Below are 57,478 nucleotides of genomic sequence, written 5' to 3' on the forward strand. Positions count from 1 at the left end.
ATGTTTGAACGCTTCACAGAAAAAGCTATTAAGGTGATTATGCTTGCCCAAGAGGAAGCTCGTCGCCTTGGTCACAACTTCGTGGGTACAGAGCAAATCCTCCTCGGTCTCATTGGTGAGGGAACAGGAGTTGCTGCTAAAGTACTCCGCTCTATGGGCGTCAATCTCAAGGATGCTCGCATTGAAGTTGAAAAAATTATTGGTCGGGGTTCCGGTTTCGTCGCCGTAGAGATTCCTTTTACGCCCAGAGCCAAGCGGGTTTTAGAGCTTTCCCTCGAAGAGGCGCGCCAGTTGGGTCACAACTACATTGGCACGGAGCATTTGTTACTTGGCTTGATTCGTGAAGGGGAAGGGGTTGCTGCCAGAGTCCTCGAAAATTTAGGGGTAGATTTATCTAAGGTCAGAACCCAAGTCATTCGGATGTTGGGTGAAACGGCGGAAGTGGCCGCTGGTGGTGGCTCTTCTCGCAGTAACAAAACACCAACCCTCGATGAATTTGGTTCTAATCTCACCCAGCTCGCTAAAGATGGCAAATTAGACCCTGTTGTTGGTCGCCAAAATGAAATCGAACGGGTAATCCAGATCCTTGGGCGACGTACTAAGAATAATCCTGTCTTGATTGGGGAACCGGGGGTCGGGAAAACCGCGATCGCCGAAGGTCTGGCCCAAAGAATTTCCACGGGTGATATCCCCGATATCCTCGAAGAAAAACGGGTGGTCACCCTCGATATCGGTCTCCTCGTCGCCGGGACAAAATATCGCGGTGAATTTGAAGAGCGTCTCAAAAAGATTATGGACGAAATTCGTCAAGCTGGAAACGTGATTCTGGTGATTGATGAAGTCCACACTTTAATCGGTGCAGGAGCTGCGGAAGGGGCGATCGATGCTGCCAATATCCTCAAGCCTGCCCTTGCCCGGGGTGAACTGCAATGTATCGGGGCGACCACCCTTGATGAATACCGCAAGCACATTGAGCGCGATGCTGCCCTTGAACGTCGTTTCCAGCCCGTCATGGTGGGTGAGCCTTCTGTGGAAGAAACCATCGAAATCCTCTTCGGTCTGCGGGAACGCTACGAACAGCACCACAAACTGAAAATTTTGGACGAAGCCCTCGATGCGGCGGCAAAGTTGGCAGACCGCTATATCAGCGATCGCTTCTTGCCCGATAAGGCGATCGACTTGATCGATGAAGCGGGATCCCGTGTACGGTTGATTAATTCTCAGCTTCCCCCCGAAGCCAAAGAACTCGATAAGGAACTGCGCGAAGTCCTCAAGTCTAAGGATGAAGCCGTGCGTTCCCAAGATTTCGATAAGGCGGGAGAACTGCGCGATCGCGAAATGGAGATCAAAACTGAAATTCGGGCGATCGCCGCAAGCCAGAAAGAGAAAAGCACCGATATCGATGCTGTGGTCGATGCTGAAGAGATCGCCCATATCGTCGCCTCTTGGACAGGGGTGCCCCTCAACAAGCTCACCGAGAGCGAGTCTACCAAGCTCCTCAACATGGAAGACACCCTACACCAGCGCCTAATTGGTCAGGAAGATGCGGTCAAGGCCGTATCCCGAGCCATCCGTCGCGCCCGGGTCGGTCTGAAAAATCCCAACCGTCCGATCGCCAGCTTTGTCTTCTCTGGGCCCACCGGGGTGGGTAAAACGGAGCTCACCAAAGCTCTCGCTGCCTACTTCTTCGGTTCTGAAGATGCGATGATTCGCCTCGACATGTCCGAATTTATGGAACGGCATACCGTTTCTAAGTTGATTGGTTCTCCTCCAGGCTATGTCGGCTATAACGAAGGCGGTCAACTCACCGAAGCTGTGCGCCGTCGTCCCTACACCGTCATTCTCTTTGACGAAATCGAGAAGGCTCACCCCGACATCTTCAATATGCTCCTGCAAATCCTTGAAGATGGACGCCTCACCGATGCCAAAGGACGCACCGTCGACTTCAAAAACACCCTGATTATCTTGACTTCTAACATCGGTTCCAAGGTGATCGAAAAAGGTGGCGGTGGCCTTGGGTTCGAGTTTGGTGAAGATGCTGCCGAGTCCCAATACAACCGGATTCGCTCCTTGGTGAACGAAGAATTAAAACAATACTTCCGCCCCGAATTCCTCAACCGTCTCGACGAAATCATCGTCTTCCGTCAGCTCAACAAAGAGGAAGTCAAGGAAATCTCCGAAATTCTTCTCAAGGATGTCTTTAAGCGCCTAACAGAGCAGGAAATCACCCTACAAGTGACCGACAAATTTAAGGAACGTCTTGTGGAAGAAGGCTATAACCCCTCCTATGGGGCGCGTCCCTTACGTCGGGCGATCATGCGCTTGTTAGAGGATGTTCTCGCTGAGGAAATCCTCTCGGGCCGTGTTGGTTCTGGTGATACGGCGATCGTCGATATCAACGAAGAAGGAAAAGTGGCCGTCAGTAAGGCAGAAAAAACCCTAGAGCTGGCTAAACAACCAGGCTAGTTTTCCTAAGAAGACTGACCCTAAGACCTTTATGTCAGCCTTAAAATTTAAGTGATTTAACCCTGGGGAGCCTGAGAGCTCCCCTTTTTTATCTGTCAAGGAGAGGTGATTCTTAAGTTTTCCTGATTTTTTTGGGGATTTTCTTGGTTCGATGTAACAATGACTACAGAAAGTATTTTGAGGCTCAGTGAGGAAATCTCTATGAAATTAACCTATCGTGGTGTTTCCTATGATTATCGCCCTGCAACGTTAGAAGTAATGGAAGGGGATATCGTGGGTCGTTATCGTGGGCAGACAATCCGCCGCCACTGTGTAGCCGAAACTCTTGAGCGTCCTGAGGTGGAATCTGTATTACTCCACTATCGGGGGAATACTTACCAAAGTCTTCAAGCTGTGCCCGAGGTCTTACCCCAACGCCAAGCTGCAGCTGCCGCTTGTCCTGTGCAAGTTTTGCCATTGACAAAGCTGATGGGTCAAGATGCTCGCCGGATTCATTTAGAAAATATGCGCCATAGTCTTGAGCGTCGCTTGCAAACAGCCCAAGCTCGGGGGGATGAGCATTTGATTAGCTTATTGCAACAGGAATCCAATGCTTTGCCTTCGATGTAAGCGGGGCTGACACAGTTATCAATTAAGCACAATAGAAAAATATTTTGGAAGTGGTTTTGTGGCTGCTTCCTTTTTTATTTGGGTTTAACAATTGGGGCGATCGCCCTGGGTGAGATTTCCTTCTTCGGGAATAATGGAGAGAATGGTGTTTGCTAAGTAATGATGCGCATTTTATTGGTAGATGATGAACGAGAGTTGCGGGGAGCCCTCAGCCAAATTTTGGGGCGCGAAGGGTACTTGGTTGATCTAGCAGAAACGGGTCAGCAGGGGTTAGAGTTAGCCTTTAACAAAGATTATGATCTCCTAATTTTGGACTGGATGTTACCCCAATGCTCGGGGGTGGAAATCTGTCGAAAAGTACGGGCCCAGGGGCGGACCACACCAATTTTGTTTCTCACGGCGAAAGATACTGTCGATGACCGGGTGTCAGGGTTGGATGCTGGAGCTGATGATTATTTGATGAAACCCTTTGAGCTGCGGGAATTGTTAGCACGGGTCCGGGCTCTGCTCAGGCGATCGCCCGGGGGAGACCCCCCTAATCGTCTAAAAATAGCGGACTTAGAATTGGACATCCCTAACCAGATGGCCTACCGGGGGGGACGCATTATTCGCTTGTCAGTGCGGGAGTTACAACTGTTGAGCTATTTAATGGAACACCCCGAGCAGATTCTTACCCATGAGCAACTTTACCAACACCTCTGGCAAGACGAAGAGGAGTTACCCAGTAGTAATGTGCTGGCGGCCTTGGTGCGGTTGGTACGCCGAAAGGTAGAAGCAAAAGGCGATCGCCCTTTGATCCATACCGTTTATGGGAAAGGATATTATTTTGGTGAACAAAAAGCCTAAAAATCTAGGGTGTTTCTTCTTGTCTTTGGGGTGCTGGCGGGGCCGGCACATCCACATTATTCGGCGCTGGGGCCCTAGACGGCCCCGGATCTGGATTATTTCGGGGTAAGGGGGTGAGAGGTGGCACGGTATCTGCTGGATTATTAAAATCAAACGCGGGCGGTGCTGGCTGCGCTCTATTATCTACTGCATTACTATTGCCATTGTCTGTGTTATCTGTCGTTCCTTCCGAGGATGGATCGAGGGTCTGATCCGTCGTCGACTCAGCACTGCTCTCAGAGTTTTCGCTGGTTTCTGGGGCGATCGCCTGGACTTTTTTTGCACCTCCTTTAATCGGTTCTGCGGTGATCGAACCTACCCGACCATTTAAATTCGGCATCGCTGGAAATGACTCCACGGCCATAGTTCCGGCGATCTGACGCATCAAATTGCCCCAGAGACGTGCCGCTGTACTGCTCGCCCCCCAGGTTGGCCGATTATCATCATTGCCGAGCCATACTCCCGTCACCATCTGGGGAATGTAGCCGATAAACCAAAGGTCCCGCGCCTGGTCAGAAGTGCCTGTTTTGCCAGCGACCGGACGACCAATATTCGCCTGACTGCCAGTACCGCTACTCACCACATTGGTCAGCATCGAGGTCATAATTGCGGCACTATTGGCGTCGATCGCCTGGACTGGCTTTCGATTTGCTTGGTAAATCACTTTGCCGCTGTGATCTAAAATGCGACTGATGCCATAAACTGGCTGGTAGGTGCCGCGATTCGCGAGCGTACCGTAAGCTGCTGTCAACTCCAAAAGATTCACTTCCGAAGCACCCAGGGCGAGAGAATAGGTCGGCTTCAGTTCCGACTCGATGCCCATCCGCTGGGCTAACTTAATAATTGGGTCCCAGCCCACATCCAGCATCACACTCAGGGCGATCGTATTGACCGATTGCGTTAGGGCAGCGGTGAGAGACATCGCTTGATTTGTGAAACTGCCAGAAGCATTTTTTGGCCGATAGCCATCCATGACAAACGCTTTATCCACATAGCTCGTGCTAGGGGACATGCCAGAGGCGATCGCCGCCGCATAGACAAATGTCTTAAACGTAGAGCCCGGTTGCCGTTGGGCCTGGGTGACTCGATTGTACTGATTATTTTCAAAATCCAAGCCCCCCACCATTGTCTTGATCTGGCCATTGCGCGGATCAATGCTAACAATGGCCGCCTGTTCAAAGCGCTGATAACGACCATAGTTGTTAATGCCATCTGCCAAGACCTCTTCCGCCCATACCTGCCACTGGGGATCAAGGGTCGTTTCCACCACAAAACTCCCCGTTTCTAGCTGCTCAGGCGTGAGATACTGCCCTAATTCTCCTTTTATATAATCCGCAAAGTAAGGATATTCACGCAGTAAGCGCTTTGGCGTCTGGCGATTTGTCTCTATGGGAGTGGCGATCGCCGTCTGATAATCGGTCTCCGTAATAAACCCCTCTTCCCGCATGCGGCGGAGCACCTGATCTCGACGCACCGTCGCCGCCTGGAGATTGACAAAGGGTGAATACAAACTGGGAGCGGGGGCTAAACCGGCAAGCATCGCTGTCTCTCCTAGGGTTAATTCTGTCAGAGACTTGCCGAAATAAACCCAAGCCGCATCAGCGACCCCATAGGCTCCAGAGCCCAGATACACCAGATTTAGATAGCTTTCGAGGATTTGCTCTTTCGAAAACCGTTCCTCTAGTTTTGTCGCGAGGCGCATTTCCCGTGCTTTTCGTCCGAAGGTGATGTCCTGGTTCAAAAAGACAATACGGGCTACTTGTTGGGTGATACTACTACCCCCTTCGACAATTTTTCCGGCCCGAAAATTCACATAGACAGCCCGGGCTACCCCCTGTAGGTCTACGCCAAAATGATCGTAAAAACGGCGGTCTTCACTGGCAATAAAGGCTTCTGTCAACGCCTCAGGGATTTCCCAAATCTTTACCTGCTCATGGGATACAGGCCCAATTTCTTCAATCACATCGCCATTGGCGGCTTGAATGGTTAAGGTGCCAGGGCGGGTATAAATTAAAATTTCTTCGACGTTGTTGGGTACGAGAGCTTCTAGTTCTTGCCAGCCGCGATAGAGAATAGCGCCACTGCTGCCAATCCCGAGGAGTCCCCCCGCCACCAGCCAAGGCCACCAACGCTTTTTACGGTGTTTGTGTAACTTGCTAGGGGGCTGGCGATCGCCAGGAAATAGAGCCCTAAGGGCCTTGGGGATTTCTTTGGTGACGGCTTCTGGGTCAGAACCGGGGGAGCGATCGCCCACATCCGCAGGAGAGACTGAATTATGTTCAGACTCCTCGCTTTCTGAATGTAGGGTTTGGGGAAGTGACTTTCTGCCGAAATTAAACACACCAAAATCCTCTGAGTATGACGCTAACCCATTGATTTACAAGCCATTCTTGTGTTCGATATCGGGCCAACATTGAGTCATGTTTTCAAACATGCCAGATAGTCTACAATAAATCCCATAGATTGCAAGGTAATCGCAGAACCGAATGCTGCAAGGGACTGATTTTCTCTTAAGCGGGTAACGCGATTCGAACGCGCGACATTCACCTTGGCAAGGTGACGCTCTACCACTGAGCTATACCCGCTTGCGTGCTGAGCACGTTTACTAATATGCCAAGAAAAAAAGCGGATGTCAAGAGTTAAGACAAAATTTCTCTGGCTTAATTTTTCCAATGGGGGAAAGGGCTAAATTTTACCCATCAAACTCGCCATTTCGAGGGCACTGAGACCATAGCCCCAGCCCAGGTTATTTTTAATCCCTGCCCGTTCGAGGGCCTGTTGCATGGTATCGGTGGTGAGGACACCAAAGATAATCGGCACACCTGTTTGAAAGGAGGCTGCAGCTACCCCTTTAGAGACCTCTGCGGCCACATAGTCAAAGTGGGGAGTATCGCCACGGATCACAGCACCAAGGCAGATGATCGCGTCATATTTGCCGGCATCAGCTAGCTTTTTTGAGACCATCGCAATTTCAAAGCAACCGGGAACCCAGATGTAATCTACCTGTTGACCATCGGCACTGGTGTCTACACCATGGCGACGGAGACAGTCTTGGCAGCCGGCCAAAAGTTTACTAGTGACGAGATCGTTAAAACGGCCAATCACGATCGCCAATTTGAGGGCTTGGAGATTGTCGTTATAGGTTCCTTCAAAGGTGGCCATGGTTAAGTCGGGGGGTGAAAAGGACAAAAAATTAAGGTGCAATGGCGCTGGAGCTACCAACGGCGAGGATTGCACCTTGGGGAAAATTAGATTGGGGCGATCGCCAAATGTTAAGAACGAGCTTTAGATTTTTAGATCACGAAAAAATTCAAGACGCCAACGGCAATGACCAGGGCAGTCCAAGCGATGGAGCCCACAAAGATCAAAGATTTAGATTGTTCCCAGTTGGTGGGGGAAGCATAGGCCACAGGAACACCAATGACCATTAGGAACGAAAGAGCTACGAGGGCAGCAAGGGCCAGTTGAAATAAAATTGTCATTTTTTAAAATTCTCCCAAGACAGCAAGCAAATGGGTTGATGGGCTTAGGACGCCAAATAAAATTTTTGAAGATCCTAAAGTTTTTATTGTTTATAGTAAGCTACCAGAAAATAGGTCTTCTCTGGTAGCTGGAATCCCAGGTGATTCTCAAAGAGGGCATTCTCGGTGAGAATAAGAAGGTTTTGTATTGTTTTATTGCTAGAAAATTGTGACTGATTCTCCTCGGAAGTCCCGTTCATTGGCTGGTATCGCCGGTGTTGTGGCGATCGCCACGCTGATCAGTAAGGTGTTTGGTCTAGTGCGCGAACAGGCGATCGCCCGGGCCTTTGGGGTGGGGCCAGTGGTCGATGCCTATGCCTATGCTTACATTATTCCGGGGTTTCTGCTGATCCTGCTGGGGGGGATTAACGGGCCATTCCACAGCGCCCTGGTCAGTGTTCTCTCTAAGCGCGAACAAAAAGACGCGGCCCCCCTCGTGGAAACTGTGTCCACAATGGTGACAGGGGGATTGTTCCTGATCACCATTGTGCTAGTGGTGTTTGCCGGATTTTTTATTGATCTCGTTGCCCCAGGTTTAGAAGGAACAGTCCGGGATTTAGCAATCTTACAACTGCAGATCATGGCCCCCCTAGCGGTGTTTGCCGGATTGATTGGCATCGGCTTTGGGGTATTGAATGCTTCAGATCAATATTGGCTGCCGGGGATTAGCCCTCTTTTTTCCAGCTTGAGTGTGGTGATTGGTGTCGGTAGCTTGATCTGGATCTTGGGAGATAACGTCAATGCCCCAGAATATATGCAACTTGGCTGTATTGTGCTGGCTGGGACGACCCTATTGGGGGCTCTCTGGCAATGGTTGTTGCAAATTTTTGCCCAGTGGAAATCTGGTTTAGGCACGTTACGCCCCCGGCTGGATCTATCGATTCCAGGCGTAAAAGAGGTGTTGCGGGTGATGCTACCGGCGACCCTATCCTCAGGGATGCTCCACATAAACGTCTACACGGATATGTATTTTGCCTCGTCCATTGTGAGTGCGGCGGCAGCGATGCGCTATGCCAATTTCATCGTGCTAACGCCCTTGGGGATCATTTCCAACATGATTCTTGTGCCTCTATTGCCGGTATTTTCGCGCTTGGCAGCGCCCGATAGTTGGGATGACTTAAAGGTGAGGATTCGCCAAGGGTTGCTATTAACGGCCCTGTCGATGTTGCCCTTGACGGCAATTTTTGTGTCTCAATCTAAGACAATCATTCGGATTGTCTATGAATATGCGGCCTTTGATACCACGGCCACAGAGATCGTCGCGCCGGTTTTGATTGCCTATGGTCTCGGCATGTTTTTTTATCTGGGCCGAGATGTACTTGTACGGGTTTTTTATGCGTTGGAGGATGGCGTCACCCCGTCGCGGATCAGTGTTTTAAATATTTTTTTAAATGCGATTTTTGATTATATTTTGGTGAAACAGTTTCAAACACCGGGTTTGATCTATGCCACGGTGGGGGTCAATGTTGTTTCTATGGTGATGATGATCGCGATTTTGAATCGCCGCCTAAAGGGTCTGCCGTTGCTGGAATGGGGGGTTAGCTTGCTGGGTCTAACGGGGGCGGCGATCGCCTCTGGGTTCGTCAGTTGGGGTATTTCCCTCGGAGTTGAATCCTTGAGCTTTGGCCAAAATCTCTATGTGCAGGGATTGGAATTGTTGGTGGCGATCGCCCTAGCTTTAGTCGTCTTTTTTGGTCTGGCCAGTACCCTAAAACTCCCCGAGCTAGATATTTTTTGGCAGCGGGTCAAAGGCAAACTCAAGCGCAGTTAAGTTGTTGATTTAATAGCCTAAAAACTTTGGTTGGTTTGACGGGACAAATAAAGATTGAAAATCGATAGCACGAAAATCACCAAGAACAAAACCAAGCCAATGGTGCAAGCATAGCTAATTTCCAAATTCTGAAACGCTTGCTCATAGAGGTAATACACCACTGTCTTTGAGGCATTCAATGGCCCGCCTTGGGTCATCACATAAATTTCCTCAAAAACCTTTGTCGCAGAAATGGCCGAAATCACTGACACCAACAAAATATAGGGGCGCATCAAGGGCACTGTAATATCCAAGTGTTGCCGCCAACCGTCCGAACCATCGAGGGACGCGGCTTCATACAATTCGGGAGAAATCGCTTGGAGGCCAGCTAAGTAAATCACCATGTAATAGCCCAACCCTTTCCAGATTGTCACCAGCATTACACTCCAGATCGCCAAACTCGGATCTGTCAGCCAAGGAATACCCTCCCCAAAACCAACTTGTCTTAGCAATTGATTAAAAAAACCATTGGATGTGTAGAGCGCTCGCCAAGCAATCCCCGCGACCACTAAAGAAACAATTACTGGGGTGTAAAAAGCAGCTCGAAACCAAGAAATCCCCCGCAGGGTTTGATTGACTAAAATTGCGAGACCCAGGGAAAAACTCACCAAAATGGGCACAACTCCCACCAAATAAAGCACAGTATTTCCTAGGGTTTTCCAAAACAGAGTGTCTTGCAGCAGCCGGACAAAGTTTTTTAAACCCACCCACTGGGGCGCCTGGGTTAAGTCATACTGATATTCTGTAAAGCTGAGGTAAAAGGCCTGGATCGCTGGCAGGGCCACAGCTAAACCCAAGATCATTAGGGCGGGCAACAAAAAAAGATAAGGGGTAATCGGGGTTAACTTGAGCTTCATGGGGAGATGTGAGCACACAGGAATTTAGATGTATCTTACGGCAAAAGTTCCTTGGGATCGGGCTCAAGCGGTTCCTGAATGGTCGGGGTGTCTTAACCAAGGAAAAGCGCTGATTTGTTAAGCTAAAGATGAGGAACATCTCTATTTTTATTCCTTCTGGAAAGTTTTATGGCCCGTTTAAATCGACGAACTGTTAAGCGTTTATATCGCAAGGAGCCGGTGTCTAGCTTTCTGATTGTGATGGGTTTGATTGAGGTGGTGATTGGTGGGGTGGATGAGCAATGGGGTTTGTTTGTGGTAGGCCTTGGGTTTGTGCTGGGGGCGATCGCCATCCGCTGGTCACGCATTCGCCGAGATCCCCAGGACTTCAAACAGGTTTTGCCCCGTCGTTATTTGCCCTCTAGTGAGATGAATGTGCCTCTGCCTCACCTTGCCCGAGAAAAACAGCGCGGATGACCACGACCACACCTATCCATACCTGGAAAATTGGCACCGTCGCCCGCCAAAGCGGTTTGCCGGTCAAAACTATTCGCTACTACGCTGACCTCGGTCTACTGGGAGACACCATGGGGCGATCGCCAAAAGGATACCGGCTTTTTTCGGCGGCCGTGTTGAATCGTTTGGCTTTTATTAAACGGGCCCAAGCCCTCGGTTTAAGCCTCCAAGACATCCGCAATATTCTCGCAGTACATGATGCAGGGACCCTACCCTGTGGGGTGATCAGGGAGCTTCTAGAAGCGCAATTGCAAGAAATTAACCAGCAAATGGCGACCTTGAGGATCCTCAAGGGAGAATTACAGGGTATTCTGTCTGGTTGGCAAGATTTTTCAAATCAGCCCCAATCTCCTTCGACGATTTGCCCTAATTTACGATGACGCCCCTCCAACAACGCTGGTTTGCACAACTCCAACAACACCAGGCGATCGCCATCATTCGCACTGCGGATTGGCAACAGGGGGTCAAGATGGCGGCCATCGCCATTGCAGGGGGGTTACATCTCATTGAAATCACCTGGAACAGTGACCAAGCCGGGCGAATTATTGAAACCCTACGGGAAAAATTTCCGAGCGCCCTAATCGGTGCAGGGACTATTCTGACACCAGCAGACCTAAAAGAGGCGATCGCCAGTGGCGCCAGTTTTGCCTTCAGCCCCCATAGTGATCGCGATCTAGTTAAAGTTGCCCACCTACGGGATGTGCCGATGGTGCTTGGCGCCCTTACCCCCAGCGAAATTTACCAAGCCTGGCGTTGGGGCAGTGATGGCGTGAAAGTATTTCCGATCAAAGCTGTGGGGGGTACAGCTTTTATCCATTGTCTCCGGCCGGCCCTCGCAGAAATCCCCTTGATTCCCACCGGAGGGGTTACCCTCAAGAATGCACCTGAGTTCATCCAAGCCGGGGCGATCGCTGTTGGTTTATCCAGCGATCTATTTCCAGAAACCATGGTGCAACGGGCAGAGTGGCCCCAGCTCACCCAGCGTATCCGCCGACATCATCCCAGCCAATGGCGATAAATAAAAAAACGATCACCAAACTGGCGATCGCACTGGTTAAATGAGGGTAATTTCACCTCAATTTGCCACAAATATATATCGCTTTTTCCGTAAACAGAATTCTCAGGAGATGCCAATGGTCAAATTTATTCACAGCCCTAGCATCAACCCCCAGAAAAATTAAATGTCCTCATCCACTCCCAGTTGCTTGAGATGAATATGTTTACGGCCAAGGGAAATTTCAAATTCATCCCCTGCTTTGAGTCCCATTTTTTTTGTGTAGGCAGATCCAATTAAAAGATTGCCATTAGACTGCACACTAATACGGTAGGTAGCAGCTCGACCACCACGACCCTGGGTGCTGGCATTACTATCAAGTTGTACCCCTTCTGCTTCAATCAAGGCATTGTAGAACTTCATCATATTGACACGCTCAACCCCATTTTTGGTGATCGTGTAATAGCCGCAAGCTCTCGCTTTTTCTTCTTTGCTGTGGTTCTCAAGTTCTTTGACCTTCGCCAACAAGGCATCACCGGTCAATATTTCAATCTTTTTCTTTGTAGCCATTTACTTATTACGAATGAATGACGATAAACGAGTGTTATGGGATAAAGCCTGCGAATTCTTTTTATTTCGCTGCCCCCCTTTAACTGTTTAATGAGCTGTTTCTTAGGTTTATATTACATTATTCTCACTTAAAATAAAGATTAAGACAATTTTTCTTTTTGAAAAGAATTGATTTTCTTCTTTAAAATGTCAACTTTTTTTGTAAAAGGGTAGCCATGAAGCTGACCACTAAAGGCCATTACAGCGTCAAAGCTTTACTTGATATTAGTTTGCAACCTGGCTATGGCCCCACCTCTGTAAAGGCGATCGCCGAACGCCAGAACTTACCTGCTCCCTACCTTGAGAAACTCTTGATTGAAATGCGTCGCGCGGGCATTCTTCGTTCGGTGCGTGGCGCCCAAGGAGGCTATCAACTACTATCAAAACCCGAAGATATTTCCCTTGGTCAAATTCTTCAGGCGATCGGTGAAACCGTTGATCCTCTCCCGCACCATGAGCCCCAGCCCAACCAAGCAGAAGATTGGGTAACTTTTAGCCTTTGGCAGCGGCTTCACCAAAAACTCCAAGAGGCACTTTATAACATCACCCTTGCCGATTTATACTATGATGCCCGGAGTTGGAAAGCGGCCCAGGGAGAAGCAACAAGTTTTGTGATTTGAGGTTGTCCTCTGGTTTATTTTTTTGATCTCGAATGAATTGGGAGGGCGATCGCCTTAGCCGCGATCATCTTTTTGGAGACGGAGAACTGGGAAGACAACATCACCCAAATCACTTAAAATCTGGGTTTCACGCTGTTAATTAAAAAATAAAATTGTGCTGTCGAGAAGATATCAACGCATTTGTCAGACCTTAGATTGCCGTCAACCAGATCTCACGGTGATCATGGAAGATGTCCATAAACCCCATAATATTTCGGCAATTATTCGCACCTGTGATGCAGTGGGCGTACTAGATGTCCATGCAATGAATCAGGTTGTCGATGGGGAAGAACTGACTACCTATGCTCAGGTAGCCCAGGGCAGTGAAAAATGGGTCAACCTCTACCGTCACCCGGATATCTCTACGGCAATTCAATCTGTGCAACAACAAAACTTCAAAGTTTATGCAGCCCACTTAAGCGATCGCGCAGTGGATTATCGTGAAATTGACTACACCCAACCCACAGCGATTTTAATGGGGGCCGAACGTTGGGGTGTCAGCAATACCGCTGCCGAGCTTGTGGATGGCCACATTATTATCCCGATGCTGGGCATGGTGCAATCGTTAAATGTTTCCGTGGCGGCGGCTGTTATTTTGTTTGAAGCCCAGCGGCAACGACTCCAGGCAGGCTTGTATAATCAGCCCCGCCTCACCCCAGAGCTTTACCAACAGAAAGTTTTTGAGTGGGGTTACCCCGAACTGGTAGATCATTACCGCGATCGCCAACTGCCCTATCCTCCCCTCGATGCCGAGGGGCAGATCATCAAAGCCTAGATAGTCCCACAGACCAGGGTCTAAACCTTGGTCGCACGGTTGGGGCTACCCCGTTCCGCATCCCGGACCCGTTTACCCCGCCAGACCAATTTAATGGGCGTGCCATGGAAACCGAGATCTTGGCGGAATTGTTTTTCGATGTAGCGACGATAGCTATCACTAAAACGCTTCGGATCATTTACAAACAGGGAAATTGTCGGGGGTTGGCTCCGCACCTGGGTGCCATAGTAAATGCGGCCTTGCTTCCCTTGACGACTGGTGGGGGGAGAATGCCAACTCACCGCCTCTTGAATCACTTCATTGATCACAGCTGTAGACACCCGGCGACGGTGAGATTCCGCCGCTTTATCCACTAAGTCGAGAATTTTATTCACCCGCTGGCCTGTTTGGGCACTGATAAAGAGCATTTCGGCCCATTCCATGAAGAATAGGCGAGCTTGCAACTCTTTTCGATATTGGTTGATGGTGTAGGTGTCTTTTTCAATCGCATCCCACTTGTTGGCAATGATGATGACAGCACGGCCTTCATCGATGATCCGGCCAGCGAGTTTGAGATCCTGTTCGGTCACGCCATCGATGACATCGATGACAAAAAGCACCACATCTGAACGGCGGATTGCTTTAAAGGCGCGGTTAATGCTAAAAAATTCGGCGCCATAATCGACATTTTTTTTACGGCGAATGCCAGCAGTATCGATCAGGCGATATTGTTGATCATTGCGCTTAATGATGGTGTCGATCGCATCGCGAGTTGTGCCCGAAATAGGACTGACAATCGCCCGTTGTTCCCCAGTAAGAGCATTGAGTAGACTCGATTTACCAACATTGGGGCGGCCAATAATCGCCACGTTGATCGTGGTGTCTTCTTCGACATCGGTGATCACCGGGAGATATTCAATCACTTTATCGAGGAGATCTCCAGTGCCACTACCGTGGATCGCTGAGATTGGGAAGGGCTCGCCCATACCGAGTTCCCAAAATTCGGCGGCTTGGGCATAGCCCTGGCCGAGGGATTCGCATTTGTTGACGGCAAGGACAATGGGCACGTTTTGTTGGCGCAACCATTCGACGATTTCTTGATCAGCAGCGCTTAATCCCGCCTGACCATCGACCACAAAAATGCCAACTGCGGCTTCAGCCAAGGCGATCGCCGCCTGTTCACGAATCAGAGGAATAAATTCTTCGCGGTCATCGAAAACAATCCCGCCAGTATCGACAATCTGAAAAGTGCGATCTTGCCAAAAGCCAGGGCGGTAGGTGCGATCGCGGGTAATACCGGGTTCGTCATGGACGATCGCCTGTTGATCGCCGGCAATCCGGTTGACGAGGGTCGATTTGCCCACGTTGGGACGGCCAATCACGGCAATAATAGGGAGTTTCATAGGGACTCTGCTCGGAACTATGGAAAAGACTGGATAATAATTGGGGTGACTCGCTAAGATTTCAGTACAAGCGGTCTGCTTTCTCTGGAAAAAACGGTACTTAACGCCAACATAAAAACTCAGAATAGTTAATCATACCAATTTTTGGGGCGATCGCCTTTTTCTGTTAGACCAAATTTGCTCTCCTTTTTTATTTCTTACCCTATGACTGCCCCCCAAGAACTGCCCGAAGTAATTAAACCGATTCTGAAATATAGCGGTTCAAAATTTGACTATGAAGTGAACCGGCTACGCTTACCCAATGGAGCGGTGGGAGACTATGGCAGCATTTTGCATCCGGGAGGCGCTTTAGTAGTACCGGTGACCAATGCGGGCCAGCTGGTGCTGGTGCGGCAATATCGTTTTGCGCTCCAGGGAAGGATTTTAGAGTTTCCGGCCGGGACCATTGAAGCCGGGGAAGATCCCCTCACAACGGTGCAGCGGGAGTTACCAGAGGAAGCGGGCTACGGGGCAAAAACTTGGCGATCGCTCGGTAAATTCCCCATTTGTCCAGGCTATTCTGACGAGTGGATTTATAGTTTTTTGGCGACAGATTTAGAAAAGCTGGCTGTGCCCCCCGACCAAGATGACGATGAAGATATTGAAGTGATCCTCCTCAGCCCAGGGGAACTAGAAGAAAAGATTCACCATCCCGAGGAAGGCGATCGCCTCGATGCCAAAACCATTTCCAGTTATTACTTAGCCAAACCCTTTTTAGATAAATTTTGCCCCAACTAAAGCGCCTCAAATTCCACTAAAAAATTGAGCTAAACTGCTACTGAGATGACAAAACTTCCCTGAGCACAGACTAAAATCGGGAAAATCCCAGGATTTGGAGGCAAATGATGCAGTTAGGCGCACTTTTAAAACAGATATCGGCCATTGAATCCCTGCCGGATCACCCTGCTTTGCAGCAAACCATTAAAGGTCTTTCGAGTAATTCCCAAGCGATCGCCCCCGGTGATCTCTTCATCGGTTTACCGGGTACCCGCGTCGATGGGGGAGAGTTTTGGCCAGGGGCGATCGAAGCTGGGGCGATCGCCGCGGTGGTCAGTGCAGCCGCCCTTGAAAAATTCCCGGCGACCCATGGGGAATGCGTCATCACCGTCACCGATCCGGTTCTGGCCTGCGCCGAAATTGCCAATCTTTTCTACGAAAAACCCACGACGGCGTTAAAACTCGTGGGAGTCACTGGCACCAATGGCAAAACGACCACCAGCCACCTAATTGAATATTTCCTCCAACAGGCCCAGCAGCCCACGGCACTGATTGGAACCCTCTACACCCGTTGGCCCGGCTACGAAAAAATTGCCACCCACACCACCCCTTTTGCGATCGATTTACAAAAGAATTTTGCCACTGCCCTAAAAGCGGGCAATACCCACGCCGTCATGGAAGTGAGTTCCCACGCACTGCACCAAAATCGGGTGAAGGGTTGTCAATTTGATGTGGCAGTGTTTACGAATCTGACCCAAGATCACCTGGATTACCACCCGACCATGGAGGATTATTTTCAAGCGAAAGCACTCCTCTTTAACGATGAATATTGCCATGGCCGCGCGGTGGTTAATCTGGATAATGACTATGGCGATCGCCTCGCCCACAAACTCGGTGCAAAAGCCTGGGGTTACAGTTTGCGAGATGCCGCAGCCGATATTTATATGGATCGACTGGTCTACACCGCAACTGGGGTCCAGGGCCGCTTAAAAACGCCCATGGGGACAGTGGATTTTAGTTCGCCCCTTGTCGGTCAGTTCAACCTAGAAAACGTGATGGCTGCCATTGGTGCGGGTTTAGCCCTCGGTTTAGAGTTAGACCCAATGATTGCCTGCCTGCCGCAGTTTCAAGGGGTTCCCGGACGGATGGAGCGGGTCATTATCGATGGGGATCAAGACATTAGTGTGATCGTCGATTATGCGCACACCCCCGACAGCTTAGAAAATCTGCTGAAGGCGTCCCGGCCCTTTATTGCGAAACGGATGATCTGTGTCTTTGGTTGCGGGGGCGATCGCGATCGCACCAAGCGACCCTTGATGGGGAACATTGCGGCGACACAATCGGACTGGGCCGTGGTTACTTCTGATAATCCCCGCACCGAAGATCCGAAACGAATTTTGGCGGATGTGGTGGAAGGGATTCCTGAAAATGTACAGTTTCTCGTGGTGCCAGACCGGGCCGCAGCGATCCACCAGGCGATCCTCGAAGCGCAACCAGGGGATGGGGTTTTGATCGCGGGCAAGGGCCACGAGGACTACCAAATTCTCGGCACCGAAAAAATTCATTTCGATGACCGGGAAGAAGCCCGCAAAGCCCTAGGCGATCGCCTGCAGCAAACGGCCTAGCGCTACAATCAACATAAATTCCTGCCTGAGTTTAGTAAAAAAACTGCCCCCATGAGTGATCTGGTTCTCGATGTCCGTCAATTGCAGGTGGCTTTCACCAGCGAAAATCAAGTTAATCTTGCGGTTGATCGCATTAGCTTCCAGATCGAACGGGGCAAAACCCTCGGGATTGTCGGTGAATCGGGCTCTGGGAAATCGGTCACTTCCCTGGCATTAATGGGGCTGATCCAAACTCCGGGCCGTGTCACTGGGGGCGAAATTTTCTACAGGGCGACCCCCGAAACAGACCCGATCGACCTCCAGAGTCTGCCGGAATGGGAACGGCGCACCTATCGCGGTGGCGAGATTGCGATGATTTTCCAGGAGCCAATGAGCTCCCTTAATCCGGTTTATAACGTCGAGTTTCAGCTCACCGAAGCGATTTTATTGCACCAAAATATTACCCCCGCCCAAGCAAGGCAACAGGCGATCGCCCGGCTCCAGGAAGTGCAACTGCCTGCCGAAGTGATGCAGCGCTATCCCCATGAACTGTCTGGGGGCCAACTGCAACGGGTGATGATCGCCATGGCGATCGCTTCCAATCCGACCCTACTCATTGCCGATGAACCAACCACTGCCCTGGATGTGACCGTACAGGCAAAAATTCTGCAACTGTTGCGGGATCTGTGCCAGGCCAGGCAAATGTCCCTGATTTTTATCACCCATGATCTGGGAGTGATTGCAGAACTCGTCGATGAAGTGGCGGTGATGTACCAGGGCAAAATCGTCGAACAAGGTTCAATTACCCAAATTTTCCAGGATCCCCAACATCCCTACACCAAAGGCTTGCTGGCCTGCCGCCCCCGCCTTGACCAAAAATTGGTGTTGCTGCCCACCGTTGCTGATTACATGACTGTGACCACAGATCCAGAAACCCAAGCTGTGATTATTCAAGAACGGCAGCCCGAGGATCATTTACTGGCAGAGATTTCCCTTGAAGCAGACAAACAGCGCCTCGAAGCCTTGATTCAACAAAAGCCACTCCTATCGGTACAAAACCTCCAGGTGGGTTATCGGAGCCGTAATTTCCTCCTGACGGGGCAGCGCTATTTCATGGCGGTCAATAATGTTTCCTTTGACCTCTATCCAGGGGAAACCCTCGGTTTGGTGGGGGAATCGGGCTGCGGTAAATCGACTCTGGCCCGGGCAATTTTGCGTTTAGTGCAACCGCTCGCTGGGGACATCTGGTTCCGGGGAGAAAATATCGCTCAACTGCCGGCCCGGAGTAAGCGACTGCGGCAACTGCACCGGGAAATGCAAATCGTTTTCCAAAATCCCTATAATTCCCTCAATCCGCGCTTAACCATTGGCCAGGCAATCGCCGAGCCGTTGATTATTCACAATCTCAAGCGGGACAAGAAAAAACGCCTCGAACGGGTGCAGTACCTGTTGGAGCGAGTTGGCTTAAATCCCACATGGGTGAATCGCTATCCCCACGAACTGTCTGGGGGCCAACGGCAGCGGGTTTGTATTGCCCGAGCCTTGGCGATCGAACCGCAATTTATTATCTGTGATGAATCTGTCTCTGCCCTCGATGTGTCCGTCCAGGCCCAAGTGTTGAACTTGTTGAAGGAACTCCAGACGGAATTTCAACTGACCTATATTTTTATTTCCCACGATCTCAGCGTCGTGAAATTTATGGGCGATCGCATTATTGTGATGAACCAGGGCAAAATCGAAGAAATCGGCCCGGCCGAACAGATCTACCGCGCCCCCCAACAGGACTACACCAAACAGCTGATCGCCGCTATCCCCCAAGGCCTCTAACTCAAGACTTTTTTTTCCTAAAAAAGATAGAGGAAGAGCCTTGACATGGAAGGGGTGATTTAGGGTACGTCGCGTTACTCGTAAATAACCTTCCTCTAAGGGGGAGTCAGAGGGGGGTTAACCATAGTTGTTATAGCCTTCCACTGCGCCAGGATCTACATCCCGCTTAGAGCCCAGTAGGTCTAAGCGATTGACACGGATCACGGGTTTTGAAGATTCATGGCCATTGCGGTTGGTAAAAGTTTCGATCTTGAGGGAGCCTTGAATGCCGATTAAACTCCCTTTTTTTACATAATTAGCGGCTACTTCCGCTGTTTTGCCCCAAATTTCTAAATTAAACCAATCCGGCTGATCACTCCGGCTGGTGGGACGATTGACAGCCAGGGTCAAATTACACAACACGCTACCCGATTCAAAATAACGCACCTCCGGATCGCCCCCGGCTCGGCCCACAAGATTTACAAGGTTAATGCTCATCGTTTAGCTGTCCATACAACTGTTCTGCTTTATTGTGCCATAAGTTTCCATGGCAATTTGCTGTGAAGTTTTGTAAGGTGTGAGAAGATCAACTACCTATCACCAAGGCAAAGCCCTATGTTGGAGCTATACCAATTTGAACTGTCTCAGTTTTCTGAAAAAGTCCGCTTTATCCTCGATTACAAGGGCTTAGAGTACAAAAAAATTGAAGTGACCCCCGGCATTGGTCAACTAGATGTCTATAAGATCTCGGGTCAGCGTCAGGTTCCCGTCCTCAAAGATGGCGACACGGTGATTAGTGACTCTACAGAAATCGCTTTCTACCTCGACCGCAAATACCCAGAAAAGCCGCTGATTCCCACCGCGCCAATCCAGCGGGCTCAATGTTTGATCATGGAAGAATGGGCCGATGAATCCATTGGCCTCAAGGGACGCAAAGCTTTCGTGGGCGCGTTGAACCAAAATCCCAATTTCCGCACGTCCATTTTGCCGCAGCAGGTGCCGGATCTGTTTAAAAATCTGTTGGGTGCCGTACCTGGGGATGTGTTGGATTTCCTTGGGGCTGGCGTTGGTCTTGGGGGCGATGCAGTCAAGGAAGCTCAACGGGGTCTAAGGCAGGATCTAGAAGCGCTGACGCTCTTAGTCCAACAGCAACCTTATCTGATTGGCGATCAGCCGACTCTGGCGGATTTCACCGTGGCGGCGTTGAGTATTTTGTTGAAATTTCCTGAGGGGAACTACTTTGATATTCCCGATTACCTCAAGGGCAAGGGGATTCCGGGTCTCGGCGATAATGCCGAATATGCACCGTTCTTTGAGTGGCGCGATCGCCTGTATGCAGATTTCCGTCAAGCTTCTGGAGATAGCGGTAAAACAAAGACTGATGATGGCTCACCGATGACTATTGAAATTGACTAACTTTTTCAAAAATAATCGAAATCCCCCAAGCTCGCTAAAGTCTGGGGGTTTTTTTTAGACATCAAGAAAATTACAGGAGACCTTGGATATCTTTGGCGATCGCCTCTGGAGTTGCTGTAGGAGGATAACGCTTCACGACTTTGCCATTGCGATCAACGAGGAACTTCGTAAAATTCCATTTCACGTTTTTGGTGCCAAAAATCCCAGGGGCCGTTTCAGTCAGATACTGGTACAACGGGTGGGCATTGCCGCCATTCACCTCGATTTTTTCAAACAGCGGAAAAGATACCCCAAAAGTCGTCTCACAAAAAGTTTGAATCTGATCTGCGTTGCCTGGTTCTTGCTGACCAAATTGATTACAAGGAAAACCAAGCACCGCTAAACCTTTATCGGCGTACTGTTCATGGAGTCCTTGCAATCCCTTGTATTGCGGCGTAAATCCGCATTGGCTCGCTGTATTAACAATCAATAAAACCTTTCCTTTATAGGTCTCAAGGGAAACAGATTTTCCATCAATCGTTGTCGCCGAAAAATCATAAATAGGCGCGGAGGCTTGCGTTGTCATAACAGTAAAAAATTGTAGAAAGATTCCTTCATGATCTTACTATGGGTTTTTCGGGGCGGCAGAACAAAAAGGCGATCGCCTTTTTGTGTGATTATTTAAAACTCACCGGAATTCATGTGGGTGGATTGGTATTGTCTTGGGTGGCTTTTTTTTCAGCATTTAGAATCTTGAGGTCGATAATTTATACCAGGCCAAATATTATTGATTTCTGTCGCTTGATCGGCAGCACTAAATCTTTCCCAAATCAAACCATTAACATCAGTTTCTTGGGAAAATTCTGAAGCAGTCGGATCTTCCCAACCCACATGTCTCACGGTGCCAGTAGGGCAATTTGAATCATGGCGGATCGAAATATTGAGCGTTTCTGTACGCCATAGCGCATATTCATTTTCAATCACAATACAAGGGTCAGCTCCCAAGCGTTGGGAATAATCTTGAATGGTTGCGGTTAAATTATTGGTGGCGATCGCCAAATGAAATTTTTTCATGTTCTATGACTCAATCGACCTTTTACTCAGAAGAAAAATGCCACGAAAAGAGCCCCCACCATTAATGGCAGGGGCTCTCGCTAACAATTACTTATTCAGTTTTTCTGTCAAAGCAATCATTGTTTTCAACTAAACCCTAAAACTCAAGCGGTTCTTAACCGTTGATTGCAGGAGCTTGCAGAGCTACAGGAGCTTGCTCGCCAGCTGCCAAGTCTAAGGGGAAGTTGTGAGCATTACGCTCGTGCATTACTTCAAAACCGAGGTTCGCACGGTTCAGAATGTCCGCCCAGGTGTTGATTACACGACCTTGGCTGTCCAAGATGGACTGGTTGAAGTTGAAACCGTTCAGGTTGAATGCCATGGTAGATACACCAAGAGCAGTGAACCAGATACCGACTACAGGCCATGCACCAAGCAAGAAGTGCAAGGAACGGCTGTTGTTGAAAGATGCATATTGGAAGATCAAACGACCGAAGTAGCCGTGGGCTGCAACGATGTTGTAAGTTTCTTCTTCTTGACCGAACTTGTAACCGTAGTTCTGAGATTCGGTTTCAGTGGTCTCACGTACCAAAGAAGAGGTTACGAGAGAACCGTGCATTGCGGAGAACAAAGAACCGCCGAATACACCAGCCACACCGAGCATGTGGAAGGGGTGCATCAGGATGTTGTGCTCAGCCTGGAATACGATCATGAAGTTGAACGTACCAGAGATACCCAAAGGCATACCATCAGAGAAGGAACCTTGACCGATGGGGTAGATGAGGAATACTGCAGTTGCTGCGGCTACGGGAGCAGAGAAAGCAACACAGATCCAGGGACGCATACCAAGGCGGTAAGAAAGTTCCCACTCACGACCCATGTAGCAGAATACGCCGATGAGGAAGTGGAAAATTACCAACTGGTAAGGGCCACCGTTGTACAACCACTCATCGAGGGAAGCAGCTTCCCAGATGGGGTAGAAGTGGAGACCAATTGCGTTAGAAGAAGGAACAACAGCACCAGAGATGATGTTGTTACCGTAGAGAAGAGAACCTGCGACGGGCTCACGGATACCATCGATGTCCACGGGGGGAGCGGCGATGAAAGCGATGATGAAGCAGGTGGTGGCAGTGAGAAGAGTAGGAATCATCAGGACGCCGAACCAACCGACATAGATGCGGTTCTCGGTGCTGGTGATCCACTGACAGAACTTCTCCCACAAGGAAGCGCTCTCGCGCTGTTGTAGTGTAGTAGTCATGTGTTTATGATTGCTATGAAATTATCAAGGTGCGTTCCGAATTGCTTCAGAACTTGTTTTTTTATGATGTGTCTATACTAGCAATAAAATAAAGTTTTGTAAAGTATTTCTGGATTTTTTTAACATTCGCCGTGATTTAAGCGGCGAAAAATCCTCGAAATCCTTCCCCTTAGAGGGCTGCCAGTTTATTACGCAGCTTAGGATTGTAGATGCGTTCATAATTCCAGTAGTTGGCGAAGACAGATTCGACATAGCCCCGTGTTTCGTTGAAGGGGATCTGCTCAACAAAGACATCAGGGTCATTCAAGCCATAGCGTTCTAACCATTGGGCCACATTGCCGGGGCCAGCATTGTAACTGGCGATCGCCAACATTGCATTGTCGTTATATTCCTGGTGGGTGTAGCGCAGATACCAGGTACCGAGCTTGATATTGTCTTCGGGATCATCGAGGGCGTAGGTATTGCCGGTGGTCTGCTGGGCAATCCATTCACCGGTGCTGGGCATCACCTGCATCAGCCCTTTCGCCCCAACAGGGGATTCGATGTTTCTTTCAAAGCGAGACTCCTGGCGCATGAGGGAAACGACGAGGAGTGGATTTAGATCATGTTCGGCGCTCCAGCGCTGGATCGCTTCGGCATAGGGGAAGGGAAATAATGCGTGCCAATATCCATCGCTTTCCCGGAGTTGTAACCATGCTTGGCGATCGCCTGGTTCATCCCGCTGGCTGAGATTCCAAATGCCATTAATGGCCTGGAGATATCGGCCTTGGGCAAGTTTTAAAAGACCCTGGGTAAAAGCTTCGGGGACTGTTAAATTTTCTGTGCTAGCCAATTCTAGTTGGAGGGTGTTCCAGGCATCAAAATCCTGACCCAAACGATAGAGTTCCTGGAATGTCTCTGAGCCTGCGGGAGGAACGGGGCGGGTGTCAGGAAGATTAAGTTGTGGCTGGAGAGTGCGCACAGTATCAAAATCCCCCACATCCCAGCCGAGCTGCACCGCCGACCGCCAGGCGTAATAAGATTCGGGATAATTTTTCAGGGCTTTTTCAAATGTTTGCTTGGCAGCGCGAGCTTGATTGAGCTGTTGTTGCCATTTTGCAGTCCAGAAAACCGATTTAGCAGCCTCGGGATGATCTGGGGTTAAGGTAGCGATCGCCTCGGCCCACTCAATTGCCTGGCGATAATTGCCTGCTGCGGCCTGGCGTTCAGCCTGTTGCCAGCGGTAGTCACTGGTTGCCTGATGGTCACGGTGATTTTGCAGAGCCAGCTCACGGGTTTGGTTCGCAGCGGTGCCGTTGCCTGCTTTTTCTAAAAGATCAGCTTTTGCAAAGAGGGCATTGGGGGCTTCTTCGGGAAATCTTTCGATCACTTGATCTAAATAGGCGATCGCCTCACTGTCGGGCACTAAACTAGCGAGGCGGCGTAGGCCCAAACCCGTTTCCGGGGCGTCGGGAAACGCTTGGATCAGGTCTTGATAGGCGGGTCGAGCCTGGTTGGGTTGGTCGCTCACCTGGAAGCTGCGGGCGAGACGATATAGATTTTGGGGCGTTCGGGGCGCGTTTTGATAGGCTTGGGCCGCATCAGTGTATTGCCACTGGTTCCAAAAACTATCGGCGATCGCCTGCCAAGTTTCGGGGGATAGCTGATCGCCAAAATTATCTATTAAATTGCGGCGCACTTGGGCAATGTCGGGGGCATCGGCATCGTATTTTAACCGTAGTTCTAGGAGATTTTGTTGGCGCGGATTTTCAGTCAGGCGCTCCTGAATCAAGGTTTGGCTCCGGGGATGAGCCGGATATTCGGCGATCGCTTGGTCTGCATATTTCGGGTCATAGGCACTGAGACGAAACAGAGCCTCAGCAGCGGCCGCATCTTCCGGATAGTTTTGCACCACATCAAACCAAATCACCTGGGCCTGTTCAGGATTGTTCATCAACTCATAGGCCCGGCCCCGCTTAATCAAAATATGGGGTGTGAGTGCGGGATAATCCCGTTCTAGATTTTCAAAGGCGGCCAAGGCAGCGGCTCCATCTTCGGCCACCAGATGATCCATCCCTAACAAGTAACGGGCGCGACTCTGGTCAAGGGGATTACGTTGATCGGCGGCGATCGCCTCCAGTCTGTCCCGCCGTTCTGCCGGAGAAAGTTCCACCAGGGCGAGTACCTCTGAATCAATGTCCGCTGGACTTTCAATTTGGCCACTGGTTTGCGAAAGCGGGAGGAGTTGATTCCGGTGGGCGATCGCCCCGAGGCCCAATAACCCCGTGAGACAAAGCCCAATCACAAATGTTGGTGAACTGTAGGTAACCCGGACCCGTTTCATGGTGCTGCCAGAATAAATTCAACGGTTTCGATCATAGGCGATCTCCTTTCAAGCTGCTGAAGCCCTCTCAAACCACCAAAGAAAAACCCCAATTTCCTTAAGAAATTAGGGCTAGGGGCAATTGAATTAAAGTGAGCGTAGTAAACCTATTTTTTCTCGGGTTGATAGTACAAGTGTGACCCTTGGTCAGCAATGTAGTGGCAGGCCTTCTGGGATTTGAAGAAACTGCGCCAAATGGGAGCATGGCTGACCCGATAGTAGTCCCCCAATAAAGGTTTGATCGCTTCGGTGGCATCCTTGAGGTAGTAGTGGGGGATAGTATGGAAAATGTGGTGGGCCACATGGGTGCCGATATTATGGTGAATTTCGTTAAAAATGCCATAGTCCCGGTCGATGGTGGAGAGGGCACCCTTAAGGTAGTACCAATCGTCGCCCCGGTACCAGGGAATATCATCTTCAGTGTGGTGCAGATAGGTGACCAGGTCTAACCAAATCACAAAAATCACATAGGGTACAAAGTAGAATTTCACAAAGGCTAAAAATCCAAATTGCACCGCAAACCAGCCCAAGAAAGCGACCATGGCTAAAATTGCCCCGGTGCTGACAATAATGTCATTGCGCTCATTGGATCTGAACAAAGGGCTCTTAGGGGAGAAGTGGGAACCCGGGCCCCGGCCGGGCGATCGCTTAAACAGATAGATCGGATAGGCGATCAGGGGCGCATAGAAGCGGACAAATTTTTCCGCAAAGCCCATCTGGTCATACTTTGATTCAGGAATGGGATACCAACTTTCATCGGTGTCGACATTGCCCGTGTTGGCATGGTGGGTGCGGTGGGAGATGCGCCAACCGTGGAACGGCACCAAGATCGGGGTGTGGCTCAGGTGGCCGATGAGATTATTTAAAAATTTTGATTTAGAAAAAGAGCCGTGGCCGCAATCATGGCCGACCACAAATAATGCCCAAAACATTGTGCCCTGGGCAAACCAGAAAATAGGGTAGAAAAACCAAGAATCTAAATAGGCGGCGATCGCATAGAGACCCGCGATAATGCCAATGTCTAAGAAAAAGTAAGCGAGGGAACGGAAGACCGAAGGTTGAAAACAGTATTCTGGGATGGCTGCTTTGACGTCCTTAAGGGTGAAGGGAAGATCTTGCCGTGAAAACTCGCTGCTCCCGGGGGAGCGGACTGTAGTTTGCATTCAGTTTCAAAAAAGGATTAACAAATGTTCACAATTCTACTGCTTTTTGTCAGAATGCAGGGAAAATCAGCAGAAATACCCTAAGTCAGGCATTTTTTTACGACGATTTTCCGCGCCGGCAGGAATCGAGAACTTCTCTGTAAAATAAGAATTAGTCCATTGCGCAAGAGATTTATGTCCACTACCACCGAACCTACAGACCGCCTCTTTGGGGCTTTACCATACTTGCTACCCCTCGTTTATGCCCTGCCTTTAGGGGTTCCGTTTTTAATGCGGTTTCCGATTTTGTCCATTATCTATGTGCCCCTACAGCCGCTGATTCGCCTTTACTCTTTTCCCTTTGCAGGCCTGATTATTTTTTTTGTGCTCTATAGCGCGGTGGTGCGAAACAGCCGGATCAGCCATTTCATTCGCTTCAACACTCTACAGGCGATTCTTATTGATATTGCGCTGATTCTGTTGAGCATTGTGATTCAGTTATTTGGTTTTGGGGGGGGAGGCATCCTCGTAGAAACGATTTCTAATGTTGCGTTTTTGGGGACCCTAGTGGCCTGTGGTTACGCAATGGTTCAGTCGGTGCTGGGCCGATATGCTGATCTGCCGACGATTTCTGATGCAGCCCGGGCACAACTGCCCTATTAGAGCGTTTTGATCAAAAAATAAAACGTTTTTGGAAACTTTCAGCGGCTTTTTTGAGACGAAAGAAACGCTCTAATCGGGAAATAGATGGAAATGCCAAAGTTGATGATGGTAGAGCCTTACCAATTGCTGTTGGGGGGGATGGTGGCGATCACCTTTTTGACCATTGGGTTGACGGTGGGAATGAGCCATGCGGTTGGACGCAATATCTTGCGATCGCGTCAATTTACCTGCCAGACGGTGGTGGATCCCCAGGCGGGGGAAATAGTTTGGACGGTATTCCACCAAAATGAAGCACAATCCCAACCTTGGCTACGGATAGTACCGGGTATGGAGGGGGATGTTTCTCCCCAAAGTCGCTGTGAGCAGGTCGCCCAGCGCTTAGATCGTCTCATTCCCCAGGGGCTCCAAGCATTGACTTATCAGCCAAATGTGGCCACTCCAGAGCGCCATGCGGTCTGTGCGATCACCCAAGAACAAGGCGATCGCTGTAGTACTCTCGTCATCCTGCGGCCTGACACTGACCCAACGGCATTTTTTGGAGAGTTGACAGCGCCTCTCCGTCATTGGGGAGAAGCGCTGAACTTAGAAACGAGCAATCAAGCGCCCCTCGACCTCCAGCCTTTTCTCCTTAGGCCATCGACCCAGTAACCTCTGCCGTTGGGCGATCGCCTAGACAAATTCCTAACCCCCGGGCCGTTTGGACTAAGGTGCCATGGGGATCTACCGCCCGATTGATACAGATCGCTTCACTGATCGGTACGCTAGAAACCCGACCATTTTGCCAGGTGACCATTCGGTCAAATTGGCCCTGGGCAATTAGATCTACGGCGGCGACCCCGAAGGCCGAAGCCAAAAGGCGATCGAGGGGTGAGGCGATGCCACCCCGCTGAATGTGACCCAGCACTGTGACCCGGGTTTCAGCACCGGTTTTTTTGGCCACCTCATCGGCCATATATTGCCCAATCCCCCCAAGGCGACATTCTCCAAATTGCAACTCATGCTTAAGGGTTTCGCCAGCTGTGGTACAAACGGCCTCAGACACCACAACGAGGGTGTGGTCATTGCCAGAATTTTGGCGATCGCAGATAAATTCACACACCTGCTTCATGTCATAGGGAATCTCTGGGATGAGGACCACATGAGCGCCCCCCGCAATCCCAGCGTTGAGGGCGATGTGCCCCGCATCTCGGCCCATTACTTCAACGATCATCACCCGATTGTGGCTTGCAGCGGTAAAGTGCAGGCGATCGAGGGCTTCCGTGGCAATATTCACGGCGGTTTCGAAGCCGATGGAGCGCTCGGTGATCCCCACATCGTTATCAATGGTTTTCGGGATGCCCACCAAATTCATCCCGCCAATCTGCGCTAACTTTTGTAAAATCGCCAGACTGCCATCGCCGCCAATGCCCACCAGGGCATCTAAACCAAGGCGATGGTAGGCAGCCCCAATTTCCTCGGAACGATCCTTAAGGGAACCATCTTCCATGGGGAATGCAAAGGGATTTCCTTTATTGGTTGTGCCGAGCATGGTGCCTCCCATGGTGAGCCAACTATCAACGCGGTCTTCAGTTAACTCGATGGTTTCTGGGGGGTCTTGCAGGAGACCCAGGGTGGCGCGACAAATTCCGATCACTTCCCAGCCGTAGCGATTGCGGGCACAGCGGGTGACGGCGCGAATGGCGGCGTTAAGGCCGGAACAGTCACCGCCACTGGTGAGCACGCCAATTTTTTTGATTTGTCCCATAGTTGCTTGTTTTGTGCGTGTAATTCTGGCAGGCGATCGGCATGCAATTACCAATAAGCCTATTTTGGGTCAGCATAGATCATCTCCTGGGGGCCTGGATGTCTTTGTGTGATTTTTTTGACAGTTGATCATGTTTTTCTGCTGACAAAAGGCGATCGCCGACAATTCCTCCTGACCCGTGGAGGCACTGGGAAGGATCTCGGATGGCCCAGTAAGATAGGGAAAGTAAAATCAACTGTTTATATATCTGGGAGTTAACAAGTATTCATGCGAGAAATTTGGTTTAGCTTTGGACTCATCGTCATCTGTGGGGTCATGTTAATCTTGTCTGCGGTCTTTAATGTGGGCGATCAAACGGCGATCGCCGCTGAACTGACCCCGACCAATGCCCCAGCGGTACAAATTGCCGCTAACCCCACCGAGGAACTCAAAAATATGGATCTTGATTTATCAAAAGCAGTGACCACCGAATCTGGCCTCCAGTACATCGACGAAGTAGTCGGTGAAGGGGAATTTCCCATGGCCGGCGAAATGGTCACTGTCCACTACACTGGCAAGCTCACCGACGGTAAGGTTTTCGACAGCTCCGTTAAACGAAATGAACCTTTTTCCTTCGTGATTGGTGTCGGCCAAGTGATTAAGGGCTGGGATGAAGGGGTGATCACCATGAAACCCGGTGGTAAGCGCACCCTGATTATTCCCGCAGAATTGGGCTACGGCGCTCGCGGTGCTGGCGGTGTGATCCCCCCCAACGCCACTTTGATCTTTGATGTCGAACTCCTCGGCATTCGCTAGAACTTTAGTATCTACAGGATTAGCAACGGTTAACTAGAGTTAACCTGATAATAAAAATCCCCTACTTTCCACAGGAGAGCGGGGGATTTTTTGTACATCAATAGATCCCAGAAACAAACTTGTCGTCGCTGGGTTAATCGGAGGCGATCGCCGGGGGCATAATCACCTTGGTGGCGAGGCCCAGCCGTTGCAACAGCCAAATCACCCACCAGGTGACATCCACTTCCCACCAGCGCCAACCGGCTTTGGCCACACTGGGATAGGCGTGGTGGTTGTTGTGCCAGCCTTCGCCATAGGTGAGGATCGCCGCCCACCAGAGGTTGCGGGAGTTGTCATCGCTGGCGTGGCTGCGGTAACCCCACACATGGGTCACGGAGTTGATAAACCAAGTGCTGTGCCAGAGCAGCACCGCTCGCAGGAGCATCCCATAAACCACCCAAGACCAGCCACCGAGGAAATAGAGGGCGATCGCCAAAGGAATTTGGAGCAGCAGGAAATTGCGATTTAACCAGCGATAAAAGGGCTGTTTGGCCAAATCCTGGGCGTAGCGGCTGTATTGGTCGGCGTCGAAAAATTGTTTGTCCGGGTAAAAAATCCAGAGCATATGGCTCCACCAAAAACCCCGCTTCGCCGAGTAGGGATCTTTGGTCTCATCTTCGGTGTGGGCATGGTGTAGACGGTGGCCAGCAACCCAAAAGATCGGTCCCCCCTGGAGTGCTAGAGCGCCGATGAGGGCGATCGCATATTCGAGCCATTGCGGTACCTTGAGGCTGCGGTGACTCAGGAGGCGATGGTATCCGAGGCAAATGCCGATGCTGCCAAAGAGCCAGTGGAGAAATAGACAGACGCCGATCGCCGACCAGGAAAAAAAGAAGGGGGCCAAACCAAGGGCCAAAAGATGAACAGTACCAAAGAAAAATACGGCCACCCAGTCCAGGGTCGGCTGCGGGGCGGATTGTTGCACAGATTGGGTCATGAACTCTCAAAAAAATAGAACAAGGCGAATGGGGTAAGTCGGGTTAGGGATTCACCCCAGGAACAGGAGGGCGATCGCTAAATCGCTTTTGAGAAAGTTTGCTCAGTTTTGTGTTGCAGATAGGTGTCAAACACCGCCGCAATATTGCGGATGAGTAGGCGGCCACTAGCAGTCACCTGGAAGCCATCCCCGGAGCGGTGAATCAGACCATCGACTTCTAGGTCGTTTAGGGCGTGGAGTTCCCCTTGAAAGTAGTCGTTAAAATCCAGGTCAAAGCCCAGGTGATATTTCTGCTCCAGCTCCGGGGCCGACAGGCGAAACTGACACATCAATTCCATAATCACGGTGCGACGAATTAGGTCATCCTGGCTGAGTTGGACACCCTTTTCGATCGGTAAAATCTGTGTATCGATCACCCCGTAAAAATCCTTCAGCCGTTTGTGGTTTTGGGCATAGACATTCTGCAACATACTGATCGAGGTCACGCCAAAGCCCAGGAGATCTGATTCGGGCTTGGTGGTGTAGCCCTGGAAATTTCGGTGGAGCTGGCCGGCCTGTTGGGCGATCGCCAATTCATCATTGGGCTTAGCGAAGTGGTCCATGCCGATAAAGGTATAACCGCGATAGGTGAGATTGGCGATCGTCATTTTGAGGATTTCCAACTTTTCAGCAGTGGGGGGTAGTGCCGCCTCGGGCATCCGTTTTTGGAGGGGCTTGAGCCAAGGCACATAGGCAAAGCTAAAAACAGCGATGCAGTCGGGATTCAGTTGGATTGTTTTTTCCACTGTTTCCGTAAACGTCGCCAAGGTTTGGTAGGGCAGACCATAGATGAGATCCACATTGACGCTCTCAAAGCCCGCTTGTCGGATCCAGGCCATTACCTCAAATAGTTTGTCTTCCGGTTGAATGCGGTTAATAGCCGCCTGCACCTGGGGATTAAAGTCTTGGATGCCAAAGCTAAGGCGGTTAAACCCCAACTGGCGCAGGGCAAAAATATAGTCGCGGTCCACATCGCAGGGGTTAATTTCAATGGAAATTTCGGCATCGGGGGCAAATTGAAAATTGTCCTGGAGAGTCTGCCAGAGAAGTGTTACTTGATCGAGGTTGAGATAATTGGGTGTGCCGCCGCCCCAGTGGAGCTGTTGGACTAGGCGATCGCCCGATACTAGAGGCGCAACCTGCTGAATATGGCGCATGAGGTAATCCAAGTAGGTGGCGGCGGCAGGTTTGTACTGGGTGATGATCGTATTGCAGCCGCAGAAATAACAGGGCTTTTCGCAAAAGGGAATGTGACAGTAGAGGGAAAGGGGCGTTTTTTTATAATTCCCCAGGGCGATCGCCTGACGGAACAGATCAGGGCTAAATTCAGCAGTTAATTCTGTGGCTGGGGGGTAGCTCGTGTAGCGGGGGACCGCTTGATTATATTTCTGGAGGAGTTGCCCATCGAAGCGGACATTTTGCGCAGCTAAATTCATGGAAAAACGTGGTTTGTTTCTGGGTTGATAAAAAAGCGATAAACAGGCGTTTTTGAAAAGTTTTTGAAAAAAATTCCCCAGCACCTCCGGGTTAGGAAGCAGTTGATCTGACAGAGGCGCTGAAGAACGCTATGGAATCGAGGTTAAAACTTGTTTTAGACGGGAGCAGTGGCGATCGCCTGGTCTTCGGGATGGCGACGATGGTGGTTTTCGGTGCTGCCGGGGCGGTCTTGGCGGGTAAGCAGATCGAAAGTATGTTCCCCAATCGCTGCTTTGACGTCCGGCTCCAGCTCATGCATCACATCCCGATTCAAGGCAAAAGCATAATTTGCTTCGTTGATGATCGCCTGGATTGTCAATTCATCGAGGGCCAAAGCATCGAGGGCATCGCGGTATCGCAGTTTGAAATCACGGCGATCGCCTGGGATCGGCCACTGGTCAAACTCATAAAATCTCGTGCCCTGAGTATCAGGTAAATCCAGCGCCGAACGGATAATATTTTTCAGGCTTTGGCCCCCAGACAGATCCCCCAGGTAACGCACGTAGCTATGGGCGATCAGCAATGTTGGATGATTGGTTGCTAATTCCTGGAGGTGGCTCCGGTAAAGTTTGCCAGCTGGAAGGAGTTCCAATTTTTCTGGCCAATTTTCACCATAATAGAAAGCTAAATCTTCTTCCAGATGGGCCACTCGGTTGAGGGCAGGAAAATAAACTTGCCCCAAAATCTCATGGTCTTTGTGCTGTTCGAAGGCGGTTTCTAGGGTTTGATAAACCCCATACAAATTAGCGAGTAATTTCCGCAAAGGGGCTTTCTCCACGATGCCTTTGGTAAAACACTTCATAAAGGCGGTGTTTTCCGAGAGGGTGTGGGACGTTTGGGTCCCGAACCGGAGACGTTGGGATAGGGTTGTCATAGCTACTCCATGGGAAATGGGTGTCGGACTGTTTTGGGAGAAATTCTGGAGAAAAATCAACGAAAGCTTTAGTGAACTTCGCAGCGCAGGGCCTCGGCATCAATGGGCTTGGCGAAGAAGATCAAGGCCATATTCCAGAGGATGCTCGCGATCCAGGGGAGTTTTTGGCAAAACTGAATCACTTTGGGTTTGCCATTGCCGGCGATCGCCTTGAGTTGTTCATTGGCCGCGGCGCAGGCTTCCAAGCGGGAGAAAAACTGGGGATGATCTGTGTCCAGCACCTCTGGGAAAGCCCGCAGAGAGGTTTCATTGGTGTTGCGAATCACATCCCGGTTGTACTGGTGGGCATCGAGGCCGATCATTTCGTAGAAATCAGACCGCTCCAACGTTGTCAGGGAATGGGTCACAAACACCGTCAACAGGAAAAAGCGTGACCAGAGGCGGGACTGCCAGGTTTGCCAGAGGGATTTTTGCGATCGCAACAGCGCTTTAAAAAAGTCCCCATGGCGGTTTTCATCCTGGCACCAGCTCTCGAAATACTTAAACAGTGGATAAATATTGTGCTCCGGGTGTTTTTCCAGGTGGCGATAAACGAGGATATAGCGCCAATAGCCGATTTTTTCCGATAGATAAACCGTGTAAATTACCCATTCCGGCGGGAAAAAAGTATAGGTGCGTTTTTGGGTGAGATATTTCAGATCTAAACAGAGGCCAAAATCTACCATGGACTTGTTGATAAAGCCCGCGTGGCGCGCCTCATCTCTGGCCAACAGGTGAAAAGCTTCGGCAAGGATTGGACTGCGATCGCGCAGGCGGCGGGACAGTTCTTTAAAGAGTAAAAAGCCAGAAAATTCAGAAGTGCAAGAGCGTTCTAGAAAGTCCACAAAAATGCTGCGGGTTTTTTCGTCGAAATGGTCCCAAGACTGTTCAAAACTGTCGTCCCGGACAAAATGATATTTGTTATAGTCGGCCCGCAATTCATCTAGGGCCGCGAGAATTTCTTCCTCCTGGGAAGACAGGACCATATTGGCGATTTTGTCAAAATCTGTGGTGTAAAAGCGAGGCGTCAGCAGGGTTTCTTTAACAGGCTTTTTGACCCCAGGTCTAAGGAGTTCCGGGTTTGGCTGGGCAGGGAGCGTAACCATAGGCTGTTTAAAGGGGACTTTTTAAAACTTTGTTGGTGCCCATCTTTTCGGAGTTTACCGGAAGTTTCAAGACAGTTTCTTGGGGTATCCTATAGTTACCTGCAGTAAAAAAATATGGACCTCATTGGGATTGCAGCAACATTGAAGAAATATTAAAGTTTTCAGATTAAATGCTAGGTGAGCTGATGATCGACCCAAATCCTTGCAATAATGCGGCGTTTCAATGTCCGATCCAATTTGTGGTGGATTTGCTGGGGAATAAGTGGTCAATCCTGGTTTTGCGGGAGCTGTTTGGGGGCGATCGCCGCACCAATGAACTGCTCAAAGCGCTCCCGGGAATCAGTACAAAGACTTTAATGGTGCGTCTACGGGAATTAGAAACCCATGGCTTGGTAGAACGGCGCATTTATGCGGAGATCCCGCCCCGGGTGGAGTACAGTTTGACCGCAAAGGGCCGCGAGCTTCAACCGGTGATGGTCGCGTTGCACCAAGTGGGCTCCCAGTGGCTCGATCAGGATACCTGTGTTTGTCCGCTGCAAGGGGTACCAGAACCCAGCGCCCAGAGCGTTTAAACCAATGTCATTGGTATTAGCCCAAATATGCGGCCTTTACTCGTTCGTCGGCGAGGAGGTCCCGGGTCCGGCCGCTAATTTTTAGATAACCTGCTTCTAGTACATAGGCGCGATCGCTACATTCGAGGGCGAGGCTCGCATTTTGTTCAACCAAAAGGATAGTGGTTCCCTCGGCGTGCAGTTGGCGGATCACTTGAAAAATTTCCTTCACAATTTGCGGCGCCAAACCCAAGCTCGGTTCATCGAGGAGCAGCAGTTTGGGCCGACTCATCACCGCCCGGGCGATCGCCAACATTTGCTGTTCCCCACCGCTGAGGGTGCCCGCAATCTGATTTTTTCGTTCTGCGAGGCGCGGAAAGATCGCAAACTGTTTTTCCAGGTCCGCTTTAATCCCTAGCTGATCTTGACGGGTATAAGCGCCTAACTCTAGATTCGTTAACACGGTTTGGCGGGCGAGGATCCGGCGACCTTCGGGGCTCTGGGCAATGCCAAGACAGACCACTTCATGGGGCGCTTTTTTGGTGATATCGATGCCGTTGTACAGGATCTTCCCTTGGCGCAGGGGCAATAGGCGGGAGATCGCCCGGAGAGTCGTGGTTTTCCCGGCGCCGTTGGCCCCGATAAGCGTGACGATTTCTCCTTGCTGCACCGTCAAGTGAATATCTTTGAGGGCTTCAATGCCGCCATAGTTCACCGATACATTAATCAATTCCAGCATTTATTCATCCCCCAGATAGGCTTCAATCACCGCTGGATCTGCTTTTACTTCTTCGGGTAACCCCAGGGCAATCAGCTCGCCAAAATCCAACACCGCCAGGCGATCGCATAAACCCATCACCAAGGGAATGTGGTGCTCAATCAAGACCACCGTGAGGTTAAATTGGTCGCGAATCTGGCGAATCAAGTCACTCAAGGCCCCTTTTTCATTGGGGTTCATCCCGGCGGCGGGCTCATCTAATAACAATAGTTTGGGTTCTAAGGCCAAGGCCCGGGCAATTTCTAAACGGCGCTGATCTCCATAGGCTAAATTCTTGGCCTGTTGCCGATACTTCCCCGTCAAACCAACCAAATCCAATAATTCTTGCGCGCGGTCGTAGGTCTCCTGTTCCGCTTTTTGGGCCTTAGGCAAACCGAGAATGCTCTCAAAAATATTGCTGCTTTGGTGTAAGTGGCGGGCGATCGCCACATTTTCGAGGGCCGATACATTCCCAAACAGCCGGAGATTTTGAAATGTCCGCGCAATGCCTTTCGCAGCAATCCGGTGGGGGGCGAGACCCTGGATACCCTGACCTTGATAGAGAATTTGCCCCGTCGAAGGGGGAATTATCCCAGTGAGTAGATTAAAAAAAGTGGTTTTCCCAGCCCCGTTCGGCCCAATCAGCCCAAAAATTTCCCCAGGGGCCACCGGAAATGACACATCATGCACAGCCACCAAACCCCCAAAACGCCGGGTGAGATGTTGCACTTCAAGGATAGGTTTGCCAGATTTTTCCATAGGCTCGACCGATTGAAACAAGCTCATTTTAGCGGTATCTTGGTAGGCGATCGCCAGATATTGTTATCCCCCAAAACAGGAATAATTGGCTGTACTTATGATCCCAATGCAGAATTCTCATGGCGATCAGGGGATTGTTTTGGTTTACTATGATTTCTCAGCAGTGATCCCATTTCGACCTGGATGATCGAACAGTGAAAAAACTTATTCGCGGTCTGGACAAATTTAAGCAAAATTACGTGGCGAGTCACCATGACCTCCTCGAACAGCTTTCCCACGGCCAGAAGCCCCGCGTCCTCTTCATCTGCTGTTCCGACTCCCGCGTCGATCCGGCCCTGATCACCCAAACCGACATTGGGGAACTGTTTGTCATTCGCAACGCAGGTAACATCATTCCGCCCTATGGTGCAGCCAATGGCGGTGAAGGGGGAACCCTCGAATATGCCCTCCAAGGTTTAGATATTCGTCAAATTATTGTCTGTGGTCACTCCCACTGTGGCGCGATGAAAGGCTTGCTGAAACTCGATAAACTGCAAGCGGATATGCCCTTGGTTTGTGATTGGCTCAAGCATGCTGAAGCGACCCGTCGTCTCGTACGCGATACCTATCCCCACTGTGAAGGGGAAGAGCTCGTAGAAACCCTCGTGGCAGAAAATGTCCTCGTCCAAATTGACAATCTCAAGACTTACCCCATTGTGCGATCGCGTCTGCACCAGGGTAAATTGAAAATTTATGGCTGGATTTACAACATCGAAAACGGTGAAGTGCTTGCCTATGACGAAGCCCGCCATGCCTATGTCAAGCCTGACTACAGCCTCATTGATGAAAAACCACTCCAGGAGCATGAACCCCCTGAAGGCTGCCCGATTCCCTATGTAATACCTGCTACTTCTAGCCTTTCGGCATGGTATGGCGAGGGTGATACCTTCTCTGTCAGTGGCTGAGGGCCGTATTCCTTAAGCCTCAAAACCAATGACTATTGAATTTTAACTGGTGGGGGATTCGAGCCCCTGGAAATCGCATATCTCTCTTTTGCTATGGTTGACCTCAACTTCGAATGAACGTTGGGAGGATGTAACGGGGAAGTAAAGCTTGGGCATCCTGCGGGACGGCGGTGTGTTTTGCAAAAAATTTTCCTTGAATGGAAAAATACCGAAAACGAAGACTCGGCCATTGGTGAGCTCCCGACCCCTAAATCCGGCAAATTAAGGAATATTCTCTTCGGATTTGGCCGCGTTCTCTCTTTTTCCGAAGTCTCCAAGCGAAACCACTTTTTGGTGCTGAAAAATAATCTTACTGCTTTAGATAGTACAAATATTCTGTATTGATGGGCATAATGCCAAATTTTTACTCTTTTTTAGGGAAGCGATCGCCTATATCGCCAAATTTTTGAGGGATGAAGAACATCATTCACCAGGAACATTTTGGGGTTGGTGCTGTCTTGATTGTTTCTCTTAGGAAAAAAACGGAGTCTGGGTTTTCTTTGGGGTGTTTTTGAAAGGCTTAACCTACAAAAACTTTTTCTTAATATTTTCTGGCAACTTTTTACCTAAAGAAATCGTCCTAAAGCCTACTCAAATCTAGCAATAGTTATTGAACTTAAGTATTTTTTAAGTAAGAAAGAATAGCATTGGTGCTAGGGTGAAGATAATTCGAAAAATACAGATGTATTTATGTAAACTAGAGGAGAAAAATAAAATGTCCAACCCAAGAAAATTTCGTCAATCCACAGCCCTTCTATTAGCCTTAAGCCTTGGATTCGGCACAACTCTTCCTTTCCAAGGTTCTTTATTACAGCCCGCTGCGGTCGTCGCCCAAACCAATCAATTCCCTGATGTTTCCAGTAACTATTGGGCCGCAGGGTTTATCAATGAACTGGTAAATCGGGGCGTCATTGCGGGGTTTCCTGATGGCTCTTTTCGTCCTGATGCGCCAGTAACACGGGCTCAATTTGCGGCCATGGTTCAAAAAGCTTTGCCAAAAAGCACAAACCGAAATGCGATCGCCTTTGGCGATGTACCGAGTAGTTATTGGGCCTTTACGGCGATTAACAACGCCTACGAAATGGGATTTCTTTCGGGTTATCCAGGGCAAGTATTTCGACCTGAACAAAACATTCCCCGGGAACAGGTCTTGGTCGCCCTAGCAAATGGTTTAAACTACACGCCTCGCAATGATACGAACACGACGTTAGGCTATTACCGTGACAGCGGCAGTATCGCAGATTTTGCCCGGAGCCCGATCGCCGCAGCGACAGAACGCCGGATGGTCGTGAATTACTCAGATCTTCAGCAACTCAACCCCAAACGTAATGCAACACGGGCAGAGGTTGCCGCTTTTATCTACCAGGCGCTCCTTTCCCAAAATCAGGTACAGGCGATTAATTCCCCTTACATCGTTGCCCAGGATGTGGTGGCAGTAGATTATCGCATTAATGCTGGAACGATCATTCCCATCAGTTATAAGGCTGACAAAATTTTATTGATGCGGGACGAGACCGCACCGGTCACCTTGACAGTTGATGCCAATATTGTGAATAACCAAGGGGTTGTTTTGATTCCCCAGGGGAGTGAAATTCGAGGGGAGTTCCGGCCGTCGGGCAATGGCACTCGCTTTGTGGCCCAACAGTTAAATCTGCCTAATGGCCAAACCTACTCAGTCAATGCAACGTCTCAGGTGATTACCGAAACTGAAAGTGTGACCCGGGGCATGGAGCTGGGCGGTTTGTTAAGAAATGCAGTTCTAGGGACGGGGGCAGCGGCGGCGATCTCTGCTGTTACCGGAGACCGGGCGATCGCCACAGAAGAACTACTCATCGGTGCTGGGGCCGGAATCTTAGCGACCCTAATCCCGCAGTTCTTGGGCCTCAATCGGGTTGATCTGTTAGTCGTAGAAACGAATACGGATCTTGACCTCACCCTAAACAACGACCTTGTGCTCCGAGTTAATCCCTAATATCGGGCGAGCTTGATTGAATTGACAGTGGGCGTGGGAGGCAGTAAATCCCGCGCCCTTTGAATTTGGGAAGCGCTTGATGTTGCCCTGCTTTGAGCTCACAAAGAAAAGGATTGTTTTTCTCGGTCAAAGGGGCATAATGGGGCTGATTGATTAGGATTTTAAAAAGACACGATGCTCCCGTTGCTGCAACAGTCCGGCTTGATGGCGATCGCCTTTTGCTTTCTCTTCATTTGGGGTGCTTGTTTCGGTAGCTTTCTCAACGTAGTGGTCTACCGTGTCCCAGCGGGGCTGTCCCTATGGCATCCTCCGTCTCGCTGTCCCCACTGCGGTCATCAACTGGGCGCGCGGGAAAATATTCCAGTATTAGGCTGGCTGACTTTGGGGGGGAAATGCCGCTGGTGCAAAGGGCCCATTTCACCACGCTACCCCCTTGTGGAGGTTCTAATGGGCTTACTGTGCGTGATCACGGTGGCACAGTTTGGTCTGACCCTAGAGGCGATCGCGGGGTTTACTTTGCTCTTTTGGCTCGTGGCCCTCGCTCTGATCGATCTCGACACCTTGACGTTACCCAATGCCTTGACCCAATCGGGTCTGGGGTTGGGTTTACTGTTTCAAGTCGCCCTCGGCTGGCGCGAGAACGGCCTCAACGGAGCGATTCATTTTGCGATCGCCGGGATAGGGGCGGCGGTCTTGGGAATCTGGCTCTTAGACGTTATCGGAGTCGTGGGCTCTGCTCTCTTGGGTCAGGAAGCTATGGGGGGAGGGGATCCAAAATTATTGGCGATGATTGGCGCTTGGCTCGGCTGGCAAAATGTTTTACTGACGGTCGTGCTCGCCTGTGGTTTTGGGACGGTGATCATTGGTAGCGCCCTGGGTTTAGGAAAGCACCAACGCCAGCAGCCATTGCCCTTTGGCCCCTTTCTCGCTTTAGGGGCGGTGATGGGTTTATTTTGGGGCGATCGCCTCATTGCCCTCTATTTAAATACGTTTGCGGGATGAGGCTTTTCTGTATGATGGGTGATGGTCGAAATTTAGGGCAACCCAAACCGTGAAACCTCCCCGCTGGCAACGGAAAAAACTCAGTCTCAGGCAACGGCAATTCGAAATATTTACCGTGGCTGCTCGGTTCATCCTCCGACTGGGAAAAGACAAGCTCCCCGGTGGCGACCCCGCTCGCAAGCGGCATCGTCAGGCCCGCTGGCTCGTGAATCACCTCCTCGACCTTGGTCCCACCTTTATTAAAATTGGGCAGGCGATGTCTACCCGGCCCGACCTTTTTCCGGTCGAATACATCACAGAACTCAGTCAACTCCAAGACCGAGTTCCCCCCTTCAAGGGCCAAGAGGCGATCGCCGTAATTGAACAAGAATTCAGCAAGTCTGTTTATGCCCTTTTCAAGGACTTTGAGTTAGAGCCCCTGGCCTCCGCCAGTCTGGGCCAAGTACACCGGGCCACCCTCTATACCGGAGAAGCCGTGGCTGTCAAAGTGCAGCGTCCAGGCCTTCATCGTCTTTTTCAGGTAGACCAGCAGGTACTTGAAAGACTCCTCAATTGGCTAGATCTGCTGTTCAAAGATTTAAAAAAATATAAACTCCGGCAAATTTACCGCGAATTTTTTGAGCTCCTTTACCAAGAAATTGATTATGTTCATGAAGGCAAAAACGGTGATCACTTCCGGGCAAACTTCGCTGAAGATCCGCAAATCCTCGTCCCAAAAGTCTATTGGCAACATACCACCCATAAAGTGCTGACGATGGAATACTTACCGGGGATAAAGATTGATGACCGGGCCGCCCTTGAAGCGAGCGACATCAACCCGGACCATGTTATTAGTCTAGGTATTTCTTCTTATCTAAAACAACTCCTCCAAGATGGCTTTTTCCAATCAGATCCCCACCCAGGCAATATGGCTGTTGATGCTAGTGGTAAGCTGATTTTCTATGACTTCGGGACGATGACCGAGGTCAAGTCCATGGAAAAAAACCAGATGATGCGCACCTTTTTTGCCGTCTTGCGAAAGGATACGGATGAGGTGCTAGAAACATTAGTGTATATGGGTCTGGTTGAACCCATGGCAGACATGACCCCAGTGAAACGGATGATTGCGTTTTTGCTGGATCGGTTCCGCGATCGCCCCATTGATTTACAAGAATTCGAAGCCATTAGCAGTGAACTGTATTTAATGTTCGAGCAGCAACCCTTTCGTTTGCCGCCCCAGATGACCTTCATTATCAAAGCTCTCACGACCCTCGATGGCATTGCTCGGGCTCTCGATCCCCAGTACAATCTCTTGGCCGCTGCCCAGCCATTTATTCGCAGTGTGGCGACCGGAAACCAACCGGGAGAAAATCGCTTCACTGCCCTGGCCCAGCAAACAAAGGAATTTGTTCTTTATCAATTTCAGAAACCCACGCGGGCAGAAATGGCGATCAAACACCTTGAATCTCGCATTGAATTGGGAGAATTGCAATTTCGGATTAAATCTGTCGAAGGCGATCGCCAATTGCGGCGCATGTACCTCGCGCTCAAAACAATGATGTACGGCATGCTCTGGGGCTTTAGCACCATTGCTAGTATTTTGCTATGGCATCAATCACCCCCCATTTTTCTCACTGGGGCGATCGTCTTAGGAGCTCTATTTTTTGGCATCCAAACCTTCAGAGCCTTACTACAACTGCTTATCCAAGAACGCCTCGACCAATTTATTCGGAAATAGAGTGGCTGGACAGTTTTGACTTTTTGAAAAACCAGAAAATAAAAATATTTTGTAATTGCATTTCTATTGCGGCCTATTGATGGCCAGAGTTTACCGTTTAAACCAGTTGATGTTTTATCATCTATAAATTGTTATATTGTAATTTTTTTAGACAATACAATAGTATCGATCAATAAGTTTTTGAGGTCATCAGAAGCATCGATTAGAATCTAATAAATCTAGTCTTAATGCTTTACTAATTCGACATTAACCTTGGGTTTATACAATCCCCTTATTCTAAATCTGGGAAAGCACTACCAACTAAATCCCTGTTGTTTCTGTGGAAAATTTTTAAAAATTTATGCCTCTTAAATTAAGCCTGAACCAAAGTCTTTTCTTTACCATGGCACTCACTGGACTTTGTAGTGGCTTATCTAGCTGTGGTGGCCTCCTGGCTTCAAAAGAACCAATGGGAATTGAAGGAGCTGGAGCAAGTTTTCCTGCTCCTCTCTATCAGCGATGGATTACTGAATTTGATAAACAAGCAAAAGTTTCCGTCAAATATGACTCAGTTGGTAGTGGTGAAGGCGTCAGAAAATACCTCAGTCAAGAAGTCGATTTTGGTGCGACAGACGCTCCACTAAACACCGAAGAAATAGAGCAATTCCCTGATGCCAGGGGTCCGATAATCCAGGTGCCTCTTACAGGGGGATTACTCGTTTTTGCCTATAATCTTGGTAATTTTGAAGGGACTGAGAATATTCGGCTCTCCCGTGAAAGTTATTGCGGCATTGTGACGGGACAAATTCGTAACTGGAATGATCCGAAAATTGTGGCAGATAACCCCAATGTCCGAATGCCAAATCTGCCGATTATTTTTGTACACCGTTCAGATGGAAGCGGCACAACCTTTATTTTCTCTAGCCATATCACAGCGGCTTGCCCTGAGTGGACAGGAGGCGCTGCCAAGGAAGTAGATTGGCCAGAAAATTTCCTCGGCGCACCAGGCAATGAAGGGGTAACAGCTCAAATTCAACAGAGTCAGGGAGGGATCGGTTACATCGAGTATTCCTACGCTCGTAGCAATAGACTGCCGATGGCAATCATCCAGAACAAAACAGGTGCGTTTATTAACCCCACTTCAGAAAATGCAGCCAAAGCGTTCAGCGGGATTAATGTTCCAAGTGACTTTGCCCTCTCAATTCCTGACCCTAGTCAGCCCGAAGCTTATCCCATCGTGGGTTTGACTTGGTTACTCATCTATGGCCAATATGACGACGCTAACACCATCAAAGGCCTCAAGGAGTTTGTCACCTGGACGCTCACCAAGGGGGATAGCTATGCAGAAGAGCTTGGCTACATCCCGATTCCAAACGATTTAGAGCAGCGGGTTTTGGAGGTGATGAAAAACTTATAAGTAATTTTTGTTCAGTCAAGCTGAGCTGGGAACCAAGGGGGATTGGCGATCGCCAGACTATGAACGGGCCATGATTAAGCAATCTAAGCTTGCTTATATCGACCAAGTTTGGTTACTGGAACCAAATTTCCCCTTTCGACACGTGCTTTTTGGAAAACATCCTGTCCCAATTGCTGCTGAGTTAATAACAATTGTTATCTTTTGATTATTTTGTGTGTCCGTCGCACCAATGTCGCACTAGTTTTGTTAGTGATGGGCAATTTAACCAGACACAATATGGGAATTTAGGATGTGGAACTGTTTTTTGCTGAACCAAAATCTCCTAAATAACTGTCAACCGAAAGAATAAGTGTGATTTTATGGAAGTGCAGGATATTGCGACAAAAACCGTTGTGATTCCGGGGAAAGCCCTACAGACCCTGATTGAGCGCCGGGTATCTGGCACTGTAAGCGTTTATGATCCCGTTGATGACTCTGTCTTTTGGCAACTGTACTTAGGAGGTGGCAAGCTCCATTTCGCCACCAGCGGCATGGGGAAACCGGAACGGCTTGATTATCTTTTGGGGCAGCTTTTTCCGAGTACTCAGTTTCCGATATCTGATACCCTCAGTCGTGATTATGACTACATTTGTCAGATTTGGAAGATGGGGAAGTTTTCTCTACAACAGGTACGCCAAGTACTATTTTTTATTACCCAAGAAGCTGTGAGTCAGTTTCTGGCATTACCAAGGGCGGCGGTCAAGTTTGAGCGGACCTTAGGTCTAGATCCCCTGCTGCTCTCCCTCTCACTGCGGCAGATTGTTCGCCCTCTCCAAGACACAATTCGAAGCTGGGTACAACTGCGTTCTGATATTAGTTCTCCCTTTCAACGACTTTATCTGGGGGATTTTGACCAAATCACCAGTCAATCATGGCTCCATATGCAAAATTATGAGCTAGTGGCCAATATGCTAGAAAGCCTCAACCAAAAGATGACACTCTATGAGTTGAGCCGCTCAATGGGAAAAACCACGACGGAACTGGGGGGAATTTTACAGCCCTTTATTCAGGCAGGTGGGATTCAAGTTTTACCCTATGAGGCGATCGCCTCCCCGCCAAAACCGCTCATTGCCTGCATCGATGACAGCAAGGCAACCCAACGCATTGTCAAAATGACCCTCGAAGCCAGTGGATTAGAAGTCATCGGCGTCACAGATCCAGCCCAAGCCCTCAGTACCTTTGTTCATAAACGCCCCGAGCTGATTTTGATGGATATTAATATGCCAGAAATTGACGGCTATGAGCTTTGCCGGATGTTTAGCCAATCTAACCTCCTGAAAAATATCCCTGTAATTATGCTCACCGGGCGCGATGGGCTATTGGACCGGATCCGGGCCAGAATGATTGGTGCCTCTGATTACATCGCCAAGCCTTTCGACCCCCAAGATCTGATTCAATTAGTGCAATCCTACATCCAGAATGCCACTCCACAATCCAAGCTTTAAGGGCGGCTGATGATGATGGATATAATCTTTTTTTCTTAAGTCGATATTTGTAAAGTGATGAAAACAGTTTTAGTCGTTGATGATTCCAAATCAGAGCAAATGCTCGCCCGGGCACTGCTGGAAAAAATGAATGTTGCCGTAAGTTTGGTTGATAGCGGCTCCGATGCCCTGAGTTGGCTCAAAGAACATGAGCAACCTGCTTTGATCTTTTTGGATATTGTGATGCCTGATATGAACGGCTTAGATCTTTGCCGCGAAATTCGCGAAAACCTCGGTTATAAAAATGTGCCCATCATTTTTTGCTCCAACAAAAGCCAAGATTTTGATCGGTTTTGGGCGTTGCGCCAAGGGGGGAATGCTTACATCACAAAACCCTACAGTCCGATGGATTTTATGAACACAGTCAAGGATTATCTCAGTTAGAGGTGATCGCCCCCAGTTTTGTTGAGTTCCACAAAGATTAACCATCTCACCATGCCAATAGTCACAACCGAAGTGGATTATTTCCGCGCCCAATTGTACCCCCCGAGAGAACATCAACCCTTGGCGAAAACAAAGTTGCTGGTGCCGCTACAAGATATTGCTGAGGTGGTGACGATTCAACGACAGGATATTTGTCCAATCCCTGGGGTTGCACCGGGGATTTTAGGGGTAGCGAATCAGCGAGGACAGTTGATTTGGATCATGGATCTCTGTGAAATTAGGGGCGATGAGGCGACCTCAAAACGGTTGAATCCCCAAGAAAAGTTAACGATTATGTTGCTCCAACAGGCCCAGGGACAAGTCGGCTGTGTGGTGGCGCAGTTGCAGGGGATTGTGTCGCTCGACTTGCAACAGGGGCAGAAAATCGAAGCGCAGTGGCAAACGTTTTATCCATTCTGTGATCGCCAACTGTCTGAGGGGGAGGATTGGGCTTTTTTATTAGACATCATGCAACTGTTCGAGTATTTACAAATGGGCTGATCGAAACAGCCTAGATTGGGCGCTTGGTCGTTCCATTGCTCTGATTTTGTCGGACTCTTCAATTTTGACTTTTCGCAAAAACAACTTTTATTCAAACGTGGCGTAGGCTTCCCCAATGACAACTTTCAACATTACCGATAAGCAAGCAGCTTTCTCTCCAGAAATTCAGAAACTCCAGGTGGCGATCGCGATGGATCCAATGGATATCATGGCAAAAATTAGTCTCGCCAGTCAATTTGAACAGGAAGGGTTCCTGAAGGAAGCAGCGACGGTTTATGAAGACATTATCGCGACGGACACCGACGGCGTTTTTGCCGCGAGTGCGCAACAGGCTTTACGCTCCCTGACCACAGACTATGACAACTCAAGTGACGAGCCAAATCAAAGCAATGGCAATGGCGTAGGGACAGCGACTGCGGCACCTGCAACCTTTGAACCAGAAGAGAACGTTGAACCAATTGCCTATTCAGCCGAAATTCTGGCGCTAAAAGAGGCGATCGCCAACGATCCAACGGACATAATGGCGCAAATTAGCTTAGCCATTGCCCTCGAAAATGAAGGTTTTATCCAAGAAGCTGCCGATACCTATCGCTACATCCTTGATCACCCTGAACAGGATCCAGACGGAGTCTTCACTGGTAGTGCCGCCAAAGCCTTAGAAGAATTACAGCCGGCCCTCGCTGCCCTCGACCCAACCTATAGCCTAGCCCAGGAGAGCGTTCAGACTTCTGGGCGATCGCCCCAAGCCCTTGATCCTCAGCAAGTAGATTACAGCGACGTAGATACGACTTCGCCACGGATTAGGTGGCTCAGAAATTTACCAATTGCCCGTAAACAATTTATCGGCATGTTTGCCTCTAGTTTCATCGCCTTAACAGGGGTTGTGGGAGCCAGTATTGGGGTGACAGTGATTTCCGGGCGGGCTCAGCTTCAGAACCAGGTGATCGCCGAGTTAGCCGTCACAAGAATCAATTACCTTGCTAAAAATAATGAACTCGGTGGCGCTTTACGGGGGCAGGGTGATAACACTGCGGTCATTGCTGCCGCTCGAGAATATCAAGCATCGGGTGTGCTAGATAGTGGTTTACAACAACTGGTTACGCGAATTTTGCAGAACGAAACCAGTGCCAGACAAATTGAGTATGCAACCCTCATCGGTTTAGACGGCAGGATTATCGCCAATGCTAACCAAAACCGGGTTGGCGAAAACTTCGACCCCAATGGACTGGTGAGCGAAGTGCTCCAATCTCCCCGTCGTCTCCAAACCAACGCCATCATTGATTGGGCAGAAATTGCCAGGGAACAACCCCCTCTCCCACCAGATCTCACCGAACAACCTGTGTTGATGAACTTTACCTTTGTGCCGGTTTTTGATCCGGATACCCAGGAGGCGATCGCCATTTTAATGGGGGGTGAAGTTATCGATGGGAAGATCTCTGTCATTCGAGAAACCCTAGAAGCCGTTGGCGGTGGTTATAGTGCGATTTATCACTGGCAAGGCGATGCAGAAACAGGAAGCTTCGAACTTGCAAGTTCGATTCTCAAAACCCCCACCATGGAAGCAACGGAGTACGAAACTAATATTCCACTTCCCGACTTAGAACTGCTTCAACTCGCAAGGCAAGGGGTAGGTGGCAACTTGGTAGACCGGTTGATGATTGAAGATAGAACTTACACAGTGGCAGTGCAAGCCTTAGCGAACTCGCAAGGTGCACCGATTGCCTTCCTTGTGCGCGGTACCCCAGAAGATTCTTTAAATGCCCTCCTGCGCGATAGTCTCTTAATCCAAGCCGCCGTCGGCTTAGGGGGGATCTTTGTGGCCGCAGGTTTGGCCTGGCTCCTTGGACGGGCCATTACCAAGCCGATCTCCAAGCTTCAAGAAACTGCCGAAGAATTTGGGGCTGGTAATCTGAAAACCCGCGCTGAAGTCATGTCCCAAGATGAAGTGGGACGTCTGGCCCAGACCTTTAACCTGATGGCAGAGCAGATTGCGATCACGACAGAGGCAGTAGAGGAACAATCTTCCCTGAAGCAAAAAGAAGCAGAATTTCAGCGGCAAGAACGGGAACGACTCCAGGAAGGGGTCATTCGTCTCCTGTTGCAGATTGAAGAGGTGCGCCAGGGAAATCTCACCGTGCAAGCGATGGTGGATGAGGGGGAAGTCGGGTCAATCGCTGACGCCTTCAATGCCACGCTCCGGAGCCTCCGGGATTTGGTTTTCCAGGTTACTTCCTCCGCTGATCAGGTCTATGATTTGGCGATCGTCAACAATGATCTCATCATGCACCTTTCCGGGGAAGCCACGGTTCAGGAACGGGCCATCCAATCGGCGGAGCATTCTGTGCAAGGGATGGCCCAATCAATCCAGGCGGTGGCCAAGTCTGCCCAAGGAGCAGCCCAAATTGCCCGAAAATCTCGTTTGGCAGCCCAAGAAGGGCAAACAACAATGGATGAAACAGTGATGAGCATTGATCTCATCCGGCGATCGGTGGCAGATACCTCTAAGAAAGCGAAACGCTTGGCGGAATCGTCCCAGGAAATTTCTAAGATCGTCAACATCATCGCGGATATTTCGGAAAAGACAAACCTCCTGGCTTTTAATGCTTCCATTGAGGCTACCCGAGCCGGAGAAAATGGCCAGGGTTTCCGGGTTGTTGCCGATGAGGTGCGGCGACTGGCGGAACAGGTCACGACGGCAGCCCAGGATGTGGAGCAGTTGATCAGTGGTGTCCAGGAAGAAACGGCGCAGATGATGCAGATGATGGAAGAAAGTACCTCTCAGGTGGTCACAGGTACAGAGCTGGTGAAGAAAACAAAAACCACCCTCCAAAGGATGGGCCGCATTAGTGAGGAAATCGATAAGGTGTTGGCACGAATTTCTAAGGCAATGGTTTCCCAACAGAATGTATCGGGGAAAGTCACCAAAATTATGCAGTCGGCGGCGGAGGTCGCCCAAAAGACGGCAGCGGAATCCAAAACCATGTCTGGTCAGTTAGAGGCCCTCACTCAGGTGGCGATCGCCCTCCAAGAGTCCTCTTCCCGCTTCAAGATCGATTAAATTCTCAGTTCCTAATCATCAATTCTTCACCAGTAACGAACTTCCCCTATGTTGGATGCAGACAGTTTAAGAGCGATCGCCCTCGAAGCCCGTCAATGTTTTTTATTAGAAGACGCACCGGACTTTATTGGCCTGTTTAACCAAAGTGTCAAAGCCCTCCAACAGGAGTTAGACCAACCCAGCGGCGGCGATCGCCAGAACCTTTATAAAGATCTTGTGCGCTCTGCCCACTCGATCAAAGGGGGGGCGGGCTTAGCAGAAATGCAAGGGCTCTACCAACTGGCACACCACATGGAAGATCTCCTGGAAGCCGTTGCAGAGGGGCAAATCGAAGATCAATCAATGGCCCTAGAATTGGTTGTCTTGGCGATGGAAGAAGTGCAACATTGCGTTGACCTTGCGGCCCGGGATGACAATCATCCCGGTGATAGCCCCGGGGTTGAAAAAATGACGATCACTCTGAAGGAATTTGTCGCAACAGCCCAACCTGTCGCCCCCCAGCAGCTGTCCTCCCCCGCTGGGAACGTCCCCAGTAAATTTGTTGCCACGGCCCTCCAGGTTGATCTAGAAGCATGTGTACAACGCCTCGAAAAGTTTCTCACCACGGCTCCTCCTCCCCGGGTCGCCGCCCTTCAGCTCAAAACCCTCGAAGAAGAATGCCGCCTCTTGGGAGAAGCCCTGATGGTTCCCTGGCTTAAGGAACTAGCCAGCTTACTCCGGACAGATTTAATCACGGCGGGCCTTGATCCCGTTGCCCTCGGTCAAAGGGCGATCGCCGAAATTCGCCGCCTCATTGAGATCTATCTTGCCGACCCCGACCAAGCTCACATTAGCCCGGAGTTTCACGCCCTCTTTCAGACCACTCCCCCCCCATCAGCCTCCCCCGCCATCGCTGAAGTTGCCACGCCCCCGGAAGATGGCATCGCCCCAGCCGCCCCGCGCACTGACACTTCTGATCCCCTGAAACAGACCTCCAGTTTGCAGATCCGGATGCCGATCCAGCAGCTCAATCGCATGGGCAATGCCGTAGGAGAGCTTTTTATTGGCTATGAAAAGCTCAACCGTCACCAAGAGCAGCTCCTCCGGGTTAGTCGCAATCTCAAAAAAAGAACTCAACAACTCAGCCCCATTCGCGATGAGGTTACCGCCCTCTATGACCAATTAGCCGTTGCGCCCACAGGGTCTACCCAAAATAATGGCCTGGGAGGACTCCGGGAAGCGGCTACCACCACCCACAACGAATTTGACACTCTCCACTTTGACCAATACACCCAGGCCCATACCCAGCTCCAGCAGTTTCAAGAATTGATGGTCCAGGTGCAAGAGATTCAAGAAGATCTCGAACTGATGCGCTGGGAATTTCAAGATTCCCTAGATGGCTTACGGCAACAGTTAGAATCTCTTAGCCAAGATTTGATCCAGTCGCGCCTAATGCCTTTCGGGAATTTAGCCCGTCGTTTTCGCCAATCTTTAGAAACCTTGAGTAAACGACATCCGCAAACTGCGCACCTTGCCATTGAAGGAGAACAGGTACTTGTAGACCAAGGGATCCTTGAGCAGCTGCGGACCCCCCTGACCCACTTGATCCGGAATGCCTTTGACCATGGTATTGAACCACCAGAGACACGCCGTCAGAGTCAAAAAGCAGCGGCGGGAACCATTCATCTGGGGGCGCAAATCCGAGGGAATATCGTCGAAATTTTGGTACAGGATGATGGCCGGGGTGTCGATTTAGAGCGGGTCTGGCAAAAGGCGATCGCCAAAGGACTCTGTCCCCCTGACCAACGGCCCCCAGAGGCAGAAATTCTCGAATACCTCTTTGCACCGGGGTTTTCAACGCGGGAAACCGTCAATGATTTGTCGGGGCGGGGTCTGGGTTTGGATATTGTCCGCCTGGAGCTGGCCGAACTCAAGGGCACGATCAGCGTCAAGAGTAAACGCCACCGGGGAACCCGTTTCACGATCCGCATCCCGTTGAATTTTAATATTTTGCCCCTGCTCCTCTGTCGCTGCCAAAAACAGGCGATCGCCTTCCCTTCGGTGACAGTGCAGGCGGTGGTTTCCCTGGTCAACAACGATCAACCCCATTACCCAGAATTTCTCGATTGGCAAGGGACATCCCTCAAGCTTTATGCCCTAGATCAGCTTTTGCCCTATCCCCAGAAAAATTTACTATTGCCCCCTGAACAGCGCCCTGCGCCAACCATTGGCGTCATTGTGCGCCAAGGAAAAAAATCCCTGGCGATCGCCGTAGATGAAATTTTGGGAGAACGGGAATTGGTGCTCAAATCCCTCGATGAAACCGTTGCCTATCCCCCCTATGTGGCGGGCTGTACTGTTCTTGGGTCTGGGGAAGTGATTCCCGTGCTATTGCCCGATGCCTTTGGGCCGCTCCTCACCGGGCCAAATCAAGATGGTGGGGCCGTTGCCGCAAGTCCGGCTGCAATACCAGCCCAGGGACAGCGGACGATTTTGGTGATTGATGATTCTGTGGCGGTGCGACGGACCTTGAATAAACTGTTGAGTCAGATGGGCTACCAGGTGCAACAATGCCGCGATGGGAAAGAGGCCTGGAATCTTCTGAACCGTGCCCAACAGAATTTTGACCTGGCGATTTGTGACTTGGAAATGCCCGGATACGATGGCTTTACACTGTTGCAAATGGTGCGGGGTCAGCAAAAATGGAACAATTTGCCCTTCGTGATGCTCACTTCCCGGGACAATGATCTCCACCGTCAGAAGGCAAAAAATCTCGGAGCCAATGATTATTTTACTAAGCCATTCCACCCGGTACGGTTTCTTCAGGCGATCGCCCGATATGTTGAAGGCTAAAGCATCAAATTGCGGGAATCAAAATCGTTTCTAACAGTCCCTCGACCCGTTGTCGCAGCTTCCGGTTATGGGGGTCAGCTAATAATGCCTTGCGTAAGTAGGTGCGGGCCTTGTGGTGCTGTTGTTGTTGTAGCAGATGGGTTCCCCAACTGAGATAGGTAATGCCCTGCCACTGACGTACCTCTGCATCATGGGGCAGCCGATAGGCGAGCCCTTCCATCAAGGCGATCGCCCGGGCGTAGCGCCGCTGTTGTAAACAAACTTGGAGCTGTTCATAGCTCTGCCATTTGAGCTGTTGGTCAAGATCAGAAGGCGCCGGCGGTGTTGGGGTCTGGGGTTGGGGCGATCGCCAGACATTTGTTGCCCCCGTAAGGCGCTGATTTTCGGCAAGGGCTTTGTAGGCGCGGGTAATACGAATAAATTTACTTTCGGCTTGGCGATCGCCCCGGTTCACATCTGGATGACATTGGCGAGCAAGACGGCGATAGGCCGCTTTCACGGCATCGAATTCTGCGTCAAGCCGTAACCCTAAAATTTCATAACATTCAAGGAGATTCATCGGGTCACTGCCGGGAAAGGAGGCCTAATGTAATGGCCCAATTTTACCTAAGAATACCGCAAAAATCTTGGTGGAGAAGATTGCTTTGGTGAATCCAGGCGATCGCCGCTATGATCCGGAGAACAAACCCTGCACACTTTGTTTTTTCTTAGAAAAATTTTGATGGCCGCCCCAATCCAAATCACCCTTAAACTGTTCGCCATTTATCAAGAAACCTACGGTACGGAGATGTTATCTTGGCAAGTCCCTGGGGGGAGTACTGTCAAAGATATTTTGAACCAAATTGTTGAAGCACATCCCAGTTTGGCAGAATGGCAGTCTGTGACTCGCTTTGGGGTAAATTTAGAATTTGTCCCCCCAGAAACAGTGCTCCAGGACGGCGATGAAGTAGTTTTAATTCCCCCGGTGAGTGGTGGTTAGTTTTTGGGAACTCCCCGGCCCCGAAAAATTCCATTACAATACGAGACGACTTTTATTTTGCCCATCACTCTCCCATTACTATTTTTTCCGTAGGGCCGCCGATGATGATGCACGTTGCCAATCTCCGCCAAAATTACACCAAAGCGGGTCTCCATGAAGACGATGTAAGCGATGATCCCATGGCGCAATTTGCCACCTGGTTCCAGCAGGCAACGGAAACGGCGGAAATTCGCGAGCCCAATGCGATGGTCGTGAGCACGGTGAACGCTGAGGGTAAACCGAGCGCCCGGGTGGTCTTACTGAAGGATTTTAGTGAAGCCGGATTTACCTTTTTTACCAACTACACTAGCCAAAAAGGGACGGAATTGATGGCGACGCAGTACGGGGCGATCGTGTTTTGGTGGGAACCTTTGGAGCGGCAAGTTCGCATTGAGGGCACTGTTGAAAAGCTCACCCCGGAGCAATCTGACGCCTATTTTGCCAGCCGCCCCCGAAAATCTCAAATTGGGGCCTGGGCCTCGCCCCAAAGTCAGGCGATCGCCAACCGAGAATTTCTTGAACAACGCTTTAAAGACCTCGAAGCTGAGTATGCCGACAAGGATATTCCCCGGCCAGACCATTGGGGGGGCTTTCTCGTACGGCCCGAAAAAATCGAATTTTGGCAGGGGCGCCCCAGCCGACTCCATGACCGTCTTGTGTTTACGTTACAGGACGATCGCACTTGGCAACGGCAACGCTTAGCACCGTAGTGTAACCCCGTAAATTTCGCTCTTGTCACCCGAAGCGACTTAAGATTTGTACTGAGTAATTTAGGGGAGCCCAGTACATGAACAGCCTTTGGAATGATCAAGAAGCCGCCGCCTACCAAGGAGATTTGGCCCTGCGGGTCTACACTTCTCGTCTATTGGGGCGGGATCCCTCCCTGGTGCTCCATGGGGGCGGCAATACTTCCGTGAAAGTGACGGAAACAAATCTGGTCGGAGAAACCGAAGAAATTCTTTACGTGAAAGGGAGCGGCTGGGATTTAGCGACCATCGAGGCGGCGGGTTTTGCGCCGGTGCGGATGAACCATCTGCTGAAATTAGCCAAACTGCCCAGTTTAAGCGATCCCCAGATGGTCAACGAGCTCAAAACCCAAATGACCGTCGCCACCGCGCCCACCCCTTCGGTGGAAACCATTTTGCACGCCATCTTGCCCTACAAATATGTAGACCATACCCACGCCGACGCGATTGTGACGATTACCAACACGCCGGAGGGACTGGATCGCATCAAGAAAATTTATGGCGATCGCCTGGTGATCATTCCCTACATCATGCCGGGGTTTGACCTGGCCCGCCTCTGTGCCGAAAAATTCGCCGCCGAAGCCCATGAAAAAACAGAGGGGATGATTCTGTTGAACCACGGAATTTTTTCCTTTGGGGCCACTGCCAAGGAATCCTACGAGCGGATGATTACCCTCGTCCAAGAAGCCGAGGCCTATCTCCAGCGGCAAGGGGCTTGGGATATTCCCCAACGGGTCAAACAAACCAGTGACGCCCCCATGGCGAAAGCCTTGGCCCAACTCCGTTATGACGTTTCCCAGGTGGCCGGTTTCCCGGTAATTCTCAGAGGCGATCGCCGCCCGGCAATTCTCAGCTTTAGCCAACGGGACGATTTAGACCGCATTTCCCAACAGAATCCCGCCACCCCCGACCATGTGATCCGTACCAAACCTGTGCCTCTAATTGGCCGCGATGTGCAAGGATTCGCCACCGCTTACCAAGCCTATTTTGCCAGTCAAGCGCCCCAGGCAAAGGAACCGAAGACGATGCTGGATCCGGCCCCAAGGGTAATCCTCGATCCAGAATTAGGGCTCGTGACCGTTGGCCAAACCGCCAAAGCAGCCAATATTGTCGCCGATATCTATCGCCACACCATCGAAATTATTTCCCGCGCCGAACAGCTCAGTCGCTACCAAGCCCTTTCCCAAAAAGATATTTTCGACATGGAATATTGGGATCTAGAACAGGCGAAATTGAAAAAAGGTGGCACGCCGCCAGAATTTACTGGGGAGATTGCCCTGGTGACAGGGGCTGCCTCTGGCATTGGCAAAGCCTGCGTCGAATCCCTTTTGAAACGGGGGGCAGCGGTGGTGGCCCTGGACATTAACCCTGCCATCGAAACCCTATGCGATCGCCCCGATTTTTTGGGCCTAACCTGCGATCTCACCGACGAAACCCAAATCAGAAATGCCCTAGAACAAGCGGTGCAGTATTTTGGCGGTTTAGATATGGTGATTCTCAACGCCGGTATTTTTCCCCCCAGTCAGGCGATCGCCCATTTATCCACCGACCACTGGCATCAGGTGCTAGGCATTAACCTCGACAGCAATCTCATCCTGTTGCGGGAGTGCCATCCTTTCCTCAAACTCGCCCCGAAAGGGGGGAGGGTCGCAATCATTGGGTCTAAAAATGTTGCTGCCCCAGGCCAAGGAGTTGCCGCCTATTCCGTCTCCAAAGCCGCTCTCAACCAATTGGCGCGGGTGGCGGCATTGGAATGGGGAACTGAGGGCATTCGGATCAATACGGTGCACCCCAATGCCGTTTTTGACACAGGGATCTGGACTGCTGAAGTCCTCGAAAAACGCGCTCAAGCCTACGGTTTAACCGTTGAGGCATACAAAAAAAATAATCTCCTCCAGGTGGAAATCACCAGCCAGGATGTGGCTGAATGTGCCGCTGTCCTCTGTAGCGATTTATTTGCCAAAACCACTGCCGCCCAAATCCCCCTTGATGGCGGCAACGAACGAGTCATCTAAACAAATAAGTCCCCCTTTTCAAAGGGAGACTTAGGGAGAGCTCAATGTCTCAAATCAGGCCAGGGTCTACATGATACCCACAAAGTGGAGGGGGCCTTGGCCACTAATTAGCTCCAGCAACAGCGCTAAAAAGCCAATCATTGCCAGACGCCCATTGAGCACTTCGGCGCTGGTATTCAAGCCCCAGGAAAGTTCTTGGGGATACATCTTCATGTTTTCCTTCGGGTGGGTCACCTGGGCAAAGGTGCGGGGCTGCTGCTCTAGGGAATCCGTTACCAAGTGAGCAAGGGATTCAATAAAGAGCGGGTGAGTATTGAGGGCAGGGACGCGGCGAAAATTCTCGATGCCCGCTTCTTCGGCCACTTCCCGGTACTCAATGTCAATTTCCTGGAGGGTCTCGATATGCTCAGAAACGAAGCTAATGGGGATCACGACTAAGTCTTTAACGCCCTTTTCTCCTAGGGCAATGAGAGAATCTTCAGTGTAGGGCTGGAGCCATTCCACCGGGCCGACGCGACTTTGGTAGGCGAGGGTATAGTCATTGGGGCGGCCGAGGGCTTCCATAATCAAGCGGGTACATTCTTCGATTTCCCGTTGATAAGGGTCGCCTGCCTCTTTCACATAGCTCTGGGGGACGCCATGGGCACTAAAGAAAATATGGGCCTGGTCGGGGTGCTCGAATTGATCGAGTTCTTGGCGAATCAGATCTACCATCGCGCTGATGTACTGGGGATGGTCATACCAGGAGGGAATGAGGGTGTAGTTCAGTTGGCTGAGGTCTTTGTCAGTGCGCCACATTTCTTCGAGGACGCGAAAACTAGAACCACTGGTACTGATAGAAAATTGGGGATAGAGGGGAAGGACAACGAGGTGATCGAGGTTGTCTTGTTTAATTTCGGCGATCGCCTCCTCCGTGAAGGGGTGCCAATAGCGCATGCCGACATAAATTTTTACTTCTTTGCCCCAGTCCGCCAGTTTTTGGGCGAGGGCTGCACCTTGGGCCTCAGTGATTTGCCGGAGGGGAGAACCGCCGCCAATTTCTTTGTAATTTTCTTGGGATTTACCAGCTCGCAAGGTCGAAATAAGCCAGGCAAGCGGCTTTTGCATCCATGGTGCCGGTAAACGGATGATCTCGGGGTCTGCAAACAAATTAAAGAGAAAAGGACGGACATCCTCTAATTTGTCTGGCCCACCTAGGTTAAGTAATAAGACCCCAACACGACCCATAGCTGATACAAATTTAATTTACTGGTATTTTCTTTAAGCTATTGTAACAATATATCCTTCTGGGACGGTGTGCCTGTCATGGTGGCTACCAGAAAGTCGAAAAAATTTACATTTCTTCGGTTTATTTTTCAGCTTTGGGCACAGTTTTCTAAATTACCTGTTTGAGGCCTTCCGAAGACAGCCATTCGATCTGCTCGGCCCGTTGGGGACGTCCGAGGAAATATCCCTGGGCAATATCACAGCCCATTTCTTTCAATAGATTAAGGATCGCTTGATTTTCGACCCCCTCCGCAACGACCTCTAGACCAAGACTGTGGGCAAGGTTGATGGTTGATCTTACGATGACCAAGCTCTGTTCGTCACTCAACATATCCACTACGAAAGATTGGTCAATTTTTAAGGCGTGCACTGGAAAACGCTGGAGATAGCTCAAGGAAGAGTAACCTGTGCCAAAATCATCGATCGAAAGATGAACGCCCAAATTCGCGAAGCATTGCAATAGTTCGAGGGCAGCGCGGGGATCGCTCATCAGGGCGGTTTCAGTAATTTCTAGTTCGATCTGCTCGGGAATAATTTCATATTCCTGGAGGAGGGTTTCAAAGGTTGTGAGGCAGTTCGGGTCTAAAAGGCTACAGGCAGATAAGTTGAGGGCGATCGTTAAATCAAGGCCCTGCTTTTGCCAGATTTGTTTTTGTTGAAACGCTTCTTCCCAAATCCAGTAGGTGAGAGTGTGGATTGCGTCACTTTGTTCGGCTAAAGGAACGAATTCTGCCGGGGAAATTAGACCAAAGGTGGGATGGTGCCAGCGGGCTAAGGCTTCAACCCCAATGAGCCTTTTTTGCCGTAGG

52 protein-coding genes and 1 tRNA gene (1 of these 53 cut by a window edge) are annotated in these 57,478 nt (G+C 50.1%); 30 read left to right on the top strand and 23 right to left on the bottom strand.

Annotated elements, in window-relative coordinates; genetic code table 11:
- The 3 genes from ACZ45B_RS00005 (at window position 1) to rppA (ending at window position 3,921) form a co-directional block, all read left to right on the top strand.
- Window positions 1-2,466, top strand: coding sequence for an ATP-dependent Clp protease ATP-binding subunit (locus tag ACZ45B_RS00005; RefSeq protein ID WP_024545676.1), 2,466 nt, complete (start codon window positions 1-3; stop codon window positions 2,464-2,466).
- Between the two features lie 201 nt (window positions 2,467-2,667).
- The gene (locus tag ACZ45B_RS00010; RefSeq protein WP_024545675.1) at window positions 2,668-3,075 is read left to right on the top strand and encodes a DUF4278 domain-containing protein; all 408 of its coding nucleotides are present in this window, start codon (window positions 2,668-2,670) and stop codon (window positions 3,073-3,075) included.
- A 162-nt stretch (window positions 3,076-3,237) separates the two neighbouring features.
- Complete coding sequence (rppA, locus tag ACZ45B_RS00015; protein ID WP_024545674.1) at window positions 3,238-3,921, top strand: two-component system response regulator RppA; 684 nt, start codon at window positions 3,238-3,240, stop codon at window positions 3,919-3,921.
- A gap of 4 nt (window positions 3,922-3,925) precedes the next feature.
- Here rppA and ACZ45B_RS00020 read toward each other — a convergent pair whose 3' ends face one another.
- The 4 genes from ACZ45B_RS00020 to psbZ all read right to left on the bottom strand — a co-directional run bounded on the left by ACZ45B_RS00020 (window position 3,926) and on the right by psbZ (window position 7,442).
- Window positions 3,926-6,214 carry a PBP1A family penicillin-binding protein gene (locus ACZ45B_RS00020; RefSeq protein WP_081699640.1) on the bottom strand — a complete coding sequence of 763 codons (2,289 nt, stop codon included), beginning with the start codon at window positions 6,212-6,214 and terminating at the stop codon, window positions 3,926-3,928.
- Between the two features lie 259 nt (window positions 6,215-6,473).
- Window positions 6,474-6,545 (bottom strand) — tRNA-Gly (locus ACZ45B_RS00025).
- Between the two features lie 100 nt (window positions 6,546-6,645).
- Entirely contained in the window at window positions 6,646-7,122 is a 477-nt protein-coding gene (gene ribH / locus ACZ45B_RS00030; RefSeq protein ID WP_024545672.1) for a 6,7-dimethyl-8-ribityllumazine synthase, read from the bottom strand.
- 131 nt (window positions 7,123-7,253) lie between these two features.
- Window positions 7,254-7,442, bottom strand: a complete 189-nt coding sequence (gene psbZ / locus ACZ45B_RS00035) for a photosystem II reaction center protein PsbZ (protein WP_024545671.1) — start codon at window positions 7,440-7,442, stop codon at window positions 7,254-7,256.
- 208 nt (window positions 7,443-7,650) lie between these two features.
- On the opposite strand from psbZ, the gene murJ reads away from it, so the two are divergent.
- Window positions 7,651-9,252, top strand: a complete 1,602-nt coding sequence (gene murJ, locus ACZ45B_RS00040; protein ID WP_024545670.1) for a murein biosynthesis integral membrane protein MurJ — start codon at window positions 7,651-7,653, stop codon at window positions 9,250-9,252.
- A 17-nt stretch (window positions 9,253-9,269) separates the two neighbouring features.
- On the opposite strand, the gene ACZ45B_RS00045 is transcribed toward murJ, so the two are convergent.
- The gene (locus ACZ45B_RS00045; protein ID WP_024545669.1) at window positions 9,270-10,148 is read right to left on the bottom strand and encodes a carbohydrate ABC transporter permease; all 879 of its coding nucleotides are present in this window, start codon (window positions 10,146-10,148) and stop codon (window positions 9,270-9,272) included.
- Between the two features lie 168 nt (window positions 10,149-10,316).
- On the opposite strand from ACZ45B_RS00045, the gene ACZ45B_RS00050 reads away from it, so the two are divergent.
- From ACZ45B_RS00050 to ACZ45B_RS00060, 3 genes are read left to right on the top strand one after another with little or no spacing between them, the layout of a single operon-like run.
- On the top strand, window positions 10,317-10,604 hold the full coding sequence (locus tag ACZ45B_RS00050; RefSeq protein ID WP_024545668.1) for a hypothetical protein: 288 nt from the start codon (window positions 10,317-10,319) through the stop codon (window positions 10,602-10,604).
- Complete coding sequence (locus ACZ45B_RS00055) at window positions 10,601-11,023, top strand: heavy metal-responsive transcriptional regulator (RefSeq protein WP_024545667.1); 423 nt, start codon at window positions 10,601-10,603, stop codon at window positions 11,021-11,023. The genes ACZ45B_RS00050 and ACZ45B_RS00055 overlap by 4 nt, the downstream gene beginning before the upstream one ends.
- The gene (locus tag ACZ45B_RS00060) at window positions 11,020-11,661 is read left to right on the top strand and encodes a bifunctional 4-hydroxy-2-oxoglutarate aldolase/2-dehydro-3-deoxy-phosphogluconate aldolase (RefSeq protein WP_024545666.1); all 642 of its coding nucleotides are present in this window, start codon (window positions 11,020-11,022) and stop codon (window positions 11,659-11,661) included. The genes ACZ45B_RS00055 and ACZ45B_RS00060 overlap by 4 nt, the downstream gene beginning before the upstream one ends.
- 159 nt (window positions 11,662-11,820) lie before the next feature.
- On the opposite strand, the gene ACZ45B_RS00065 is transcribed toward ACZ45B_RS00060, so the two are convergent.
- Window positions 11,821-12,207, bottom strand: coding sequence for an AbrB family transcriptional regulator (locus ACZ45B_RS00065; protein ID WP_024545665.1), 387 nt, complete (start codon window positions 12,205-12,207; stop codon window positions 11,821-11,823).
- A gap of 215 nt (window positions 12,208-12,422) precedes the next feature.
- Between ACZ45B_RS00065 and ACZ45B_RS00070 the strand changes: the two genes are divergently transcribed.
- Window positions 12,423-12,866 carry an Rrf2 family transcriptional regulator gene (locus ACZ45B_RS00070; RefSeq protein WP_024545664.1) on the top strand — a complete coding sequence of 148 codons (444 nt, stop codon included), beginning with the start codon at window positions 12,423-12,425 and terminating at the stop codon, window positions 12,864-12,866.
- 154 nt (window positions 12,867-13,020) lie between these two features.
- Complete coding sequence (trmH, locus tag ACZ45B_RS00075) at window positions 13,021-13,680, top strand: tRNA (guanosine(18)-2'-O)-methyltransferase TrmH (protein ID WP_024545663.1); 660 nt, start codon at window positions 13,021-13,023, stop codon at window positions 13,678-13,680.
- Window positions 13,681-13,700: 20 nt separating this feature from the next.
- Here trmH and der read toward each other — a convergent pair whose 3' ends face one another.
- Window positions 13,701-15,062: a ribosome biogenesis GTPase Der gene (gene der / locus ACZ45B_RS00080; RefSeq protein ID WP_024545662.1), complete on the bottom strand. Its 1,362-nt coding sequence runs from the start codon at window positions 15,060-15,062 to the stop codon at window positions 13,701-13,703.
- Window positions 15,063-15,266: 204 nt separating this feature from the next.
- On the opposite strand from der, the gene ACZ45B_RS00085 reads away from it, so the two are divergent.
- The 3 genes from ACZ45B_RS00085 to ACZ45B_RS00095 all read left to right on the top strand — a co-directional run bounded on the left by ACZ45B_RS00085 (window position 15,267) and on the right by ACZ45B_RS00095 (window position 19,249).
- Window positions 15,267-15,839, top strand: coding sequence for an NUDIX hydrolase (locus ACZ45B_RS00085; protein ID WP_024545661.1), 573 nt, complete (start codon window positions 15,267-15,269; stop codon window positions 15,837-15,839).
- Between the two features lie 107 nt (window positions 15,840-15,946).
- Window positions 15,947-17,443, top strand: a complete 1,497-nt coding sequence (locus ACZ45B_RS00090) for a UDP-N-acetylmuramoyl-L-alanyl-D-glutamate--2,6-diaminopimelate ligase (RefSeq protein WP_024545660.1) — start codon at window positions 15,947-15,949, stop codon at window positions 17,441-17,443.
- A gap of 51 nt (window positions 17,444-17,494) precedes the next feature.
- Window positions 17,495-19,249, top strand: coding sequence for an ABC transporter ATP-binding protein (locus tag ACZ45B_RS00095; protein WP_024545659.1), 1,755 nt, complete (start codon window positions 17,495-17,497; stop codon window positions 19,247-19,249).
- Between the two features lie 117 nt (window positions 19,250-19,366).
- Here ACZ45B_RS00095 and ACZ45B_RS00100 read toward each other — a convergent pair whose 3' ends face one another.
- The gene (locus tag ACZ45B_RS00100; RefSeq protein ID WP_024545658.1) at window positions 19,367-19,726 is read right to left on the bottom strand and encodes a single-stranded DNA-binding protein; all 360 of its coding nucleotides are present in this window, start codon (window positions 19,724-19,726) and stop codon (window positions 19,367-19,369) included.
- Between the two features lie 117 nt (window positions 19,727-19,843).
- On the opposite strand from ACZ45B_RS00100, the gene ACZ45B_RS00105 reads away from it, so the two are divergent.
- A complete protein-coding gene (locus ACZ45B_RS00105; RefSeq protein WP_024545657.1) occupies window positions 19,844-20,644 on the top strand; it encodes a glutathione S-transferase in 801 nt (266 codons plus the stop codon).
- Window positions 20,645-20,714: 70 nt separating this feature from the next.
- Here ACZ45B_RS00105 and ACZ45B_RS00110 read toward each other — a convergent pair whose 3' ends face one another.
- The 5 genes from ACZ45B_RS00110 to ACZ45B_RS00130 all read right to left on the bottom strand — a co-directional run bounded on the left by ACZ45B_RS00110 (window position 20,715) and on the right by ACZ45B_RS00130 (window position 26,459).
- Window positions 20,715-21,209, bottom strand: a complete 495-nt coding sequence (locus ACZ45B_RS00110; RefSeq protein ID WP_024545656.1) for a glutathione peroxidase — start codon at window positions 21,207-21,209, stop codon at window positions 20,715-20,717.
- A 152-nt stretch (window positions 21,210-21,361) separates the two neighbouring features.
- Complete coding sequence (locus ACZ45B_RS00115; protein ID WP_464674886.1) at window positions 21,362-21,682, bottom strand: hypothetical protein; 321 nt, start codon at window positions 21,680-21,682, stop codon at window positions 21,362-21,364.
- 169 nt (window positions 21,683-21,851) lie between these two features.
- Complete coding sequence (gene psbA / locus ACZ45B_RS00120) at window positions 21,852-22,934, bottom strand: photosystem II q(b) protein (RefSeq protein WP_096415623.1); 1,083 nt, start codon at window positions 22,932-22,934, stop codon at window positions 21,852-21,854.
- Window positions 22,935-23,103: 169 nt separating this feature from the next.
- Window positions 23,104-25,257, bottom strand: a complete 2,154-nt coding sequence (locus ACZ45B_RS00125; RefSeq protein WP_024546916.1) for a lytic transglycosylase domain-containing protein — start codon at window positions 25,255-25,257, stop codon at window positions 23,104-23,106.
- Window positions 25,258-25,403: 146 nt separating this feature from the next.
- Complete coding sequence (locus tag ACZ45B_RS00130; protein ID WP_024546915.1) at window positions 25,404-26,459, bottom strand: fatty acid desaturase; 1,056 nt, start codon at window positions 26,457-26,459, stop codon at window positions 25,404-25,406.
- Between the two features lie 174 nt (window positions 26,460-26,633).
- Between ACZ45B_RS00130 and ACZ45B_RS00135 the strand changes: the two genes are divergently transcribed.
- Together ACZ45B_RS00135 and ACZ45B_RS00140 are read left to right on the top strand one after the other, a co-directional pair.
- Window positions 26,634-27,101, top strand: coding sequence for a Tic20 family protein (locus ACZ45B_RS00135; protein ID WP_096415629.1), 468 nt, complete (start codon window positions 26,634-26,636; stop codon window positions 27,099-27,101).
- An 84-nt stretch (window positions 27,102-27,185) separates the two neighbouring features.
- Entirely contained in the window at window positions 27,186-27,749 is a 564-nt protein-coding gene (locus tag ACZ45B_RS00140; protein ID WP_024546914.1) for a COP23 domain-containing protein, read from the top strand.
- Here the strand turns inward: ACZ45B_RS00140 and ACZ45B_RS00145 are convergent.
- Window positions 27,730-28,845, bottom strand: a complete 1,116-nt coding sequence (locus tag ACZ45B_RS00145) for an ATP-dependent 6-phosphofructokinase (protein WP_024546913.1) — start codon at window positions 28,843-28,845, stop codon at window positions 27,730-27,732. The two genes, ACZ45B_RS00140 and ACZ45B_RS00145, sit on opposite strands and share 20 nt — an antisense overlap.
- Before the next feature lie 267 nt (window positions 28,846-29,112).
- On the opposite strand from ACZ45B_RS00145, the gene ACZ45B_RS00150 reads away from it, so the two are divergent.
- Window positions 29,113-29,640, top strand: a complete 528-nt coding sequence (locus tag ACZ45B_RS00150; RefSeq protein ID WP_024546912.1) for an FKBP-type peptidyl-prolyl cis-trans isomerase — start codon at window positions 29,113-29,115, stop codon at window positions 29,638-29,640.
- A gap of 133 nt (window positions 29,641-29,773) precedes the next feature.
- Here ACZ45B_RS00150 and ACZ45B_RS00155 read toward each other — a convergent pair whose 3' ends face one another.
- The 4 genes from ACZ45B_RS00155 to acsF all read right to left on the bottom strand — a co-directional run bounded on the left by ACZ45B_RS00155 (window position 29,774) and on the right by acsF (window position 34,150).
- Window positions 29,774-30,616 carry an acyl-CoA desaturase gene (locus ACZ45B_RS00155; RefSeq protein ID WP_024546911.1) on the bottom strand — a complete coding sequence of 281 codons (843 nt, stop codon included), beginning with the start codon at window positions 30,614-30,616 and terminating at the stop codon, window positions 29,774-29,776.
- 77 nt (window positions 30,617-30,693) lie between these two features.
- Window positions 30,694-32,091 carry an oxygen-independent coproporphyrinogen III oxidase gene (gene hemN / locus ACZ45B_RS00160; protein ID WP_024546910.1) on the bottom strand — a complete coding sequence of 466 codons (1,398 nt, stop codon included), beginning with the start codon at window positions 32,089-32,091 and terminating at the stop codon, window positions 30,694-30,696.
- Between the two features lie 155 nt (window positions 32,092-32,246).
- Complete coding sequence (locus ACZ45B_RS00165) at window positions 32,247-33,005, bottom strand: biliverdin-producing heme oxygenase (protein ID WP_024546909.1); 759 nt, start codon at window positions 33,003-33,005, stop codon at window positions 32,247-32,249.
- Between the two features lie 68 nt (window positions 33,006-33,073).
- A complete protein-coding gene (gene acsF, locus ACZ45B_RS00170) occupies window positions 33,074-34,150 on the bottom strand; it encodes a magnesium-protoporphyrin IX monomethyl ester (oxidative) cyclase (protein ID WP_024546908.1) in 1,077 nt (358 codons plus the stop codon).
- 185 nt (window positions 34,151-34,335) lie between these two features.
- Here acsF and ACZ45B_RS00175 point away from each other — a divergent pair, with 185 nt between their 5' ends.
- Window positions 34,336-34,722 (top strand): winged helix-turn-helix transcriptional regulator, encoded by a 387-nt coding sequence (locus tag ACZ45B_RS00175; protein ID WP_024546907.1) that lies wholly within the window; start codon window positions 34,336-34,338, stop codon window positions 34,720-34,722.
- A 16-nt stretch (window positions 34,723-34,738) separates the two neighbouring features.
- On the opposite strand, the gene ACZ45B_RS00180 is transcribed toward ACZ45B_RS00175, so the two are convergent.
- Complete coding sequence (locus tag ACZ45B_RS00180) at window positions 34,739-35,440, bottom strand: ABC transporter ATP-binding protein (RefSeq protein ID WP_024546906.1); 702 nt, start codon at window positions 35,438-35,440, stop codon at window positions 34,739-34,741.
- The gene (locus tag ACZ45B_RS00185) at window positions 35,441-36,217 is read right to left on the bottom strand and encodes an ABC transporter ATP-binding protein (protein ID WP_024546905.1); all 777 of its coding nucleotides are present in this window, start codon (window positions 36,215-36,217) and stop codon (window positions 35,441-35,443) included. It abuts the gene before it with no gap.
- A 194-nt stretch (window positions 36,218-36,411) separates the two neighbouring features.
- Here ACZ45B_RS00185 and ACZ45B_RS00190 point away from each other — a divergent pair, with 194 nt between their 5' ends.
- From ACZ45B_RS00190 to ACZ45B_RS00235, 10 genes are all read left to right on the top strand, one after another.
- Window positions 36,412-37,161, top strand: a complete 750-nt coding sequence (locus ACZ45B_RS00190; RefSeq protein ID WP_024546904.1) for a carbonic anhydrase — start codon at window positions 36,412-36,414, stop codon at window positions 37,159-37,161.
- Between the two features lie 754 nt (window positions 37,162-37,915).
- Window positions 37,916-39,172: an S-layer homology domain-containing protein gene (locus ACZ45B_RS00195; RefSeq protein WP_024546903.1), complete on the top strand. Its 1,257-nt coding sequence runs from the start codon at window positions 37,916-37,918 to the stop codon at window positions 39,170-39,172.
- A gap of 174 nt (window positions 39,173-39,346) precedes the next feature.
- Window positions 39,347-40,174, top strand: a complete 828-nt coding sequence (locus ACZ45B_RS00200) for a prepilin peptidase (RefSeq protein ID WP_081699685.1) — start codon at window positions 39,347-39,349, stop codon at window positions 40,172-40,174.
- A 49-nt stretch (window positions 40,175-40,223) separates the two neighbouring features.
- Window positions 40,224-41,891: an ABC1 kinase family protein gene (locus ACZ45B_RS00205; RefSeq protein WP_024546901.1), complete on the top strand. Its 1,668-nt coding sequence runs from the start codon at window positions 40,224-40,226 to the stop codon at window positions 41,889-41,891.
- 340 nt (window positions 41,892-42,231) lie between these two features.
- The gene (gene pstS / locus ACZ45B_RS00210) at window positions 42,232-43,287 is read left to right on the top strand and encodes a phosphate ABC transporter substrate-binding protein PstS (protein ID WP_024546900.1); all 1,056 of its coding nucleotides are present in this window, start codon (window positions 42,232-42,234) and stop codon (window positions 43,285-43,287) included.
- Window positions 43,288-43,646: 359 nt separating this feature from the next.
- Complete coding sequence (locus ACZ45B_RS00215) at window positions 43,647-44,771, top strand: response regulator (protein WP_024546898.1); 1,125 nt, start codon at window positions 43,647-43,649, stop codon at window positions 44,769-44,771.
- 57 nt (window positions 44,772-44,828) lie between these two features.
- Window positions 44,829-45,194 carry a response regulator gene (locus ACZ45B_RS00220; protein ID WP_024546897.1) on the top strand — a complete coding sequence of 122 codons (366 nt, stop codon included), beginning with the start codon at window positions 44,829-44,831 and terminating at the stop codon, window positions 45,192-45,194.
- Between the two features lie 51 nt (window positions 45,195-45,245).
- Complete coding sequence (locus ACZ45B_RS00225) at window positions 45,246-45,734, top strand: chemotaxis protein CheW (protein WP_024546896.1); 489 nt, start codon at window positions 45,246-45,248, stop codon at window positions 45,732-45,734.
- A gap of 115 nt (window positions 45,735-45,849) precedes the next feature.
- Window positions 45,850-48,792 carry a methyl-accepting chemotaxis protein gene (locus tag ACZ45B_RS00230; protein WP_024546895.1) on the top strand — a complete coding sequence of 981 codons (2,943 nt, stop codon included), beginning with the start codon at window positions 45,850-45,852 and terminating at the stop codon, window positions 48,790-48,792.
- A 48-nt stretch (window positions 48,793-48,840) separates the two neighbouring features.
- The gene (locus tag ACZ45B_RS00235) at window positions 48,841-51,624 is read left to right on the top strand and encodes a hybrid sensor histidine kinase/response regulator (RefSeq protein ID WP_024546894.1); all 2,784 of its coding nucleotides are present in this window, start codon (window positions 48,841-48,843) and stop codon (window positions 51,622-51,624) included.
- Between the two features lie 4 nt (window positions 51,625-51,628).
- On the opposite strand, the gene ACZ45B_RS00240 is transcribed toward ACZ45B_RS00235, so the two are convergent.
- Window positions 51,629-52,183, bottom strand: a complete 555-nt coding sequence (locus ACZ45B_RS00240; RefSeq protein WP_024546893.1) for a J domain-containing protein — start codon at window positions 52,181-52,183, stop codon at window positions 51,629-51,631.
- Window positions 52,184-52,345: 162 nt separating this feature from the next.
- On the opposite strand from ACZ45B_RS00240, the gene ACZ45B_RS00245 reads away from it, so the two are divergent.
- The 3 genes from ACZ45B_RS00245 (at window position 52,346) to ACZ45B_RS00255 (ending at window position 55,403) form a co-directional block, all read left to right on the top strand.
- Complete coding sequence (locus tag ACZ45B_RS00245; RefSeq protein ID WP_024546892.1) at window positions 52,346-52,603, top strand: MoaD/ThiS family protein; 258 nt, start codon at window positions 52,346-52,348, stop codon at window positions 52,601-52,603.
- Between the two features lie 101 nt (window positions 52,604-52,704).
- Window positions 52,705-53,352: a pyridoxamine 5'-phosphate oxidase gene (gene pdxH, locus ACZ45B_RS00250; RefSeq protein WP_024546891.1), complete on the top strand. Its 648-nt coding sequence runs from the start codon at window positions 52,705-52,707 to the stop codon at window positions 53,350-53,352.
- 77 nt (window positions 53,353-53,429) lie between these two features.
- On the top strand, window positions 53,430-55,403 hold the full coding sequence (locus ACZ45B_RS00255) for a bifunctional aldolase/short-chain dehydrogenase (RefSeq protein WP_024546890.1): 1,974 nt from the start codon (window positions 53,430-53,432) through the stop codon (window positions 55,401-55,403).
- Between the two features lie 66 nt (window positions 55,404-55,469).
- Here the strand turns inward: ACZ45B_RS00255 and hemH are convergent, their stop codons facing one another.
- Window positions 55,470-56,630 (bottom strand): ferrochelatase, encoded by a 1,161-nt coding sequence (gene hemH, locus ACZ45B_RS00260; RefSeq protein WP_024546889.1) that lies wholly within the window; start codon window positions 56,628-56,630, stop codon window positions 55,470-55,472.
- 148 nt (window positions 56,631-56,778) lie between these two features.
- On the bottom strand, window positions 56,779-57,478 hold the 3' portion of the coding sequence (locus tag ACZ45B_RS00265) for a putative bifunctional diguanylate cyclase/phosphodiesterase (protein WP_024546888.1). Its footprint extends 1,484 nt past the window's final position; the window shows 700 of its 2,184 coding nt (coding positions 1,485-2,184); its start codon lies beyond the right edge, outside the window; the stop codon is at window positions 56,779-56,781.

It is taken from the genome of Picosynechococcus sp. NKBG15041c (assembly GCF_055380235.1).

Coding starts and splice junctions, on each gene's coding strand:
- ACZ45B_RS00185 (WP_024546905.1), bottom strand. CDS start 36,217: ATGGAAAAATCTGGCAAACCTATCCTTGAAGTGCAACATCTCACCCGG.
- ACZ45B_RS00060 (WP_024545666.1), top strand. CDS start 11,020: ATGACGCCCCTCCAACAACGCTGGTTTGCACAACTCCAACAACACCAG.
- psbZ (WP_024545671.1), bottom strand. CDS start 7,442: ATGACAATTTTATTTCAACTGGCCCTTGCTGCCCTCGTAGCTCTTTCG.
- ACZ45B_RS00215 (WP_024546898.1), top strand. CDS start 43,647: ATGGAAGTGCAGGATATTGCGACAAAAACCGTTGTGATTCCGGGGAAA.
- ACZ45B_RS00195 (WP_024546903.1), top strand. CDS start 37,916: ATGTCCAACCCAAGAAAATTTCGTCAATCCACAGCCCTTCTATTAGCC.
- ACZ45B_RS00225 (WP_024546896.1), top strand. CDS start 45,246: ATGCCAATAGTCACAACCGAAGTGGATTATTTCCGCGCCCAATTGTAC.
- pstS (WP_024546900.1), top strand. CDS start 42,232: ATGCCTCTTAAATTAAGCCTGAACCAAAGTCTTTTCTTTACCATGGCA.
- ACZ45B_RS00105 (WP_024545657.1), top strand. CDS start 19,844: ATGTTGGAGCTATACCAATTTGAACTGTCTCAGTTTTCTGAAAAAGTC.
- ACZ45B_RS00200 (WP_081699685.1), top strand. CDS start 39,347: ATGCTCCCGTTGCTGCAACAGTCCGGCTTGATGGCGATCGCCTTTTGC.
- ACZ45B_RS00140 (WP_024546914.1), top strand. CDS start 27,186: ATGGAAATGCCAAAGTTGATGATGGTAGAGCCTTACCAATTGCTGTTG.
- ACZ45B_RS00180 (WP_024546906.1), bottom strand. CDS start 35,440: ATGCTGGAATTGATTAATGTATCGGTGAACTATGGCGGCATTGAAGCC.
- ACZ45B_RS00175 (WP_024546907.1), top strand. CDS start 34,336: ATGATCGACCCAAATCCTTGCAATAATGCGGCGTTTCAATGTCCGATC.
- ACZ45B_RS00150 (WP_024546912.1), top strand. CDS start 29,113: ATGCGAGAAATTTGGTTTAGCTTTGGACTCATCGTCATCTGTGGGGTC.
- ACZ45B_RS00005 (WP_024545676.1), top strand. CDS start 1: ATGTTTGAACGCTTCACAGAAAAAGCTATTAAGGTGATTATGCTTGCC.
- ACZ45B_RS00240 (WP_024546893.1), bottom strand. CDS start 52,183: ATGAATCTCCTTGAATGTTATGAAATTTTAGGGTTACGGCTTGACGCA.
- ACZ45B_RS00055 (WP_024545667.1), top strand. CDS start 10,601: ATGACCACGACCACACCTATCCATACCTGGAAAATTGGCACCGTCGCC.
- ACZ45B_RS00125 (WP_024546916.1), bottom strand. CDS start 25,257: ATGAAACGGGTCCGGGTTACCTACAGTTCACCAACATTTGTGATTGGG.
- ACZ45B_RS00235 (WP_024546894.1), top strand. CDS start 48,841: ATGTTGGATGCAGACAGTTTAAGAGCGATCGCCCTCGAAGCCCGTCAA.
- ribH (WP_024545672.1), bottom strand. CDS start 7,122: ATGGCCACCTTTGAAGGAACCTATAACGACAATCTCCAAGCCCTCAAA.
- acsF (WP_024546908.1), bottom strand. CDS start 34,150: ATGGTTACGCTCCCTGCCCAGCCAAACCCGGAACTCCTTAGACCTGGG.
- pdxH (WP_024546891.1), top strand. CDS start 52,705: ATGATGATGCACGTTGCCAATCTCCGCCAAAATTACACCAAAGCGGGT.
- ACZ45B_RS00100 (WP_024545658.1), bottom strand. CDS start 19,726: ATGAGCATTAACCTTGTAAATCTTGTGGGCCGAGCCGGGGGCGATCCG.
- rppA (WP_024545674.1), top strand. CDS start 3,238: ATGCGCATTTTATTGGTAGATGATGAACGAGAGTTGCGGGGAGCCCTC.
- hemH (WP_024546889.1), bottom strand. CDS start 56,630: ATGGGTCGTGTTGGGGTCTTATTACTTAACCTAGGTGGGCCAGACAAA.
- ACZ45B_RS00165 (WP_024546909.1), bottom strand. CDS start 33,005: ATGACAACCCTATCCCAACGTCTCCGGTTCGGGACCCAAACGTCCCAC.
- ACZ45B_RS00220 (WP_024546897.1), top strand. CDS start 44,829: ATGAAAACAGTTTTAGTCGTTGATGATTCCAAATCAGAGCAAATGCTC.
- ACZ45B_RS00145 (WP_024546913.1), bottom strand. CDS start 28,845: ATGGGACAAATCAAAAAAATTGGCGTGCTCACCAGTGGCGGTGACTGT.
- ACZ45B_RS00255 (WP_024546890.1), top strand. CDS start 53,430: ATGAACAGCCTTTGGAATGATCAAGAAGCCGCCGCCTACCAAGGAGAT.
- ACZ45B_RS00070 (WP_024545664.1), top strand. CDS start 12,423: ATGAAGCTGACCACTAAAGGCCATTACAGCGTCAAAGCTTTACTTGAT.
- psbA (WP_096415623.1), bottom strand. CDS start 22,934: ATGACTACTACACTACAACAGCGCGAGAGCGCTTCCTTGTGGGAGAAG.
- ACZ45B_RS00095 (WP_024545659.1), top strand. CDS start 17,495: ATGAGTGATCTGGTTCTCGATGTCCGTCAATTGCAGGTGGCTTTCACC.
- ACZ45B_RS00155 (WP_024546911.1), bottom strand. CDS start 30,616: ATGACCCAATCTGTGCAACAATCCGCCCCGCAGCCGACCCTGGACTGG.
- ACZ45B_RS00085 (WP_024545661.1), top strand. CDS start 15,267: ATGACTGCCCCCCAAGAACTGCCCGAAGTAATTAAACCGATTCTGAAA.
- ACZ45B_RS00135 (WP_096415629.1), top strand. CDS start 26,634: ATGTCCACTACCACCGAACCTACAGACCGCCTCTTTGGGGCTTTACCA.
- ACZ45B_RS00090 (WP_024545660.1), top strand. CDS start 15,947: ATGCAGTTAGGCGCACTTTTAAAACAGATATCGGCCATTGAATCCCTG.
- ACZ45B_RS00050 (WP_024545668.1), top strand. CDS start 10,317: ATGGCCCGTTTAAATCGACGAACTGTTAAGCGTTTATATCGCAAGGAG.
- ACZ45B_RS00110 (WP_024545656.1), bottom strand. CDS start 21,209: ATGACAACGCAAGCCTCCGCGCCTATTTATGATTTTTCGGCGACAACG.
- ACZ45B_RS00065 (WP_024545665.1), bottom strand. CDS start 12,207: ATGGCTACAAAGAAAAAGATTGAAATATTGACCGGTGATGCCTTGTTG.
- hemN (WP_024546910.1), bottom strand. CDS start 32,091: ATGAATTTAGCTGCGCAAAATGTCCGCTTCGATGGGCAACTCCTCCAG.
- ACZ45B_RS00230 (WP_024546895.1), top strand. CDS start 45,850: ATGACAACTTTCAACATTACCGATAAGCAAGCAGCTTTCTCTCCAGAA.
- ACZ45B_RS00245 (WP_024546892.1), top strand. CDS start 52,346: ATGGCCGCCCCAATCCAAATCACCCTTAAACTGTTCGCCATTTATCAA.
- der (WP_024545662.1), bottom strand. CDS start 15,062: ATGAAACTCCCTATTATTGCCGTGATTGGCCGTCCCAACGTGGGCAAA.
- ACZ45B_RS00130 (WP_024546915.1), bottom strand. CDS start 26,459: ATGCAAACTACAGTCCGCTCCCCCGGGAGCAGCGAGTTTTCACGGCAA.
- ACZ45B_RS00010 (WP_024545675.1), top strand. CDS start 2,668: ATGAAATTAACCTATCGTGGTGTTTCCTATGATTATCGCCCTGCAACG.
- ACZ45B_RS00045 (WP_024545669.1), bottom strand. CDS start 10,148: ATGAAGCTCAAGTTAACCCCGATTACCCCTTATCTTTTTTTGTTGCCC.